The following is a 43,336-nucleotide window of genomic DNA, read 5'->3' on the forward strand; positions in this document are numbered from 1 at the left end:
CCAACTGAGCTATCGCGGAACTATCGATTTCAGATTCAACATCACTACCTGTAGCCTTGAAACCAGCTCGCTGTTAACTCATTGATTTCAATCTCATCGACCTTTGCGCTTCGTTTGTATCGTTGCGTTCACGTCTCTGAGGCGCGCTATTCTACAATTTTAAAAACACCTGTCAACCCTATAAATTGCTTTTTAAGACAATGATTTGCGATTTTTTTTCAGATGGCCTTTCGAGGCCGATTTTACTGCTGGCAGCCCCCTCATGAAAAGGGCCCTCATCCCGAGAGCCCTTCTATAGAGGAGAGAAGTCGACGCGCCGATCAGCCAAACACGATCTCGTCGTCGACCACCTTGCCGGTGATGCTGCTGCCCGGCTCAAAGCCACCCGAGAGGATCAGTTGCGCCAGCGGGTTCTCGATCCAGCGCTGTATGGCGCGCTTGAGTGGCCGTGCGCCATAGACCGGGTCGTAACCGACGGCAATCAGCTTGTCGAGCGCCTCGGGGCTCAGCACCATTGTCAGCTCGCGCTCGGCCAGACGTTTGCGCAGACGGCCCAGCTGGATATCGGTGATACCGGCAATCTGATCACGCGCCAATGGCTCAAAGATCACCACTTCGTCGATCCGGTTGACGAACTCCGGACGGAAGTGAGTGCTGACTGCGTCCATTACCGCCGCACGCTGCGCCTCGCGATCACCCACCAGTTCCTGAATCTGCGCCGAGCCCAGGTTGGAGGTCATGACGATCACGGTATTACGGAAATCCACTGTCCGCCCGTGGCTGTCGGTCAGGCGTCCGTCCTCAAGCACCTGCAGCAGGATGTTGAAGACATCGGAGTGCGCCTTCTCCACCTCATCGAGCAGGATCACCGAGTACGGCTTGCGACGCACGGCTTCGGTCAGGTAGCCGCCCTCTTCGTAACCGACATAGCCCGGTGGTGCACCGATCAGGCGAGCCACGGAATGTTTCTCCATGAACTCGGACATGTCGATTCGCACCATCGCCTCTTCGGTGTCGAACAGAAACTCGGCCAGCGCCTTGCACAGTTCGGTTTTACCCACGCCGGTGGGGCCGAGGAACATGAACGAGCCGCTTGGGCGATTAGGGTCAGACAACCCGGCACGCGAGCGCCGCACGGCGTTGGAAACCGCCACCACGGCCTCCTCCTGACCGATCACCCGGTTATGCAGCAGGGTTTCCATGCGCAACAGCTTCTCGCGCTCGCCCTCCAGCATCTTCGACACAGGAATACCGGTCCATTTGGAGACAACTTCGGCAATTTCTTCTTCGGTCACTTTGCTACGCAGCAGCTGGTTCTCGGGCTTGCCGTGCTGATCGACCATTTGCAGGCTGCGTTCCAGGTCCGGGATGATGCCGTACTGCAACTCGGCCATGCGGTTCAGGTCACCACGGCGACGCGCCGCTTCCAGTTCCTGACGGGATTGCTCTATTTTCTGCTGGATCTGCGCAGAACCGGTGACTTCGGCTTTTTCCGACGTCCAGATTTCTTCGAGATCGGCGTATTCCTTCTCAAGCCGCACGATTTCTTCCTGGAGTTTTTCCAGGCGCTTTATGGCCGCCTCGTCCTTTTCCTTCTTGAGCGCCTGAGCTTCGACTTTCAACTGAATCAGGCGTCGTTCAAGACGGTCGAGCACTTCAGGCTTGGAGTCGATCTCCATGCGAATGCGGCTGGCCGCTTCGTCGATCAGGTCGATGGCCTTGTCCGGCAACTGGCGATCGGTGATGTAGCGATGGCTCAGCTTGGCCGCGGCGATGATCGCGCCGTCGGTGATCGCAACCTTGTGATGCACTTCATAGCGTTCTTTCAGGCCACGCAGAATGGCGATGGTGTCCTCTTCGCTCGGCTCGTCCACCAGCACTTTCTGGAAACGACGCTCAAGGGCGGCGTCCTTCTCTATATATTGGCGGTACTCGTTGAGCGTGGTGGCGCCGACGCAATGCAACTCGCCCCGAGCCAGTGCCGGCTTGAGCATGTTGCCAGCGTCCATCGAGCCTTCGCCCTTACCGGCGCCGACCATGGTGTGCAATTCGTCGATAAACAGGATGATCTGGCCTTCCTGCTTGGACAGCTCGTTGAGCAGCGACTTCAAGCGCTCTTCGAATTCGCCACGGTACTTGGCACCGGCAATCAATGCGCCCATGTCCAGCGACAGCAGACGCTTGCCGCGCAGGCCATCCGGCACTTCGCCGTTGATGATGCGCTGCGCCAGACCTTCGGCGATGGCGGTTTTACCCACGCCCGGCTCACCGATCAGCACCGGGTTGTTCTTGGTACGGCGCTGCAGAACCTGAATGGTGCGACGGATCTCGTCATCACGGCCAATCACCGGGTCAAGCTTGCCCTCTTCGGCGCGCTTGGTCAGGTCAACGGTGTACTTGTCGAGCGCCTGACGCGACTCTTCGATGTTCGGGTCATTGACGGCACCTTCGCCGCGCAGGTTATTGATGGCATTTTCCAGGGCCTTCTTGCTGACGCCCTGCCCCAGCAACAACTTGCCTAGCTTGCTGTTCTCATCCATTGCCGCGAGCAGCACCAGCTCGCTCGAAATGAACTGATCGCCCTTCTGCTGCGCCAGTCGGTCGGCCTGATTGAGCAGGCGCGCCAGGTCCTGCGACATGTTCACGTCGCCGGTCGGGTTCTGAATTTTAGGCAGTCGGTCCAGCTCAGCGCTCAGTTCCTTGCGCAGGCTGTTGATATCGAATCCGACTTGCAGCAGCAATGGCTTGATGGAACCGCCCTGCTGCTCGAGCAGTGCCTGCATCAAATGCGCAGGCTCAATGGCGGGATGGTCGAGGCCAACGGCCAACGACTGGGAATCCGATAACGCTAACTGTAATTTACTGGTCAATCTGTCGATACGCATTAGTCACCTTCCTTTTAATGCAGGCCGGAGCAATGAACACACCTATAACGAAAACCTGCTGAATAGTCAGTTAGATGCGGACGATTCTGCGTGTTTCAAGCGGGCGTAGGCTGATACAGATCAGGCAAGCCTAGCTGGCTGGCGCAAAAGAGCCCGTGTTCAGGCGTGATCGATCCAGATCAGTGAGGCGAAGCGCCCGGTGCGCGCGGCACGGCGGTAGGAATAGAAGCGCGAATCCGTAAAGGTATCCAGCCCGCAGCCATAGACAGCAGTAATACCGTGGGCCGCCAGCCGCAAGCGGGCCAGCTTATAAATGTCAGCCATGAAACGATCAGGATTCGAACTGGCGACAAACGCCTGCGCCGTTTGAGGATGACTGCCAATAAAGGCTTCGCGCACCTCTGGGCCGACTTCAAACGAAGGCTGGCCGATGGCAGGGCCGAGCCAGGCCATGATGTCTTCTGGCTTGCTGTGCAGGCTGTCGGCGGTCGCCTCCAGCACACCGGCCGCCAGCCCGCGCCAACCTGCATGCGCTGCGGCGACACGTGTGCCGTCGCGACGACAGAACAATGCAGGCAGACAATCGGCCGTCATGATGGTGCAGGCCACGCCGGGGCTGCTTGTCCAGCTGGCATCGGCTTCGACAACCCGGGACGGATCGGCATGAGCAACGTCCACGCCATGCACCTGGCGTAACCAGGCGGGCTGAACATTCAGATGAGTGGTCAGGCGCAGGCGATTGCTCGCCACCGCCGATGGGCTGTCATCGACATGATCGCCCAGATTGAAGCTGTCGAACGGAGCCAGACTGGCCCCGCCCGAGCGGGTAGTAACGCACGACTTGATCTGTGCTGGCGCAGGCCAGTCAGGTATCAGCCAGTCATTCACCCGATGAACGCCTCGCGATCCTGCTTGAGCAACGACAGCAACCAGACGAAGTCGTCGGGCAGTGGCGATTCCCAGCTCATGCGCTTACCAGTGATTGGATGATCAAGCTCCAGGAAACGCGCATGCAACGCCTGACGCGGGAAGGTTTTGAGCGAATCGACCATGGTCAGGCTGGCCGCTGGCGGAATGCGGAAACGACCGCCGTAGGCCGGGTCTCCGACCAACGGGTAGTTGACGTGCGCCATGTGCACACGAATCTGGTGCGTGCGGCCGGTTTCGAGCTTGACCCGAACGTGGGTGTGCGAACGGAAACGCTCCAGCACGCGGTAATGGCTGACCGCCTGCTTGCCGCCTTCCATCACCGCCATACGCTGGCGCTGCTGGCCGTGCCGGCCGATCGGCGCGTCGATCTTGCCGCCTGCGGTCACCACGCCGATCACGATGCACTCGTAGATACGGCTGACACTGCGGCTCTGCAACTGGGTCACCAGTTGGGTCTGCGCCTGAATGGTCTTGGCGACCACCATCAGACCGGTGGTGTCCTTGTCCAGACGGTGCACGATGCCGGCACGCGGGACATTGACGATGTCCGGCACGTGGTGCAGCAAGGCATTGAGCAGCGTGCCGTCGGCGTGACCGGCAGCCGGATGCACCACCAGACCTGCCGGCTTGTTGATGACGAGGATCTGATCGTCTTCATAGATGATGTCGAGCTCGATGTCCTGAGCGACCCATTCACCCTGGGCCTCCTGCTCGGCAATCAGCTCGAGAACAGCGCCACCATGCACGATGTCACGAGGGCGCAACACGCCTCCGTCCACAGTCAGGCGGCCGTCCTTGATCCAGGCGGAAAGGCGCGAGCGCGAGTGCTCAGCGAATAATTGTGCGGCGACTTGATCGAGGCGTTGACCGCCCAATTCGGACGGCACCTCTGCGCGGAGTTCTATATTTTCGGACATGACCAGACTAGGTGGCGGCTAGCCTTTGGTTTCGGCAGCGCGCTTGTGGTTAAATACGGCGTCTTTTGTCCCGCCGGTATCGCGGGGCGCTCATCATAACAGGACGGCCCCGCCCAAGACAGCAGGCCGTTATAGGGACGCAAGCCGCCATGCAAGTGAAACACCTGCTGCTGATCGCCATCCTCGCATTGACTGCGGCCTGTTCGTCGAAGGAAGTCATCGACGAAAACCTCAGCGAAGTCGAGCTGTACCAGCAGGCGCAGGCCGACCTGGGAAATAACAGCTATAACAGCGCCACGGAGAAGCTCAAGGCGCTGGAATCACGCTATCCGTTCGGTCGCTATGCCGATCAGGCCCAGCTCGAGTTGATCTACTCGAACTACAAGAATGGTGAACCCGAAGCAGCCAAATCCGCTGCCGAGCGTTTCATTCGCCTGCATCCGCAGCACCCGAACGTCGATTACGCGTACTACATGAAGGGCCTGACTTCCTTCGACCAGGACGTTGGCCTGCTGGCCCGCTTCCTGCCGCTGGACCAGACCAAGCGCGACCCCGGTGCTGCCCGCGACTCGTTCAACGAGTTCGCCCAGCTGACCAGCCGCTACCCAAACAGCCGTTATTCGCCTGACGCCAAGCAGCGCATGATTTACCTGCGCAACCTGCTGGCCTCCTACGAAATCCACGTGGCCGACTATTACCTGACTCGTCAGGCCTATGTCGCCGCGGCCAACCGTGGCCGTTACGTGGTGGAAAACTTCCAGGAGACGCCATCGGTCGGCGACGGCCTGGCTGTCATGGTCGAGTCCTATCAGCGTCTGCACCTTGACGACCTCGCGGCCACCAGCCTCGAAGTGCTGAAGACCAACTACCCGAACCACCCGCAACTGGCGGACGGCAAGTTCACCCCGCGTCAGGCCGAAGCCGATAACCGCTCGTGGCTGTCGAAAGCGACCCTGGGCCTGATCGACGGCAGCGCGCCGCTGCCACCGGGCCAGACCCGTGCCGATCAGGACATCAAGAAGCAGTATCAAGACGCCAAGGACTCCATCCCGAAAGAGCTGTTGCCGGAAAATCAGGCAGAACTGGACAAGCAGGCGGAAAAAGACGCCGAAGCGAAAGGCACCAAGAGCCGTTCGTGGTTCAGCTACATGACCCTGGGTCTGTTCGACTGATCTTCTCTGCATCAGTAAAGAGGCCTGCGGGCCTCTTTTTTTATGCATCACATTTATAAGACACAGCCACTGTGCGCCCGCCTGCCGCTTGGCTACACTGCGCCATCGTCAATCACTAAGCTGGTAGTCATGGTTCGCTTACTCATGTGGGTCGCGTTGATCGCGGCGGTGATCTGGTTCGTCAAGCGCCTGATCAATCCCCCCAAGCCCAAGCCACGCGCAGAGCCGCCTGAAATCGCTGCTACCCCGATGGTGCGTTGCGCACACTGCGGCGTTCACCTGCCTCAGGATCGCGCACTGAGCCAGGAAAAACAGTGGTATTGCAGCGAGGCACACCGACTGGAAGGCCCTGCGGCACGTGACCGCTGATACGCCTTCGCTTACCAGCCCGCAGGCACAACGGATTCTGCGGCTGTATCACCTTTATCGACTGACCATTGGCGTCGTGCTGGTTCTGTTGATCTCCAGCAGTCTGGAAACCGAGTTGCTGCAACTGGCCAATCCGAATCTGTTCCGTTCGGGTTGCTGGCTGTACCTGGTGTTCAACATTCTGGTGGTGGTGCTGCTGGAACGCCCCAGCCGCCAGGCGCAGCTGTTTGGCTTGGCGATGACTGACGCAATCATGCTTTCCGCGCTGTTTTATGCGGCCGGCGGGCCGTCGAGCGGCATCGGCAACCTGTTGATCGCGTCCGTGGCGATCAGCAACGTGCTGCTGCGAGGCCGTATCGGCCTGTTGATCGCCGCCGTTTCTGCCATTGGCATCATCTACCTGACGTTCTATATCAGCTTCGGCACACCTTCGGTGTCCAACGACTACGTGCAGGCCGGCTCTCTGGGTGCGCTGTGCTTCGCCGCCGCGCTGCTGGTGCAGGCACTGACTGCGCGCCTGCAAGTCAGCGAGGGGCTGGCCGAGCAACGGGCAGCGGATGTCGACAGCCTTGAAGAGCTCAACGCTCTGATCCTGCAACGCATGCGCACCGGCATTCTGGTGCTGGATGCGCGCCGTCAGGTGTTGCTGGCCAATCAGGGGGCCTTGACCCTGCTGGGCCACGAACGGCTGGTCGGCCAGGTCATCGACGCTTACTCGCCACAGTTGGTCGAACGCCTGCGCCAGTGGCTGATCAACCCGATCATGGTGCCGCGCAGCATCACCACTTCATCGATCGGGCCTGTGCTGCAACCCAGCTTTGCCGCGCTCAATCGGGGCGACCAGCGCCAGACGCTGATCTTCCTTGAAGACCTGTCGCAGATTGCCCATCAGGCGCAGCAGCTCAAGCTTGCCGCGCTGGGCCGCCTGACCGCAGGCATCGCCCACGAAATACGTAATCCGCTGGGCGCGGTCAGCCACGCTGCGCAGTTACTCAACGAGTCGGAAGACCTCAGCGCGCCGGACCGCCGTCTGGGGCAGATTATTCATGATCAGTCGCAGCGCATTGATCGGGTGATTGAAAACGTCCTGCAACTGTCTCGCCGACGCGAAGCACAGCCGGAACTGCTCGACCTGAAAGTCTGGCTGGAAAATTTTGTCAGCGACTTTCGCAGCTCGGCGGCTACGGATCAGTCGATTCATGTGCAAATCAGCCCCGGCATGCTGACCACTCGCATGGACGCCGGTCAACTGACCCAGATCATCACCAACCTGGTGCAGAACGGCTTACGTTACAGCAGCCGCAGTCACCCGTCGGCGCAAGTCTGGCTGAAGCTGCAGCCAGACCGGGAAAGCGATTTACCGATTCTGGAAGTCCTGGACGACGGGCCGGGTGTCAGCGAACAACACCTGAGCAAGATTTTCGAACCGTTTTTCACCACGGAAAGCAAAGGCACCGGCCTGGGTCTATACCTTTCCCGTGAATTGTGCGAAAGCAATCAGGCGCATCTGGAATACATTCCCCGACCACACGACGGTGGCAGCTGTTTGCGCATCACCTTCGCCCACCCGTTCAAAACGAGCTGAGCATGAGCCCACGGCAAAAGATCCTGATAGTCGATGATGAGCCGGATATTCGCGAACTTCTGGAGATCACCCTCGGGCGCATGAAGCTCGACACCCGCAGCGCTCGCAACGTCGCCGAGGCCCATGACTGGCTGGCCCGCGAGCCGTTCGATATGTGCCTGACCGACATGCGCCTGCCCGATGGCAACGGCCTGGAACTGGTGCAGCACATCCAGCACGGCTACCCCCATGTGCCGGTGGCGATGATCACCGCCCACGGTAACCTGGACACGGCGATTCATGCGTTGAAAGCCGGAGCCTTCGATTTTGTGACCAAACCGGTGGACCTCAACCGGCTCCGCGAACTGGTCAATAGTGCGCTGAGCCTGCCCTGCGCCACTCAACCGGTGCGCAGCATCGACAGCCGTCTGCTGGGTGATTCGCCGCCGATGCGCACCCTGCGTAACCAGATCGGCAAGCTGGCGCGCAGCCAGGCGCCCATTTACATCAGCGGCGAGTCGGGCAGCGGCAAGGAGCTGGTGGCCAGGCTGATCCACGAGCAAGGGCCGCGCATCAACAAACCCTTCGTGCCGGTCAACTGCGGGGCGATCCCCTCCGAATTGATGGAGAGCGAATTCTTCGGCCATCGCAAAGGCAGCTTCAGCGGTGCCCACGAAGACAAGCCGGGCCTATTCCAAGCGGCGCACAACGGGACGCTGTTCCTTGATGAGGTCGCCGATCTGCCGCTGGCCATGCAGGTAAAACTGCTGCGCGCGATCCAGGAAAAGTCCATCCGCAGCGTCGGCGGTCAGCAGGAGCAGGTCGTGGACGTGCGTATTCTGTGCGCCACCCACAAGGACCTGAATGTCGAAGTCGCTGCGGGCCGTTTCCGTCAAGACCTGTATTACCGACTTAACGTGATCGAACTGCGCGTGCCTTCATTGCGCGAGCGGCGTGAAGACATCGATCAGATTGCAGCCAGCGTTTTGCGACGGCTTGCCGGCAACGGCGCTCAGCCCGTCGCGCGCTTGCATGCGCAGGCTCTGGAAACACTGAAAAGTTATCGATTCCCTGGGAACGTGCGCGAACTGGAAAACATGCTGGAGCGCGCTTACACCCTCTGTGAAAACGATGAAATCCACGCCAGCGACCTGCGCCTCGCCGAGTCCGCCAGCCCCCAGACACAACAGGGTGCGAACCTGGCTGATATCGATAACCTGGAAGACTACCTGGAAAGCATCGAACGCAAACTCATCCTCCAGGCCCTGGAAGAAACCCGCTGGAACCGCACCGCCGCGGCCGAGCGGCTCAGTTTGTCATTCAGATCGTTGCGCTACCGGTTGAAGAAGCTGGGGCTGGATTGACTGCACAGGTTGACTATCGTGCCAGGCGCTCTGCGCTCAGAGTAATACGCAAATCCTGAAGATTCCGGAACACGGCACTTTCAAGCTTCTGCCCGCAGGGCGTGGGAGCGGACCGGGCGACGCTTCGCTTGTTCGCGAAGACCGTATTTCAGGCGATGCACTTTCGGAGAATGTACCGCCCCTTTCGCGAACAAGTTCGCTCCCACGCCCTGCGGGCAGAATCAAAAGCGGACCGGGTGCTGCTTCGCTTGTGCGCGAGCGGTCGGATGACTCATTCACGGTCCATCGGAATGAATGTAAGAGCGGACTTGTCCGCGAATGCTGTACTGCAGGCGATAAATATTCTGCGGATGTAAAGCCCTCTTCGCGGACAAGTCCCCACGCCCTGCGGGCAGAATCAAAAGCGGACTTGCTTAGTACGATGAGCGCTGGAGCGTGAGGAACGATAATCTCGACTATCGTGCCGGCGCTCTGCGTCCGGTGCTGTTGGGTGCCGCGAGCGTTGAGGCCAGAATAATCGTGACCCTATTCAGGAAAAGTCACTTATTGTCCACTCACCTCAATGTCAGTAAGCTGCGCCTATGAACAAAACCATCAGCAATCCCGCAGCAGGCCGTGGTCCGGTGGACCATGAGATTCGTGATCAGATCGTGATTGCGGCCACAGAACATTTCAGTCAATACGGTTACGGCAAGACCACTGTGTCCGATCTGGCCAGGGCTATCGGGTTTTCCAAAGCGTACATCTACAAGTTTTTCGAGTCCAAGCAGGCCATCGGCGAGATGATCTGCGCCAACTGCCTGAGTGAAATCGAAGCAGAGGTCAGAGCCGCAGTCAACGAAACGGACCGCCCACCCGAAAAGCTGCGGCGCATGTTCAAATCGGTCGTCGAAGCCAGCATTCGCCTGTTCTCGCAGGACCGCAAGCTGTACGAGATCGCCACGTCGGCAGCGACCGAACGCTGGCAGGCGACGTTGATTTACGAGGACAACCTCAAGGCCATTCTTCAGGGCATTCTGCAGGAAGGCCGGCAAACCGGCGACTTCGAGCGTAAGACGCCCCTTGATGAAACCGTCATGGCGATCTACCTGGTAATGCGTCCCTACATCAACCCGCTGCTTCTGCAGCACGGCTTCGATCACACCGACGAAGGGCCGAGTCAGTTATCCAGCCTGGTACTGCGCAGCCTGTCGCCGTGACAAAACAATGGTTGTGACCATTGACTAATTTGGTCACTAGAATCAAAGTGCAGGTATCGATCACTGCACGTTGAGATTCCCATGCTCCGGCACCGCTTCGCTTTGCTTGTTCTTGCCAGTGTTCTGCCGGTGGCCCTAACCGCCTGCAGCGAAAAAACGCAACCGGACCCACGCACAGAAGCGCCGTTGGTGCGCGTGGCGATCCTCCAGGAGGCCAGCGCAGCGCCCCGCTCGTTCACCGGCACCGTGGCGGCACGGGTGCAAAGCGACCTCGGTTTCCGGGTGTCCGGCAAGGTGCTGGAGCGCTTTGTCGATACCGGGCAGGCCGTCAAGCGCGGCCAACCGCTGATGCGTATCGACCCTGCCGACCTGAAGCTTGCTGCGCACGCACAACGCGAAGCTGTGACGGCGGCCAAAGCGCAGGCAAAGCAGGCGGCGGACGAAGAGGCGCGTTACCGAAGCCTGCGCAGCAGCGGCGCAATTTCAGCCTCCAGCTACGACCAGATCAAAGCGACGGCGGACTCGGCCAAGGCTCAACTCAGCTCGGCCCAAGCGCAGGCCGAAGTGGCCCTCAACGCGACCCGATACGCAGACCTTGTAGCGGATGCCGACGGCATCGTCATGGAAACCCTCGTTGAACCTGGCCAAGTCGTCAGCGCAGGGCAAGCAGTGGTGCGCGTGGCGCACGCCGGGCCGCGTGAAGCCGTCATCCAGCTGCCGGAAAACCTTCGCCCTCTTATAGGTTCTGCCGCCCAGGCCATGCTGTTCGGCAACAAAGACCTCAACGCCACGACACGGCTGCGACAGCTATCGGACGTCGCGGACCGCCAGACCCGCACCTTCGAGGCACGTTATGTGCTGGAAGGCGAGATGGCAAATGCGCCGCTGGGCACCACCATTACCGTGAAGATCCCCAGTGCGGATACTGCCGGGCAGAGCACGCTGCAGGTGCCCATCAGTGCGTTGTACGACGCTGGCAAAGGGGCCGGGTGTCTGGGTCATTCAAGGGGAGCCGGCACAGGTTAACTGGGCACCGGTAGTGGTTCAGCACCTTGATGACGAGCACGCCCGCATCAGTACGCAACTCAAACCTGGCGCGCGGATCGTCGCACTCGGCGCACACCTTCTGCATGAAGCTCAGCAGGTGAGGGTGATCGCTCAAGCGAGCGTCGCTGTGGCGGAGGGTGCGCGCCCATGAGCGAAGGTCGTTTCAACCTGTCAGCGCTGGCCGTGCGCGAGCGTTCGATCACCCTGTTCCTGATCTGCCTGATTTCGCTGGCCGGGGTCATTGCCTTTTTCAAACTGGGCCGCGCCGAAGACCCGGCCTTCACGGTCAAGGTAATGACCGTGGTATCGGTCTGGCCGGGCGCAACCGCCCAGGAGATGCAGGATCAGGTGGCGGAGAAGATCGAAAAACGCCTTCAGGAACTGCGCTGGTACGACCGCACCGAAACCTACACGCGGCCTGGCATGGCATTCACAACCCTGACCCTGCTCGACAGCACGCCGCCGTCGCAAGTACCGGATGAGTTTTATCAGGCGCGCAAGAAAATCGGTGACGAGGCCATGACGCTTCCGGCCGGGGTTATCGGGCCGATGGTCAACGACGAGTATTCGGACGTTACCTTCGCGCTGTTCGCGCTCAAGGCCAAAGGCGAGCCGCAGCGCGTGCTGGCACGTGACGCCGAATCGTTACGTCAGCGCTTGCTGCATGTGCCGGGCGTGAAGAAGGTCAATATCGTGGGCGAGCAGCCCGAGCGCATCTACGTCGAGTTCTCCCACGAGCGACTGGCAACGCTGGGTATCAGCCCGCAAGAGGTATTTGCTGCGCTGAATAATCAGAATGCGCTTACCCCGGCAGGCTCGGTCGAAACCCGCGGGCCGCAGGTGTTCATTCGGCTCGACGGCGCTTTCGATGAGCTGCAGAAGATCCGCGACACGCCGGTTGTGGCTCAGGGCCGCACGCTGAAGCTGGCGGACATTGCCACGGTCAAACGCGGTTACGAAGACCCGGCAACGTTCATGATTCGCAACGGCGGCGAACCGGCGCTGCTGCTGGGGGTCGTCATGCGCGATGGCTGGAACGGGCTGGACCTTGGAAAGGCGCTGGATCATGAGGTGGGCGCGATCAACGCCGAGCTGCCCTTGGGCATGAACCTGAACAAGGTCACGGACCAGGCCGTCAACATCAGTTCGGCGGTCGATGAGTTCATGATCAAGTTTTTCGTCGCATTGCTGGTGGTCATGCTGGTCTGCTTTATCAGCATGGGCTGGCGTGTGGGCGTTGTGGTGGCTGCCGCCGTACCGCTGACCCTGGCGGTGGTCTTCGTAATCATGGCCATGAGCGGCAAGAATTTCGACCGCATTACATTGGGTTCGCTGATTCTGGCGCTCGGGCTGCTGGTCGACGACGCGATCATCGCCATCGAAATGATGGTGGTGAAGATGGAAGAAGGTTACGACCGCATCGCGGCCTCTGCGTACTCCTGGAGCCACACCGCCGCGCCCATGTTATCCGGCCACCCTGGTCACCGCTGTCGGCTTCATGCCGAACGGTTTTGCGCGCTCCACGGCAGGCGAATACACCAGCAACATGTTCTGGATCGTCGGTATCGCGCTGATTGCCTCGTGGGTGGTCGCGGTGTTTTTCACACCCTATCTGGGCGTGAAGCTGTTGCCTGAGGTGAAGCAGGTCGAAGGCGGCCATGCAGCACTTTACGACACGCCGCGCTACAACCGTTTCCGCCGGGTGCTGGCGCACGTCATTGCAGGCAAGTGGCTGGTTGCAGGCTCGGTCATCGGGTTGTTCGTTCTGGCCGTGCTTGGCATGGGGCTGGTCAAGAAACAGTTCTTTCCGGTGTCAGACCGCCCCGAAGTGCTGGTCGAACTGCAGATGCCTTACGGCACCTCGATTGCTCAAACCAGCGCAGCCGCGGCCAAAGTGGAACGCTGGCTGGCCGAGCAGGCAGAAGCCGGGATCGTCACCGCCTACATTGGCCAGGGCGCGCCACGTTTTTACATGGCGATGGGGCCGGAATTGCCTGATCCGTCATTTGCCAAGATAGTGGTGCGCACCGACAGCCAGGAACAGCGCGAGACACTGAAACACCGCTTGCGTCAGGCTATTTCCGAAGAGCTGGCTGGCGAGGCGCAAGTGCGCGCCACACAACTGGTCTTCGGCCCGTATTCACCCTACCCGGTCGCCTACCGCGTTACCGGCCATGACCCGGACACACTGCGCAGCATTGCGGCGCAGGTGCAACAGGTGCTGAGCGCCAGCCCGATGATGCGCACCGTCAATACTGACTGGGGCACGCGCACCCCAACGCTGCATTTCACCTTGCAACAGGACCGGATGCAGGCCATCGGGCTGAGTTCCAGCCAGGTCGCGCAACAATTGCAGTTCCTGCTGACCGGCCTGCCGGTTACGGCGGTGCGCGAGGACATTCGCACCGTGCAGGTAGTTGCCCGCTCGGCTGGCGACACCCGACTGGATCCGGCAAAAATCATGGACTTCACCCTGACAGGCGTCGATGGGCAGCGTGTTCCGCTGTCGCAGATCGGCACAGTCGATGTGCGCATGGAAGAGCCGGTCATGCGCCGGCGCGATCGCACGCCAACCATCACCGTACGGGGCGACATCGCCGACGGCCTGCAACCGCCAGATGTATCGACGGCCATTACCCGGCAGTTGCAGCCGATCATCGACACGCTGCCCAGTGGCTACCGGATCGATCAGGCAGGTTCAATCGAGGAATCCGGCAAGGCAATGGCGGCGATGTTGCCACTGTTTCCGATCATGCTGGCGGTCACGCTGATCATCCTGATTCTTCAGGTGCGTTCGATATCGGCCATGGTCATGGTGTTTCTGACCAGCCCGCTGGGGCTGATCGGCGTGGTGCCTACGCTGATCCTCTTTCAGCAGCCATTTGGTATCAATGCGCTGGTCGGGCTGATCGCACTGTCCGGCATTCTGATGCGCAATACGCTGATCCTGATCGGCCAGATCCACCACAATGAACAGACGGGGCTCGACCCGTTTCAAGCCGTGGTCGAGGCCACCGTACAACGTGCACGCCCGGTGATACTGACAGCGCTGGCCGCCATTCTGGCGTTTATCCCGCTCACCCATTCGGTGTTCTGGGGCACGCTGGCCTACACGCTGATCGGCGGCACATTCGCAGGGACAGTGCTGACCCTGGTGTTTCTGCCAGCCATGTACTCCATCTGGTTCAGGATCAGGCCAGGGGGCAGCGAGCGACTGGAAACACAGCCCGCCTGAACTCAGTCAGTCAAAAATGCAGACGGCCTACCGGCGAGTAAGGCGCAGGATCGATGATCGGCGGGCGGCCCAGCAGCAAGTCGGTGAGTAGCTGGCATGAGGCAGGTGCCAGCACCAGACCGTTGCGGTAATGGCCGCAGTTGAGCCACAGCCCGTCGAAGCCAGCCAGTGGTCCGATGAAGGGAATGCCTTCGGGCGAGCCGGGACGCAGCCCAGCCCATTGGGCAATGGGTTCGGCGTTGACCAGCTCGGGAAGCAATTCGATGGCCGACGCCTTGAGGCTTTCCAGCGCAGCATGCGTGGTGGTCTTGTCGAACCCCTCATGCTCCAGCGTGCTGCCGATCAGAGTATGGCCATCGCGGCGCGGGATTGCGTAGCGCCCTTTGGCCAGGACCATGCTCGACAGGAAGTCCGACGCACATTTGTAGAGGATCATCTGCCCTTTCACCGGCTCGACCGGCAGCGCCAGGCCGAGGGTTTTGAGCAAGTCACCGCTCCAGGCTCCCGCAGCCAGAATCACCCGGTCACCGGTCACATCGCCTGACGGCGTGCTCACGCCTGAAATCCTGCTGCCCTCGCGCACAAAGCCGCTGACTTCGCACTGCTCGCGAATGTCTACGTTGGGCATCGCCAGCAGCGCGGCCTTGAGCGACTTGACCAGCCGGGGGTTGCGCACATTGGCCACGTCGGCCATGTAAATCGCCCGAGAGAAGCCTTGCCCCAGCACCGGCACGGCATCGTTCACTGCCGAGATATCGACACTGCTCAATGGCCGGTTTTCACGCGCAGCCCAGTCGAGAGCGGCCTGTTCGTCGTCAAGGTCGAGCCAGTACAGGCCGGTTTTGTGAACTTCGGGGTCGATACCGGTTTGCGCAAGCAGACGCTCGGCGAGGTGCGGGTAGAAGTCCTGCGACCAGTGCGCCAGCGCGGTGACTGCCGGGCTGTAGCGCCATGGATAAAGCGGCGAAACAATCCCGCCGCCTGCCCAGGAGGACTCTTGCCCGACACCCGAACGATCCAGCAATACGACGTTGACCTGCTCGGAGGCGAGATTGAAGGCGGTCAGCAGACCTATGACACCGCCGCCGACAATGACTACTTTTTGCTTGGGCATCTTGGTCTCGGGACAAGGGAAAACGGTTTTAGCGACCCCAGCAGTCTTTGGTGGTGACGCCAGTGGTCGCGCCTGAGTTACTGCGAGCACCGGTATTGGTGATGACGAAACTGCCGCATTTGTCGCCGGCCATCAATGTGTTGGGGATAGGTGTTGCGGTCAGGGTGAAGTCGGTGACGGTGGGGACCGACGCTATTGTGTAATAAGAGTTGCCCCCGCTTACGGCTATTCCGACATAGGTTGCTGTTCGCGAAAACCCACGCTCGAGTGCCTGGGTTTGCTCGGAAAGCAGACTGGCGATAGCCGAACGCTGAGTGCGCTTCACGTATTCGGTATAACTGGGGTACGCGATGGCGGCCAGAATACCGACAATCGCCACGACGATCATGAGTTCGATCAACGTAAAGCCCCTGGATGTCGCTCGCATGATTCGTTTCCCTATTGGATTTGTCGCCACATGATGCGTTGGAAGACGTTGGCGCTGCCGCCTTTTTCAAGCAGTTTGGTGGGCGTACCGCCACTGGAGTCAATCATGTACTTGTTATCGTTGGCACCGTTGGTGCCTGCGACGATAGAGGCAACAACCGGAATACCGGTACCAATGCCAAGACCGCCAACAATCAGATCGGACGAGTTGATATCGCCGTCATTGTTGGTGTCCAGCACCTGATAGTTCAGCATGCTGCCCGTCGCGGCATTGAGTTCGAACAGGCGCCCGGTGCCGGTGCTTTCACACGGGTCGGTAGAGTTGACGGCCGCCGTGGTGAAGATGATACGACCACGAGAGGTTTGCGCGGGGTAGATAATCCGCTCGCCCACGTAAGGAGCAGCCGTTGACAGTGGCATGTACCAGCCTTTCTTTGTCCCCCAGTCCACATCGTTGGTCGTGGTGGTGAAGTAGGTATTACCGTTACCGACCACGGTGCCATTCACAGCCTGAGCTTGCAGGTTCGCCTCCACGATGTTGCCTGATGCACTGTCGGCGTCCCAGATGGCGTAGAAATCCTGCAACGCGCTGGTTTGCTTGTCAGCTGTCTCACTGAATTTACCGGTGCCAAAGTACACAAGCTTGCCGTTGAGTGGGTGGTCCAGCAACAAGGGCTGGACAGTGATCGACTGGTTGGCGCCACGAGGCGTGGTGAACAACGGCACCCCGCCGAAAGCGACCTTCCAGCTGGACGCCGCAGCGCCACTCATGTCGAACTTCCACAGACGCCCCTTGAGATCACCCGCATAAGCGGCCTGAACGATGTTCTGTGAATCGACACGCAGCTTGACCGATGACAAGCCGTTATCCGTCTCGCTGCCACTGACCGGGGTGGGTATTTCGGCAATCAGCTTCCCGGTGTTGGCGTTCAAGACAAACAGCGATGCCCGTCCGGTGAAACTGCCATAACCGTTACCAACAACGACGATGCCTGTGCCGTCAGCCATACGTGCCACATCGGGCTTGGAATAGGTGTACCCCAGGTTGTTGAAGGCATTGGTGGTGTCGGACGCGTCCGGTGCCTTTACCTCCCACAGTGCGCCGACGTTATCAGCGGTGCCTTCAAACAGCCTGATCGCAAACAGGGCCTTGCCGCCAGCACCCAACCCGGAGTAGGCCACCGTGCGCCATGCAGACCCGGCGGCTGACTGAGTATCAAACACCGATATCTGGCCATCCACCGTAAATTTGTGAGCACCGGAGCCATACGAGGTAGCAGAAATAGTTGCTAGCGAAGTCAGGGAGGTAGACGGCATATAAGCGTATTTACGAGCGCCGGTGCCCGCGTCAATCACGTTGAAAAAACCGTCGTTGGCGTTGGTCAGCAGGCTATAACTCATGTTGTTGGCTTTGGTGGACAGATAAGTGGTGTAACTGGTGTCACCCAGCAGGTCAGCGGCGGTCTTCTCCGTGGGCAGCGCAGCCCCCAGCGATGAGTTGACGATATCGCCGAGCAACAGGGTGCGGGTACGCAGATTTGCGTTCGCGGTGCCTTTGGCCCAGGCAATCATGTCCGCGCCGGACACACCGTTAGGCAATGTTGCCGTGAACGCGTCACGCTGCGCTTGCGTGAATCTCGTAAAATCCAGGGGGATTTTTGCAGGGCTCGCAGCGGTATTCCAGGATTCGAAGACTGGCGCCTGAGCGCTGGTGGTAATGGTGGTGTCGGTCGTCCAGAACGGGGTGCTCAACGCCCCTGTCGTCGCATCAAGATTGTAGGCCCTGATGGTGCCGTGCCAGTCACTCGGGTCATAAAGGGTCTGATAGAACCGGCTGCCCGCCTGGAGCGTTGACGAGTTGGCCGCGCCGCCCCCGCCAGAGCCCGCCTTGGCATAGATATCGCTCAACGCAAGGCTCAACGCACTGTTCAAACCGGCGCTGTCGTTGGTCTGGAAATACTTGCCATGCCCATGATTGTTGTCGGCAGCATCAATCAGCATCTGGTTGTCTGCGGTAAAACCGATGGTGTAGGTCGTCATGTTTTGCTGCGCAAAGCCGTCGTTATCCCAGCTTCTACCAGTCAGGTCGGTGGCAGGTGTGCTGGTGCTGCGGCGCATGTCGATGTCATAGGCAAACTTGGCCAGGTCATCCAGGTAAAGCGTATCGCCCTCGCCGTCGCCGCTGAGATTGGCGCCGTCATTGGCAGCGTTCAGGTCCCAGTTAGGCAACGAGCGGGATGTATTGAGCACATCTTCGGGGTCGTTGGTGGGGAACGTCCGGTCATAGGTAGGCAAGCCGTCCGTAATGAATACGCCGAAGTTCTTCTGGCAACGGTACTGAATGGGGCTGGTATAAGTGGTCGGAGCTCCGCTGTAGCTGTAGTAAGGCGTCATGCCACGAAAATAGCGTGTTATCTCGTAGTAGGTTTCAGCGAGAGGCGTATTGGAGTCGCCCCTGAGAGCGTTGATTGCAGTGTTGAGCGCGGCAATATTTTTGTTCGCCTGATCCTGAGTGACCCCGCCGTTGTTATACGTAGTGCTGGCAACCGGAGACAGGTCTACGACTTCCTTGGCAATCTTTCCGCCCGGGCCTGAATCCGAGTTGGTGGGCTGATTGTAGCTGGCCAGCCCGAATCTCAGCGTCTTGTTGTTGGCGACAAGATTCAGTGAAACCGTGCGCGCTACGTTGATACGGTAATCGTTGGGAATGATGTTATTGACGGTAAAGTCTTTGACATTCGAGTTGGTCGCCGCACGCGTCAGGTCGATCAGGTAAGACAGATAATCTGCGGTATACCGCGTGGTGCTCTCGTTGGCTGCTGGATCGGGCAGTTTCAGGCAGTACGCTATATTGGAGCGCGCCAGATACGTATAACCGGAACCACATCCATTCGCCGAGGTAGCACTCAGCAACAGCGTGTCATCGCCTTGAATGGAAACGCCGTTGCAGCCAGAACGAACACATCCCGCTGGCTGAGCATAAATAATTGCTGGACGGTTGGTTATCGTCGGATCAAACCCGGCTGCCCAGATAATGTTGTACATGCTCCCCGAGTTATCGACCATCAGCATCACATTGGGCGGCACAGCAGATGCACTTAACAGCGGGACCTGGGCTGGCGTGAACGCATACACGGGCGTAAGCGCATAAAAAGCCAAAAGCGCACCGCCGAGGTACTTCAGGCTGCGACGGAGTTTCTCAGCAATTGGCATAAATACTCTCCAGCACAGTGCGCGACGTGCCTTGAATAGCGACTGATGTCACACGGTACAACGTTACCGTGCCGGTACAGGTGGGCGGACGACTTATAGGTGTCGCTGTGGTTCCCAGATTCTGTACACCGTAGAACCCGCCTGGCGCAGCCAGCCAGCTTACGCCGGACGCTCCCACTCCCGCAGCCGTCAGGGTAGTTGATTCAGCGGGTGGTAGGCAGTTGGTACACTTGGCCAGCGTGTACCCTACCACCTTGATCGATGACTCTCCCCGCCTCAACACCGCTTCGGCGGCCTGGAAAGACAGGTTGCGAATCTGCACACTGCCTGCCATCTTTTCCTGCAATGTAGCGTTCTGCATGGAAGAAATACCCAACAGTGTCAGCAGCAGCAGAAACACCAGGCTGACCAGCAGCACCATGCCGCGCTGCCTGGCAGGGAACGTGTTTTGCAACTTGAAACGCGTGGTTCTGTTCATGCCGGGCCCGTTCAAAAGCGATTACGCAGGTAAGCAACGACGTTGTATTGCTGGCTCTTGACGATGCCGTTCTGGCCATCCTGCATTGTCAGGCTGATACGCACGCTGCGTATGTCAGGCGCATTGGCGGCGGTGATAACCGAGGTGTAGGACATCGGATTACCCGCCATGCCAAAAGAGACAGAAAAGTCAGCGACGTTTTGCAACAGCGGCTGCGGCTTAGTCGAGTCTCCGGGCCTGATCGTCAGGTCGGTGCCGCTGAAGGCGTAAATCCACTGGCGAATGGGAAACGCGGTCTCCCCGGTACCCGGTGTTCTTGCGCCGGAATAAAGCTGGGTCGTTGTCTGGCAGTTAGAAACGATCGTCCAGGTCGGCGTACTGCCAGCCGTCCCCACGTCCGAGGTCACCAGCGTCAGCGTTTTGCTCGCGTTATCCCACAGAATCGGGGTGGTGAATGCGGTAGGCCATACGATCGCTGGAGAAACAGGCGTGACGTTTTTATAATTCAGGCAGCCGTACATCCCGGACATCCTGATTTCCTGGATCAGCTTGCTCAGAATGAAGCGCGCATCTTCCTGCATGCGTGCGGCGGCGTTCTGGCTCTGATAGGTGCCTCTTGAAGCCGTAAATATCTGGATGATCCCCAAGCTGACCACCAGCCCCAGCACCAGCGCCACCATGATCTCGATCAGCCCGAAGCCTCTGGAAAACTTCTTCATGGGTCGACTCCCACACGCGAGGTCAGAACGAACACTTGCCCGGATGCGGTTGCGGCTGTGTTGCTAATAGCGTTATCACTAGCCCCCGTGGCACGCGCGTCGCTCCAGCCAATGGTGATGGTGACAGCGGGGGCGCTACTGACGTCTATGCTGCCCGTGCCACTTGCACCTGCAAACGTGGTTATATTCTTGCTGAAGTCGGACAGGTCCTGATCTCGGGCTTTGTTCAAATTGGCAGCCGGGGCCGCGGCCAGATTTGCCAGGGAATAGGTCGCCAGCACATTGGTCGAACCATTGGCGCTGGCGTTGCCGTCCACATTGGCGCGAATGCGGTCCATCATGTCGTAGGCGATGAAGCTTGCCTGGCTTCTCAGGGTCGAACTGTCGGTGTACTTGAGGGCGTTCAACTGGATCGCGGCAGCGCCCAGCAGGCCGATTGCCAGGATCAGTACCGAAACCAGCACCTCGATCAGGGTCATGCCGGTCTGGCGATGTCGGGTTTCATTGGGCATTGCAGCTTCCGCCGAGGACGATCCGGCCTGTCAGGCAGATATTCATGATTTTGGTAATGCTGCCGCGGGTGTAGGTCATTGCCAGTGCCGTTGCCGGGGCAATCAGCCCCCCCAGGTTGTTGAACTCAAGCGCCGAGACATTATTGTCAGCGACCAGCGTGCCACCGCTGCTCATGGCTGCCACCTTGCGAAGTGCGGTAGGCGGCGTGCCGGTGTCTGATTTCAGATAAACCTGCAGTTCGCCCGTCCACGCCGTGCCGCTGGTCGGCGCAATGCGCACCGTTACTCCCCTGTTTATCGCCTCAAGTCGCGCATAGTTGAGCGCGCGCTGCAAATCACTGAGTTCGGTGTCGGCCTTGTTGCTTTGAATGGAGCTGGTAAAACTCGGGACAGCGATAGCCGCAAGGATGCCCACCAGGGACACAGTGACTAACAATTCGATGAGGCTGAATCCCTTGGCTATATGACGCATTGAGTGTCTCCTAGACGTTACGACTATAAGGCAGCAATGCCGCTGGAAAATCCATAGCGGGACGTACGGTTGTTTTGCGACGACGAACGCCCGCAAGGTTCTGTAACGGCGGTTTCCAGGGAGGAACGCACATGAAGCATGCAGGGTTCACACTGATCGAATTATTGATCGTCGTTGCACTGGTGGCCATTCTGGCCAATGTCGCAACACCTTCTTTCAAGCAACTGATCGACTCCAATCGCGGGCTCGTCGCCGCTCAGGAGCTGGCCAGCGGTATCCGTTCGGCAAGAGTCGCCGCTATTACACGCAATCAGATTGTGACGATTCACGCCATTGAAGAGGACTGGAGCAACGGCTGGCGGATCATACTCGACCTGGACGGCAAAGGCCCCGACGAAAAAGATACGCTGCTGGTAGAGCGCGCCAGTGGCGGCAAGCCTCGGGTGGTCGGCAACCGTAAAGTCACGGAGCGACTGAGCTTCAATGGCCTGGGCAACCTGCGACATGTAACCAACGGCACGCTGCATGTGTGCCTCGACGATCAGCCGGCCAGCCACTATCGCGTGATAGTGGCACCGACTGGACGGGTCAGGATCGAGGACACAAAGCGTGACGTTGCGTTGTGCAGGTAAGCAGCCTCAGAGCAGCGACTTGACCCGCAGCTCTTTAGGCAGGGAGAAGGTGATGTTCTCTTCGCGACCAGCCAGCTCATCCGCGCCGGTTGCGCCCCAGGCCTGCAATTGCTGGATCACGCCGCGCACCAGCACTTCCGGGGCCGATGCGCCAGCGGTGATGCCGATACGCTCGACGCCGTCGAACCAGCCCTGCTGCATATCCTCGGCACCATCAATCAGGTAAGCCGGGGTGGCCATGCGCTCGGCCAGCTCGCGCAGGCGGTTGGAGTTGGAGCTGTTCGGGCTGCCCACCACCAGCACCACGTCACACTCGTCGGCCAGTTGCTTGACCGCGTCCTGGCGGTTTTGCGTGGCGTAGCAGATGTCGTCCTTGCGTGGCCCGCCGATGGCCGGGAAGCGCTTGCGCAGCGCGTCGATCACCCGGCTGGTGTCGTCCATCGACAAGGTGGTCTGGGTCACGAACGCCAGCGACTCGGGGTTGCGCACCTCAAGGCTGGCAACGTCCGCTTCGTCTTCGACCAAGTAGATCGCGCCGCCATTGACGGCATCGTACTGGCCCATGGTGCCTTCGACTTCCGGGTGACCGGCGTGGCCGATCAGGATGCACTCGCGGCCATCGCGGCTGTAGCGGGCGACTTCAATGTGCACCTTGGTCACCAGCGGACAGGTGGCATCGAATACTTTCAGGCCACGACCGGCAGCTTCGGTGCGCACGGCCTGGGAAACACCGTGGGCACTGAAGATGACGATGACGTCGTCCGGCACCTGATCAAGCTCTTCAACGAAGATCGCGCCACGAGAGCGCAGGTCTTCGACGACAAATTTGTTGTGAACAACTTCATGGCGCACATAAATCGGCGGACCAAACACTTCCAGAGCGCGATTGACGATTTCGATCGCGCGGTCCACTCCGGCACAAAAGCCGCGGGGGTTGGCGAGTTTGATTTGCATGCTGTGCCTCATGGTTGGTACGGGGCAGCCCGGCCTGGGCCGGGCTTGATGGCGAAGGTCAGGAGGCCAGAATCGCCTTCACTTCGAAGATTTCCACTTCAAAGCTCAGTGTCTTGCCTGCCAGCGGGTGATTGAAGTCGATGGTGACCTGCTCGTCATCAAATGCTTTCACCACGCCGGGCAACTCGGTGTTGGCCGCGTCATTGAAGATCACCAGCAACCCTTCGGACAGTTCCATGCCCACGAACTGCGAGCGTGGCATGATTTGTACGTTTTGTGGGTTGGGCTGACCAAAGGCGTTTTCCGGCAGAATCTCTACGGTCTTTCGATCGCCGGCTTTGAAGCCGAAAATTGCCATTTCAAAACCGGGCAACAGGTTACCGTCGCCGACCTTGAACGTGGCCGGGGCCTTTTCAAAGGTGCTGTCGACGGTGTCACCGTTTTCCAGGCGCAGGGCGAAGTGCAAGGTGACCTGCGTGTTCTGACCGATACGCAGCTCGTCAGACGAGCCCTGAGTCGACGACTGTTCAGTCATTGACGGTTTCTCCGGTTTTCTTGCTCTTGAACATGTCCAGCGCCAGCATGATTGCGCCGACGGTGATTGCACTGTCCGCGACGTTGAACGCCGGGAAATACCAGCGGTTTTGCCAATGCACCAGAATGAAGTCGATCACATGCCCCAACACCACGCGGTCATACAGGTTGCCCAGCGCGCCGCCCAGCACCAGCGCCAGCGCGATGGCCAGCCAGGTGTCGTCGCGGCCCAGACGCTTGAGCCAGACCACCAGCACTGCACTGACCACGACCGCGATCAGGGCAAACAACCAGCGCTGCCAACCGGCACCGTCCGCCAGAAAACTGAAGGCGGCGCCCGTGTTGTAGGCCAGTGTCCAGCTGAAGTAGTCCGGGATCACGATGATCTGCTGATAGAGGCTCAGCGCGTTCTCGAAGTAATACTTGCTGGCCTGATCTACAACCACAATCAGCACGGTCAACCACAGCCAGGCCAGGCGGCCGAGCGAGGTATTAGACAAAGTGGCGTCAGGCATAATGACGCACCTCGCCTGCACCGCTGATGTTGTCTACGCAACGACCACAGATTTCCGGATGCTCAGGGTTCACACCCACATCCTCGCGGTGATGCCAGCAACGGGCACACTTGGCGTGGCCGGACTTGACCACTTTCAGCTTCAGCCCAGCGACTTCTGTAACCACCGCATCCGCCGGAGCCGACACAAACGGCGTAACGCTGGCGGTCGAGGTGATCAGCACGAAACGCAGCTCGTTGCTCAGTTTCGACAGGTCAGCGACCAGCGAGTCTTCAGCGTACAAGGTCACTTCAGCCTGCAGGTTGCCGCCGATGGCCTTGGCAGCGCGCAGGTTTTCCATTTCCTTGTTGACCGAGGTCTTCACCGCCATGATCCGCTCCCAGTAGGCACGGTCCATTTCAAAGTCGGCAGGCAGTTCGGTCAGGCCTTCGTACCAGGTGTTGAGCATCACCGATTCGTTGCGCTCGCCCGGCAGGAACTGCCACAACTCGTCGGCGGTGAACGCCAGGATCGGCGCGATCCAGCGCACCAGCGCTTCGGAGATGTGGAACAGTGCCGTCTGGCAGGAGCGACGCGCGGTGCTGTCGGCAGCCGTGGTGTATTGACGATCCTTGATGATGTCCAGATAGAAACCACCCAGCTCCTGCACGCAGAAGTTGTGGATCTTCGAGTACACGTTCCAGAAACGGTATTCGCCGTAATGCTCTTGCAGCTCGCGTTGCAGCAGCAGCGTGCGGTCCACGGCCCAACGGTCCAGTGCGAGCATTTCTTCGGCGGGCAGGATGTCGGTCGCCGGGTTGAAGCCCGTCAGGTTGGAGAGCAGGAAGCGTGCAGTGTTGCGGATACGACGATAGGCATCGGCGCTGCGCTGCAGGATCTGATCGGACACCGCCATCTCGCCCGAATAGTCAGTCGCCGAGACCCACAGGCGCATGATGTCTGCACCCAGCGAGTCGTTGACCTTTTGTGGCGCGACCACGTTGTTCAGCGACTTGGACATCTTGCGGCCGTTCTCGTCGACCACAAACCCGTGGGTCAGCAGTTCGCGATACGGCGCGTGGTCGTCCAGCATGCAACCGGTCAGCAGCGACGAGTGGAACCAGCCACGGTGCTGGTCGGAACCTTCCAGGTACAGATCGGCACGCGGGCCGGTTTCGTGGCCCATCGGGTGTGAACCGCGCAGTACGTGCCAGTGCGTGGTGCCCGAGTCGAACCAGACGTCCAGTGTGTCGGATATCTTGTCGTACTTGGCGGCCTCGTCACCCAGCAACTCGCTGGCGTCCAGCTTGAACCAGGCTTCGATGCCTTCTTTCTCGACGCGCAGGGCCACTTCTTCCATCAGTTCGACGGTACGCGGGTGCAGGTCGCCGCTTTCCTTGTGCAGGAAGAACGGAATCGGCACGCCCCAGTTGCGTTGACGCGAGATGCACCAGTCAGGACGGTTGGCGATCATCGAGTGCAGGCGCGCCTGGCCCCAGGCCGGTACGAACTCGGTATCTTCGATAGCCTTGACCGCACGCTTGCGCAGGGTTTCGCCGCTTTCAGGCTGCTTGTCCATGCCGACGAACCACTGCGCGGTGGCGCGGTAGATCAGTGGCGACTTGTGGCGCCAGCAGTGCATGTAGCTGTGGCTGATGGTTTCGGTCTCCATCAGGCTGCCGACTTCAACCAGCTTGTCGATGATGTTCTGGTTGGCCTTGAAGATGAACTGGCCACCGAAGAACTCCAGCGACTCGACATACACGCCGTTGCTCTGCACCGGGCTGATGATGTCGTCGTTGCTCAAGCCGTATTGCTTGCAGATGTTGAAGTCGTCCACGCCATAGGCAGGCGAGCAGTGAACAACACCGGTACCGGCACCCAGTTCGACGTATTCGGCCAGATAGATTGGCGACAAACGGTCGTAGAACGGGTGGCGGAAGTTGATCAGTTCCAGCGCCTGACCGGTGGTGGTCGCGATGACTGTGCCTTCCAGCTTGTAACGGGCCAGACAGCTTTCAACCAGCTCGGACGCCAGCACCAACAACCTGTCGCCGACATCGACCAGCGAGTATTCGAACTCGGGATGAACGTTCAGCGCCTGGTTGGCGGGGATGGTCCACGGCGTGGTGGTCCAGATGACGATGGAGGCAGGCTTGCCCAGCGCGGCTACGCCAAAGGCTGCAGCCAGTTTGGCCTCATCGGCAATCGGGAACGCGACGTCGATGGTCGAGGACTTCTTGTCCTGGTATTCGACTTCGGCTTCAGCCAGTGCCGAACCGCAATCGAAGCACCAGTTGACCGGTTTCAAGCCCTTGAAGACGAAACCGCCCTTGACCATCTCGGCCAGCGCGCGGATTTCTCCGGCTTCGTTGGCGAAGTTCATGGTCAGGTACGGGTTGCTCCAGTCGCCCAGCACACCCAGACGGATGAACTCGGACTTCTGGCCTTCGATCTGTTCGGCCGCATAGGCACGGCACAGCTCACGCGTGCGGTCTGCGGAGAGGTTCTTGCCGTGGGTCACTTCGACCTTGTGTTCGATCGGCAGACCATGACAGTCCCAACCCGGCACATAGGGGGCATCGAAGCCCGCCAGGGTTTTGGAACGCAGGATCATGTCCTTGAGAATCTTGTTGACCGCATGACCGATGTGAATATTGCCGTTGGCGTACGGAGGACCGTCGTGCAGGACGAACTTTGGACGATCCTTGCCAATCTCGCGCAGCTTCTGGTACAGGCCAATGCTGTCCCAGCGCTGCAGAGTTTGCGGCTCGCGCTGGGGCAGGCCGGCCTTCATAGGGAAGGCGGTGTCCGGAAGGTTTAGCGTGGCTTTATAATCAGTCATTTCAGGCTCTTGTTTAGCGGTTAGCCATGCCAATGGGCACGGGCGGCGGCGACGTCCGCATTGATCGCCGTCTTGAGCGCCTCCAGTGAGGCGAAACGCTGCTCATCACGCAGCTTGTGGTGGAAAGCCACCGTTAAACGCCGGCCGTAAAGATCGCCGGCAAAATCCAGAAGATGCACTTCGAGGTGCGCGCTGCCATCACCCGCCACCGTCGGACGTACGCCGATGTTGGCGACGCCTGGCCAAGGCTTGCCGTCGATGTCCATGCTGACCAGGTAAACCCCGCTCAACGGTACACGACGACGCTTGAGTTGCACGTTGGCGGTGGGCGTACCCAACTGACGCGCCAGCTTCTGGCCATGCAATACCCGTCCGGTTATCTGGAACGGGCGACCGAGCATGCGCTCGGCAAGGGCAAAGTCCGCCGCAGCCAGGGCTTTACGCACCTTGGTGCTGCTGACGCGCAGGCCATCGATTTCAACGGTCTGCGCCGCTTCTACGGTAAAACCATACGTCGTGCCGGCCTGCTGCAGAAAATCGAAATCACCGACCCGGTCGTAGCCAAAACGAAAATCGTCGCCCACTTCAAGGTGCTGCACGCCCAGACCGTCGATCAGCACGGTCTCGACGAAGCTTGCCGCGCTGAGTTTGCTCAGGCGCTGGTTGAAGGACAGACACAATACCCGGTCCACGCCCTCGGCGCTCAGCAGTTCAAGCTTGTCGCGCAAACGCGCCAGACGTGCCGGAGCCGTTTGCGGCGCGAAGAACTCACGCGGCTGCGGCTCGAAGATCACCACGCAGCTGGGCACACCCAATTCGACGGCACGCTCACGCAGACGCGCCAGGATAGCCTGGTGGCCGCAGTGAACACCGTCGAAATTGCCAATCGTGGCGACGCAGCCCCGATGCTCGGGGCGCAGGTTGTGAAGGCCTCTAACCAGCTGCATAACGCACTTCTTGCTCATAAAGTGGCCGATTATAACCACACACGGCCGTGGACGACAGGCAACACACCAAGAGCGGATGAAGGTTCTTGATGTGCCCCCAGAAAACAACGATCAAACCGGGCCTACATAATCGCCTTGCGGGCGAAATCCCTCAGGCGAAAGCCCAGCACCAGAAGCATGGCGAAATACGTCACCACCCCTGCCGCGACCAACGCACCCAGACGCAGAAAACGCTCCAGCATGTGACCTTCGTCCCAAGCCGGCATGAAATGCATGAGCCCCAACAGCACAGCAGACATGACGGCAACGGCAATCACCAGCTTGAACAGGAACTTCGTCCAGCCCGGTTGTGGCTGAAACAGATCCTGTTTGCGTAATTGCCAGAACAACAGCACCGCATTGATGCACGCCCCCACGCTGATGGCCAGCGCCAGACCGGCATGCTGCAAAGGCACGATAAACGCCAGGTTGAGCAACTGGGTCACTATGAGGGTGAAGATCGCGATTTTCACCGGGGTGCGGATATTTTGTTGAGCGTAAAAGCCTGGGGCCAGCACCTTGATCAGGATGATACCCAGCAAACCGACCGAGTAGGCGACCAATGCGCGCTGAGTCATGGCTGCGTCCAGCGCATTGAACTGGCCGTATTGAAACAGCGAAACGGTCAACGGTTCGGCAAGCAGGCCCAGCGCCAGCGTACAGGGCAGCACCAGCACAAAACACAGACGCAGGCCCCAGTCGAGAATCCGCGAGTATTCCTGACGGTCGCGCTGCGCGTAGGTCTTTGAAAGGATCGGCAGCAGAATCGTCCCCAGCGCGACACCCAGCACACCGGACGGCAGCTCCATCAGGCGGTCAGCGTAGTACATCCACGACACGGAACCGGCAACGAGAAACGAGGCAAATATCGTGTTGATGATCAGAGAAATCTGACTGACGGAGACGCCCAGAATGGCGGGCAGCATCTGCTTCATGACCCGCCAGACGCCGGTATCACGCAGATTCAGGCGCGGCAGCACCAGCATGCCGATTTTTTTCAGGTGCGGCAGTTGATAAAGCAATTGCAGCAAACCACCAACCAGCACCGCCCAGCCCAGCGCCATGACCGGCGGATCGAAGTACGGGGTGAGGAACAGCGCGAAGAAAATCATGCTGACGTTGAGCAGGGTCGGCACGAACGCTGGCACCGAGAAACGGTTCCAGGTATTGAGGATCGCCCCGGCCATCGAGGACAGGGAAATCAGCAATATATAAGGAAAGGTCACCCGCAGCAGGTCCGAGGTCAAGGCGAATTTTTCCGGCGTATCGGCAAAGCCTGGCGCCGTGGCCCAGATCACCCAGGGCGCAAAGATCACCCCCAGCAGCGTCACCACTGCCAGCGCCAGAGTCAGCAGCCCGGTGACATAGGCGACAAACGTGCGGGTCGCCTCCTCACCCTGCTGGCTCTTGTATTCCGCCAGAATCGGTACGAAGGCTTGGGAAAAAGCCCCTTCTGCGAAGATACGACGCAGCAGATTGGGCAGTTTGAACGCGATAAAGAACGCATCCGTTGCCATTCCGGCGCCGAAAGTGCGGGCAATAATGGTGTCGCGCACGAAGCCCAAAACCCGGGAAACCATGGTGATAGAGCTTACGGCGGCGAGTGACTTGAGTAGATTCATTGAAAGAGTTGTGCGCCTTGGCAAAGGATGGGCGATAAAGCCAGCCATTTATGCGATACTTCGCGCCGCAAAAACGCCCGAAGCAAAGGCCGCGAGTTTACAGGTCACAGGCCGGAAATAAATCATCCGGCCAAATGTAGCAACCACTCAGCGGAACACCTTAACTGCCCTTGACAAGACTTCAACTCATCGGCATGATTCGCGGCCTATTTTGTTTGCTATTTCACAAAGTCTTTCGAGGAGCTCGACGGTGGCCAACACACCTTCCGCCAAAAAACGTGCAAAACAGGCTGAGAAGCGTCGCAGCCACAACGCCAGCCTGCGTTCCATGGTTCGTACCTACATCAAGAATGTAGTTAAAGCCATTGACGCAAAAGACGCAGAAAAAGCGCAAGCCGCTTATGTTCTGGCAGTGCCTGTTATCGACCGTATGGCCGATAAAGGCATCATCCACAAGAACAAGGCTGCTCGCCATAAAGGTCGTCTGAACGGTCACATCAAGGCTCTGAGCCTTGCTGCTGCAGCCTAAGCGATCCACTTGTTAAAAAACCGACCTCAGGGTCGGTTTTTTATTGCCTGCTGGAAAGCAGGATGGGCGCACCTGGACACCTCTCGCTTAGCACAAAGCACGCCTCTGCCCCGAGCGCGCGGGGCTTCAAGAGGTTACGACGACTGCGAAGCGGCCCTGCGGCTGCGCTTGATGTACCGTGTGCACAGGCTTTACTGCCGGTTCCCGGCAGTTCGCGGACAAGCCCGCTCCTACACAACAATAGATCGCGGACAAGCGAAGCGTCGGCCGGTCCGCGACTAAAAAAACCAGTCAATCAAGGCGCGGGCGCGGTTACCCATGGCAGGATCGGGATCGCGGTGACGGCGTTTTGCGGGCTGCCTTCGATGACACGGTCGCTGTAGACCAGGTAAACCAGCGAATTGCGCTTCTTGTCGAAGAAACGCACCACCTGCATGGTTTTGAAGACCAGTGAAGTGCGCTCCTTGAACACCTCATCGCCATCCTTGAGGGTTTCCTTGAAGCGGATAGGCCCGACCTGACGGCAGGCGATGGACGCCTCGGCGCGGTCTTCAGCCAGCCCAAGGCCACCCCTCACGCCGCCAGTCTTGGCACGCGACAGGTAGCAGGTCACGCCGTCCACCTTGGGGTCATCAAACGCCTCGACCACAATGCGGTCGTTAGGCCCCACCATTTTGAACACGGTCGACACCTGACCGATCTCTTCTGCCGAGACCAGCACCGGCAAAAAAAGCAAAGCAGCCAGAAATCCGTTGATAACGCGCATTGAATCTTCCTTCTAACGACCGTGATCAGACAAGTATCAGATTATCCCGATGAATCAGCTCCGGCTCGGCCATATAGCCCAGCTCGCGCACGATGGCCTCGGATGAGTGACCAATGATCTTCTGCGCCTCGATGGCACTGTAGTTACTCAACCCGCGAGCGATCTCCCGACCGTCCGGTGCGACACACACCACCATCTCGCCACGACGGAAGCTGCCCTGCACCAGCTTGACGCCAACCGGCAGCAGGCTTTTGTGATCGCTGGCCAGCGCCGAAACCGCGCCGTCGTCGAGTACCAGCGTACCGCGGGTCTGCAAATGGCCCGCCAGCCACTGCTTGCGCGCCGCGAGCATTTCGCGCTCGGGCGACAGCAATGTTCCCAGCCGTTCGCCACCCTTGAGCCGCGCCAGCACGCGCTCGACGCGCCCGCCGACGATCACGGTATGCGCACCGGAACGTGCAGCCAGGCGCGCAGCACGCAATTTGGTCTGCATGCCGCCACGACCCAGCGCACCGCCCGTACCGCCCGCTACCGCGTCCAGCGCCGGATCATCGGCACGCGCTTCGTAAATCAGCTGAGCATCGGGGTTGTTGCGCGGATCAGCGTCGAACATGCCATCACGATCAGTCAGGATGACCAGCAGATCGGCCTCGACCAGATTGGCAACCAGCGCCGCGAGCGTGTCGTTGTCGCCAAAACGGATCTCGTCGGTGACCACCGTGTCGTTTTCGTTGATGACCGGCACCACCCCAAGCTCGACCAGCGTACGCAGGGTGCTACGGGCATTCAGGTAGCGCTTGCGGTCCGACAGGTCGTCGTGGGTCAGCAGGATCTGCGCGGTATGCCGACCATGCTCGGCAAAACTCGACTCCCACGCCTGCACCAGCCCCATCTGACCGATTGCAGCGGCAGCCTGAAGCTCGTGCATTGCACTGGGTCGCGCCGTCCAGCCAAGGCGACTCATACCGGCAGCAACAGCCCCGGAAGAAACCAGCACCAGCTCGACGCCTGCTTCATGCAGCGCCACCATCTGCTCTACCCACACCCCCATGGCGTTGCGATCCAGGCCCTTGCCATCCGCGGTCAGCAAGGCACTGCCAATCTTCACAACCCAGCGCTGGGCGCCCGTCACTTTGCTGCGCATCTTCTTCCAACCTTAGCCAGAGAGTTTTCAAATTCAAGATACAAAAACGCCGCTAACAATCGTAGCGGCGCTCAAGTTTACTTCAAGCGATCAGTCGCGGACGTAAATGATTTCCGGACCGTCTTCATCGTCCACATCTTCTTCGTCCCAATCATCTTCACCGATGTCATGGACGCTCTTCACGCCGCTGCGACGCAGGGCACGCTGATCGTCCAGGGCCTGCAACTGCGCGCGCGCTTCGTCTTCGATGCGCTGATCGAGTTCGGCCAGCTCTTCGGCGTAACCAGGCTCTTCGGCGATGCGCAGGCTGCGCTCTTCGAGGTAACGCATGATGTCGCGAGTCAGCTGCTCGGTGCCTTCTTTGGCGATGGCAGAGATCACGTAGACAGGGCCCGCCCACTCCAGGCGATCAACGATCTCCTGCTTGCGGGCTTCCTGCTCTTCTTCAAGGATCTGGTCGCACTTGTTCAGCACCAGCCAGCGGTCACGCTCTGCCAGCGACGGGCTGAATTTTTCCAGCTCGCTGACGATCACTTCAGCGGCATCCGGAGCACTGGTTTCATCCAGCGGCGCCATATCGACGAGGTGCAGCAGCAGACGGGTACGCGCCAGGTGCTTGAGGAAACGAATCCCCAGACCGGCACCGTCGGATGCACCTTCGATCAAGCCCGGAATGTCGGCGACGACAAAGCTCTTCCAGCGATCGACACTGACCACACCCAGGTTTGGCACCAGCGTGGTGAACGGATAGTCGGCAACTTTCGGCTTGGCGGCCGATACCGAACGAATGAACGTGCTCTTGCCGGCATTCGGCAAGCCCAGCAGGCCGACGTCGGCCAGCACTTTCAGCTCAAGCTTGAGATCACGCTGATCACCGAGCTTGCCCGGGCTGGTCTGACGTGGCGCACGGTTGGTACTGGATTTGAATCGGGTGTTACCCAGACCGTGCCAGCCGCCCTGGGCAACCATCAGGCGCTGACCGTCTTTGGTCAGGTCACCGATGATTTCCTGGGTGGTGGCGTCGATGATGGTGGTGCCCACCGGCACACGCAGCACCAGCTCTTCACCTTTACGACCGGTGCAATCGGCGCTGCCGCCATTGGCGCCGCGCTCGGCATCGAAGTGTCGGGTATAGCGGTAGTCGACCAGCGTGTTCAGGTTGACGTCGGCGATCATAAAGACCGAACCGCCATCACCGCCGTCGCCGCCGTTTGGACCACCATTTTCAATGAATTTTTCGCGACGGAAGCTCATGCAACCGTTGCCGCCGTCACCGGCTTTTACTCGAATGGAAACTTCATCTACAAATTTCATAACGCACGCCTCCCGCCACAGGGACGAGCAGAACCACATAAATTACATAAGACTCTTGCAAAAATGAGCGTTGCGATACCGATCAGAAACCAGCGACCCCAAGGGTCAACATCACAACAGCCCGCACAAACAGTTTTGCAAGAGACTCACCTGCCTCTCTACCTCTACAAACAAAAAAGCCCCGTCGCAAGACAGGGCTTTTAAGCAACTGCGTGATTACGCTGCGGAGACTTCAGTCTTCGGAACGATGCTCACGTAGCGACGACCGAAGGCGCCCTTGACTTGAAACTTGATCACGCCTTCCACTTTCGCGAACAGGGTGTGATCTTTACCCATGCCAACGCCGTAGCCAGCGTGGAATTGGGTACCGCGCTGACGCACGATGATGTTGCCAGGGATGATAGCCTGGCCGCCATACATCTTCACGCCAAGGCGTTTGGCTTCTGAGTCGCGCCCGTTACGGGTACTACCACCAGCTTTTTTGTGAGCCATGAGTCAATTCTCCAGTTGAGGATTAGGCTGAATTAAGCCTGAATACCTGTAATTTTGATCTCGGTGTACCACTGGCGGTGGCCCATGCGCTTCATGTGGTGCTTACGACGACGGAACTTGATGATACGAACCTTGTCGTGGCGACCTTGCGAGATCACTTCAGCTACAACGGTAGCGCCAGCAACAACTGGAGCACCGATGTTGACGTCGTCGCCATTGCCAACCAGCAGAACGCGGTCGAACGTGACGGATTCGCCAGTAGCGATTTCCAGTTTTTCGATTTTCAGGTATTCACCTGGGGCGACTTTGTACTGCTTGCCACCGGTAACAATTACTGCGTACATGGTATTTCTCCGAAAATCCTGCTCACCCAGCTCTTTATAAGAAGAGTATTGGCTGGCATGGCTGCATGGGGCTGGAACGGCCCGTTTGCATTGCGTAAGGCAGGTGCTGCCCAGGAAAGTTAGGGTGCGCGATTGTACGCAAGGGATTGGTGTGTTGCAAGAGGCCGCTCGTCATACCTTGACACGCTCTACCCCGCGACCTAGCATGCGGCGCAACCTATCTGGAGCACGTGTCGCTGATGCAACCCCAAGCCTTCTACCGCGCGGTGGCGGACGACTTTAGTGCCGTTGACCTTATCATCAAAAAGCAACTGACGTCGCGTGTACCGCTGGTCTCCAAGATCGGTGATTACATCACGTCGGCAGGTGGCAAGCGCCTGCGCCCGCTGCTGGTGCTGCTGTGTGGCAAGGCTCTGGGCCGCGAAGGCGACGACATCCGCCTGCTGGCCGCCACCATCGAATTCCTGCACACCGCCACCCTGCTGCATGACGACGTTGTCGACATGTCCGGCATGCGCCGCGGCCGCTCCACGGCCAACGCCCTGTGGGGCAACGCGCCCAGCGTGTTGGTAGGTGACTTCCTTTATTCGCGCTCGTTCGAAATGATGGTTGAACTGGGCTCGATGGAAGTCATGAAGATCCTGTCCAAGGCGACCCGCATCATTGCCGAAGGCGAAGTGCTGCAGTTGTCCAAGATCCGCGACGCCAGCACCACCGAAGAAACCTACATGGAAGTGATTCGCGGCAAGACAGCCATGCTGTTCGAAGCCTCGACCCACAGCGCCGCAGCCCTGTGCAAGGCCTCCGAAGCGCAGACCGAAGCCCTGCGCACGTTCGGCGACCACCTGGGTGTGGCCTTCCAGCTGGTCGATGACCTGCTCGACTACCGCGGCGATGCCGAGACTCTGGGCAAGAACGTCGGTGACGATCTGGCCGAAGGCAAGCCGACCCTGCCGCTGATCTACACCATGCGTGAAGGCAGCCCGGAACAGGCCGCACTGGTTCGTCAGGCGATCCAGAAAGGTGGCCTGGAATATCTGGAAAGCATCCGCAATGCCGTGGAAAGTGCCGGTGCGCTTGATTACACCGCACAACTGGCCCGCGACTATGCTGCGCGCGCCATTGCCTGCCTGGACGCCTTGCCGCCCAGCGAATACCGCGATGCCCTGATCGAACTCAGCGAGTTCGCCGTCGCCCGCACGCACTGACAGCCAGCGCAGTCAACAGCCCGTCCAGCGACGGGCTGGCGTGTTGTTGATCTGTCTGTGTCGCGCCCGTGATCAGCCTTTTATCAGCAGATGCAGCCCCAGCAGCCCCATCCCGATAAAAAATACCCGCTTGAACAATACGGCGCTGATGCGTTGCCGCAACCATTGGCCCAGCAGCATGCCCAACAGCGCCGGAGCCAGTGCCAGCAACGACGCGCCCAGTTCGGTACCGCCCAGCGCGCCATTCCATGACAAGCCAACCGCCAGCGCCGCAGTCGAGACGGTGAAAGACAGTCCCAGCGCCTGCACCAACTCGTTACGCTCAAGCCCCAGCGCTTGCAGATAAGGCACCACGGGAATCACAAATACCCCGGTGGCCGACGCGATAACGCCGGTCACAAAACCACCCAAAGGCCCTAGCCAGCGCTCGGCAGCCTCCGCTACCTGCAACGTCGGCAGGAACAGGCCGCTCAACGCATAAAGCAAAAGCGCCGCGCCCAATGCCCGCGTCATCGAATGGCTGCCACTCATGCCCAGCCAGAACGCACCGGCGCAAGTGCCGATGAAAATCATGCTCAGCATCGGCCACAAGCGTTTGAGCAAGGGTCGCAAGCTTCCGCCAGTGGCCAGTTGCCAGACATTGGTGAACGCCGAAGGGATAATCAGCAAGGCCGCAGCCTGCGGCGGCAGCATGACCAGCCCCAGCAAGCCCATTGCCACGGTGGGCAGGCCGAGGCCGATAACCCCCTTGACCGTGCCGGCCAGCAAAAAGGTGCCGATTACCAGCGCCGAAAGGCCCCAGCCGAGGGTTTGGTAGAAATCGAAGACTGCGCTCATGGCATCCCTGTCCGCCTGCTAAAAGACCATCAGACTAGCGCCGCGACGAACGCTCGCTTAAATAGCCCGACACTTCAAACTGATTGCCCGCGAACTCGATTCGCGCGGCTTTATGCTCGCGCTGATAAGCGTACATCGGGTCGTAGTATTCGCCGAGCAAGCCTTCGATCCAGCCCCGATGCAGCTCAACCTCGCCGCTGCGCTGTTGTTCTTCCAGCGCTGTCTGCATGAGCGCCAGCAAACGCTGGTGACGCTCGCCGCCCAGGCGTTTGTGAATGTTGTTCAGGCTCTGCAGCAGGCGATCGGCGAACAGCCCGAAGCCGAGTTCTTCGCCCTTGACGCTGATGAACTCTGCGCAGAGGTTGACCACGTAATCGGCCAGAATACGCTCGACGCGGTGCTCGAAGCTGTCTTCCAGCCAGACCATCGGACAGCCTTGCATGGCCTGGTGCAATTCCAGCGGCACGTTGCAACTGCCGACCAGACGGCTTTCGTCTTCCACAACGAACTGTTCGATACCGGCGGCGCGCTTCTTGAGCAGGTCGATGGCCAGGCGGTTCTCGAAATCGATCTGCGCCGGTTGCCCGGTGGCGCGCTTGCCGAAACTGGAGCCGCGATGATTGGCGACGCCTTCCAGGTCCAGGCCGTTGGGCAATTGCGTCAGCACTTCGGTTTTGCCGGTGCCGGTCATGCCGCCGAGCACCACCAGATCGCACTCGGTCACGGCTTCATGCAGGGTATCGAGCAAAAACGTGCGCATCGCCTTGTAACCGCCGAGGATGCGCGGGTAATCAACCCCTGCATCTTTCAGCCAGCGCTGCACGGTCTGTGAGCGCAGGCCGCCGCGAAAGCAGTACAGGTAGCCATTCGGGTTGGCTCGGGCGAACTCGACCCACGCCTCAACCCGCTCATCCTTGACCTGCCCGCAGACCAGTTGATGCCCGAGCTGAATGGCAGCGTCCTGGCCATGTTGCTTGTAGCAGGTGCCGACCTTCTGCCGCTCGATGTCGTTCATCAGCGGCAGGTTGATCACGCCCGGAAATGCGCCCTTGGAAAACTCCACCGGGGCGCGAGCGTCCATCATCGGCACGTCGTTGAGGAACAGTGCCCGGTAGTCGCTGCTGTTGTCGGCCATCAGAACACCTCGACGGCGTGGGTCTGTCGCTCGAGCAAGGTGCCGATCGGGTTGAGTTGCAGGCCCAGTTCGGCCGCCACCGCCAGAAACTCCGCTTCACCTTCAGGGCTGACCGCGACCAGCAAGCCGCCGCTGGTCTGCGGATCGCACAACAGGTCGCGCTGAGCGTCGCTCAGCGCGGCGATCTTGTCACCATAGCTTTCAAAGTTGCGCAACGTACCACCCGGCACGCAACCCTCGGCGATGTAATGCTCGACACCCGGCAGACGCGGCACAGCGGCGTAATCCAGACGAGCGGTCAGACCCGCGCCGTCAGCCATCTCCACCAGATGCCCGAGCAGGCCGAAACCGGTGACATCGGTCATCGCCGCCACGCCGGCCAGTTTGCCGAAACGGCTGCCCGGCGTGTTCAGCGTGCACATCCAGTCCCGCGCCAGGCCGATGTCTTCTGCGCGCAGTTTTGCCTTCTTTTCAGCGGTGGTCAGAATGCCGATGCCCAATGGTTTGGTCAGGTACAGCACGCAGCCGGCCTGCGCGGTGTCGTTGCGTTTCATGTGTTTTTTCTGCACCACGCCGGTGACGGCCAGACCGAATATCGGCTCCGGCGCATCGATGGAATGGCCGCCCGCCAATGGGATACCGGCAGCGTCGCACACGGCACGACCGCCACGGATCACTTCGCGAGCGACCTCTGGCGGCAGCACATTGACCGGCCAGCCGAGAATGGCGATGGCCATCAGCGGATCGCCGCCCATCGCATAGATGTCGCTGATCGCATTGGTCGCGGCGATGCGGCCGAAGTCGAACGGATCATCGACGATGGGCATGAAGAAGTCGGTGGTCGAGACCACGCCGCGCTCGTCGTCCAGCGCGTAAACCGCTGCATCGTCACGCGAGGTATTGCCGACCCAGAGTTTCGGGTCCAGGTTCTGCGCACCGCTGCCGGCAAGGATCACGTCCAATACCCTGGGGGAAATCTTGCAGCCACACCCTGCTCCGTGACTGTACTGGGTCAGGCGGATTGGCTCATTCATCGCGACACTCTCGGTAACCGGGAAACAGGCTGCGGAGTCTAGGGGCTGTTCACGTATCAGCGCAAACCGCAGCGCCCGCCGGGCGTGTCAGCCGATAGCAGAGTGCTGAACTGGCCTTTCTCGCCATGCCTCTTATAATCCCCGCTCACTGCTATCCAATTCTTCGAAGCGCTGGCTGTCCATTCATGCACGCGCTGCCTTACCTGTCTTTCTGATCTCGAACCGGAGAAACTTCCATGCTCAAGCGTACCCTGGCGCTCGCCGCCGGCCTTGCCCTGTCCTTCTCCGCACTGACCAGCCATGCGGCCGATACCCTGCGCGTCTCGGCCATCCCCGACGAAGCGCCCACCGAACTGCTGCGCAAGTTCAAGCCGCTGGGGGCTTATCTGGAGCAACGCCTGGGCATGAAAGTCGAGTTCGTGCCGGTAGCGGATTACCCGGCTGTGGTCGAAGCACTGGCCACCGACCGGCTCGACATGGCCTGGCTGGGCGGCTTCACCTTTGTGCAGGTCAACCTCAAGACCGGAAATGCCCTGCCGCTGGTACAGCGCGAGCAGGACGCCAAATTCACCAGCAAATTCATCACCTCCGATCCGGACGTAAAGACCCTTGCCGACCTCAAGGGCAAGACATTTGCCTTCGGCTCGGTGTCGTCCACGTCCGGCAGCCTGATGCCGCGTTATTTCATGCTCAAGGAAAACATCAAGCCGGAGACGTTCTTCAGCCGCGTTGCCTATTCCGGCGCACATGACGCGACCGCTGCCTGGGTTCAGGCCGGCAAGGTCGATGCCGGCGTGCTCAATGCCAGCGTGTGGGACAAACTGGTCGCCAGCGGCAAGGTCGATACCAGCAAGGTGCACGTGTTCGCGACCACGCCGACCTATTTCGACTACAACTGGACTGTGCGCGGCAGCCTCGATCCGGCGCTGGCGGCGAAGATCAAACAGGCCTTCCTTGACCTTGACCCGGCCAACCCTGAGCAGAAGGCGATTCTCGATCTGCAGGCTGCCAGCCGCTTCATCGAAACCAAACCCGAGAACTACAAGGGTATCGAAGAAGCCGCACGCGCTGCCGACCTGCTGAAATGACCCTGCGCCTGTCCGCCATCGACCTGCGCCACAGCAATGGCACGCTGGCGTTGCGCGGGCTGGACCTGAGCATTGAGCGCGGCGAGCGGGTGGCAATCATCGGCCCGTCCGGTGCGGGCAAGACCACCTTGCTCAACCTGCTGGCCAGCGCGCTGCCGCCCAGCGCCGGGCAGCTGAAAGTGCTGGGCGTCAATCCGTGGCGACTGTCCAGCCGGCAACGCCAGCAATTGCGCAGCCGCATCGCACTGATTCATCAAGCGCCGCCGTTACCTGCGCGTCAGCGTGTGGTGACTGCGGTGTCGGCGGGCAAGCTGGGGCAATGGGGGTTGGGCAAAAGCCTGCTGAACCTGTTGCACCCGCTGGACGTGCCCGGCGCACGCGCGGTGCTGACGCGCCTGGACCTGGCCGACAAACTGTTCGAGCGTTGCCAGCAGTTGTCCGGCGGCCAGTTGCAGCGCGTCGGTATCGCCCGTGCGTTGTATCAGGCCCCTGAATTGTTGCTGGCCGACGAACCGGTTTCGGCGATGGACCCACGTCTGGCCGATCACACTCTGGCGTTATTGTGTCAGCACGCCATCGAACACAACGTGACGCTGGTCGCCAGCCTGCACGCAGTGGAACTGGCACTGGCGCACTTTCCGCGCATCATCGGGGTGCGCGACGGTCGTATCCACTTCGACCTCCCGGCCGGCGAGGTCGAACGGCAACACCTCGACACGCTGTACGCCAATGAACAACTGAGCCCGCAGCAGGTTTGCGAGGTTGCAGAAACGGTCTGGACGCCGCGATGCTGAGGCGCGACCGGCGCGACCCGGCGGCAGTGCCACGCCTGTTGCTGGCGCTGCTGGCTATCGCACTGCTCTGGCCAGGCATTCGCCTGGCCGAGCTGAATCCGTTTGTGCTGCTGCAAGCCGGCAACGCCCGGACGATGGGCAACTTCCTCGCCGGGTTCTGGCCTGTGGCGCATTCCGCAGAATTCCTCGGCCTGCTGCTGCAAGCCACCCTGCAAACCCTTGCGATCGCGACTGCCGGTATCGCCCTTGCCCTGCTGCTGGCCGTACCGGCAAGCCTGCTCGCCAGCAAGGCACTGTCTTTGTCGGCGGCCTCGCGAGGCGGCCGGCCGGGTCGGCTCGGTCAGTGCCTGCGCTGGCCGGTGCGCGGGGTGTTGATCTTCCTGCGCAGCGTGCCGGAAATCGTCTGGGCGCTGCTGTTCGTCCGCGCCGTCGGGCTGGGCCCCACCGCTGGCGTGCTGGCCATCGCCATCACTTATGCAGGCATGCTCGGCAAGGTGTATGCAGAAATATACGAATCGGTGGATCAGCGCCCGGCCCACGCCTTACTCCAGTCAGGCAGCGGACGGCTGGCCGCGCTGGCTTATGGCATTCTGCCCAATGCGGCAGCAGAGCTGACGTCTTACACGGTGTATCGCTGGGAGTGCGCAGTGCGTGCCTCGGTGGTGATGGGCTTTGTCGGCGCGGGCGGCCTGGGCCAGCAGATCGACCTGTCGATGCGCATGTTCGCAGGCGATGAGGTGGCGAGCATGCTGCTGACCTTCTTGTTGCTGGTGCTGCTCGCCGATCAGCTCAGTCGCCTGTTGCGCAGGCGGTTCACATGAGGCGCACAGGCAACGTGGTGGTGGTGTTGGCGATTGTGGCGGCGGTGACCGGATCGTTTGTGTACCTCGGCCTGGACCTGTTCACGCTTGGCAGTCACGACAACCTGACGCAGATGGGCCGTTATGCATTGCGCTTCATGAGCCCCGACCTGAGCAGCGATCACCTGCAGGCCATCGGCAAAGGCGCGCTGGAAACGCTGGCCATGTCGGCCTTGGGTACGTTGCTGGCAGCCGTCGCCGGCTTACTGCTCGCCTTGCCCGCTGCCGGGCGTCTCGGCTGGCCGCTGCGCAGCCTGAGTCGCTTGCTGCTCAATGCGCTGCGCGCCATCCCGGAGCTGGTCTGGGCCGTGCTGATGGTGTTGGCAGCAGGGCTTGGCCCCAATGCGGGCACGCTGGCGCTGGCGTTGCACACCACCGGCGTGCTCGGTCGGCTGTTTGCCGAAGCGCTGGAAAACACCTCGCCGGAGCCCGCCGCTGCGATTCGTCTGCAAGGTGGCAGCGCCTGGCAGGCCTTCGGCTACGGCACGCTGCCCAACCTCTGGCCGCAGTTGCTGGCTTACACCCTGTACCGCTGGGAAAACAACATTCGCATGGCCAGCGTGCTGGGTTTTGTCGGCGCGGGCGGGCTGGGCCAGATGCTTTACGTCAACCTCAGCCTGTTTCAGGAAGCGCAGGCCAGCAGCGTGATTCTGGCGATGCTGATACTGGTGTTCGCGGTCGATGCGTTGAGTGGCTGGAGCCGCCAGCGCTGGGTGCGCAACTGACTCACCAGCAGAAACAAAAACGCCACGACCCTGAAGCCGACTCTAAAGCTCAGTGCCGTGACGTGGTCAGCAGAATAACTCAGTAACCCAGCGACAACCCGGTGTTACGGCGTGGGTCATTGGCGCCGTAGAAACGGTTGTTACCAACCGGCTTGCCGCCCAGCGAAGGCGCACCGACCAAAATGGCCGCCACGTGGTTGAGCGGTTGCGGGCCGGCAAACTTGTGGCCCCAGCTCTCGAGAATCTTCAACGTGTCGGGGCTCACGGCGAAGGTGTCGATGTTGGTTGCTTCCGGCTGCCATTGCTGGTGGAAACGCGGCGCGTCCACGGCTTCCTGAATGTTCATGCCGTAGTCGATGACGTTGAGCATGGTCAGCAGGGTTGCGGTGATGATGCGACTGCCACCCGGCGTACCGACGACCATGACGGTCTTGCCGTCCTTGGTGACGATGGTCGGGCTCATCGACGACAGCGGCGTCTTGCCTGGCGCGATGGCGTTGGCTTCGCCCTGCACCAGCCCGTACATGTTGGGCACGCCGACCTTGACGGTGAAGTCATCCATTTCGTCGTTGAGAATCACGCCGGTCTTGCTGGCCATGACGCCCGCGCCGAACCAGTTGTTCAGGGTGTAGGTCACCGAGACCGCGTTGCCCCATTTGTCGACAATCGAATAATGGGTGGTGTTGCTGCCCTCGTGTGGCGCGACGCCCGGCTTGATCTTGTTCGAGTCCCCGGCCTTCTGTGGCTCGATGGCTTCGCGCAGTTTGGCCGCGTACTTGACGTCCAGCAGATGTTCGACCGGGTTCTTGACGAAATCGGGGTCGCCCAGGTAGCTGTTGCGGTCCACATAGGCATGGCGCATGGCTTCGATCTGATAATGCATACCCTGCGCCGAGCGGAAGCCCAGCTCTTTCATCGGGTAACCTTCAAGAATGTTCAGAATCTGGCAGATGACCACACCGCCGGAACTCGGCGGCGGTGCCGACACTACGTGGTAGCCAAGGTAGTCACATTCGACCGGAGCCAGCTCGCGGGTCTTGTAGTGGTCGAGGTCAGCCTGGGTGATGATGCCCTTGCCGGCCTGGCTCGAATCGACCAGCGCCTTGGCGACCCAGCCTTTGTAGAAACCGTCGCTGCCCTTCTCGGACACTTCCTTGAGGGTCCTGGCGAGGTCTTTCTGAACCAGCTTCTGACCGACCTGCATCGGCTCGCCCTTGTCGAGGAAGATCGAGCCGGAATCGGCCATGTCGGCCTTGAACACATCGGTGGCGCTGGACAGCATATCAACGTCGCCCTGCCCTAGGGTCTGTTCCCGTTTCACATTGGTAGCCACAGAAAAGCGCAGGCCATTGCTATGACGCTTTCATAGTTTCTCTTGAGTTT

At 60.0% G+C, this 43,336-nt stretch carries 36 protein-coding genes and 3 pseudogenes; 14 read left to right on the forward strand and 25 right to left on the reverse strand.

What is annotated here, in order from left to right; translation table 11 throughout:
• Positions 1-320: 320 nt before the first annotated feature.
• The 3 genes from clpB to rluD form a co-directional block, all read right to left on the reverse strand.
• Positions 321-2,885, reverse strand: coding sequence for an ATP-dependent chaperone ClpB (clpB, locus tag DW49_RS0108565; protein WP_005614629.1), 2,565 nt, complete (start codon positions 2,883-2,885; stop codon positions 321-323).
• A 159-nt stretch (positions 2,886-3,044) separates the two neighbouring features.
• Positions 3,045-3,773 carry a peptidoglycan editing factor PgeF gene (gene pgeF / locus DW49_RS0108570; RefSeq protein ID WP_024420884.1) on the reverse strand — a complete coding sequence of 243 codons (729 nt, stop codon included), beginning with the start codon at positions 3,771-3,773 and terminating at the stop codon, positions 3,045-3,047.
• Positions 3,770-4,732 carry a 23S rRNA pseudouridine(1911/1915/1917) synthase RluD gene (gene rluD / locus DW49_RS0108575; protein WP_003381266.1) on the reverse strand — a complete coding sequence of 321 codons (963 nt, stop codon included), beginning with the start codon at positions 4,730-4,732 and terminating at the stop codon, positions 3,770-3,772. The genes pgeF and rluD overlap by 4 nt, the downstream gene beginning before the upstream one ends.
• A gap of 149 nt (positions 4,733-4,881) precedes the next feature.
• Here rluD and DW49_RS0108580 point away from each other — a divergent pair, with 149 nt between their 5' ends.
• From DW49_RS0108580 to DW49_RS01000000128225, 7 genes and pseudogenes are all read left to right on the forward strand, one after another.
• Positions 4,882-5,904 (forward strand): outer membrane protein assembly factor BamD, encoded by a 1,023-nt coding sequence (locus DW49_RS0108580; RefSeq protein WP_003381267.1) that lies wholly within the window; start codon positions 4,882-4,884, stop codon positions 5,902-5,904.
• 129 nt (positions 5,905-6,033) lie between these two features.
• The gene (locus DW49_RS0108585) at positions 6,034-6,273 is read left to right on the forward strand and encodes a PP0621 family protein (RefSeq protein WP_057403016.1); all 240 of its coding nucleotides are present in this window, start codon (positions 6,034-6,036) and stop codon (positions 6,271-6,273) included.
• Positions 6,263-7,858 carry a sensor histidine kinase gene (locus DW49_RS0108590; protein WP_005614622.1) on the forward strand — a complete coding sequence of 532 codons (1,596 nt, stop codon included), beginning with the start codon at positions 6,263-6,265 and terminating at the stop codon, positions 7,856-7,858. The genes DW49_RS0108585 and DW49_RS0108590 overlap by 11 nt, the downstream gene beginning before the upstream one ends.
• A gap of 2 nt (positions 7,859-7,860) precedes the next feature.
• Positions 7,861-9,201: a sigma-54-dependent transcriptional regulator gene (locus DW49_RS0108595; RefSeq protein ID WP_005614620.1), complete on the forward strand. Its 1,341-nt coding sequence runs from the start codon at positions 7,861-7,863 to the stop codon at positions 9,199-9,201.
• 581 nt (positions 9,202-9,782) lie between these two features.
• Complete coding sequence (locus DW49_RS0108600) at positions 9,783-10,400, forward strand: TetR/AcrR family transcriptional regulator (RefSeq protein WP_005614619.1); 618 nt, start codon at positions 9,783-9,785, stop codon at positions 10,398-10,400.
• Positions 10,401-10,481: 81 nt separating this feature from the next.
• A pseudogene (locus DW49_RS01000000128220) lies at positions 10,482-11,598 on the forward strand (efflux RND transporter periplasmic adaptor subunit).
• Positions 11,595-14,682 (forward strand): annotated as a pseudogene (locus tag DW49_RS01000000128225) (efflux RND transporter permease subunit). The pseudogenes DW49_RS01000000128220 and DW49_RS01000000128225 overlap by 4 nt, the downstream one beginning before the upstream one ends.
• 10 nt (positions 14,683-14,692) lie before the next feature.
• On the opposite strand, the gene thiO reads toward DW49_RS01000000128225, so the two are convergent.
• The 7 genes from thiO to DW49_RS0108645 are packed head-to-tail and all read right to left on the reverse strand — an operon-like array spanning position 14,693 to position 21,616.
• Entirely contained in the window at positions 14,693-15,796 is a 1,104-nt protein-coding gene (gene thiO / locus DW49_RS0108615) for a glycine oxidase ThiO (protein WP_005614615.1), read from the reverse strand.
• A gap of 28 nt (positions 15,797-15,824) precedes the next feature.
• Positions 15,825-16,223 (reverse strand): type IV pilin protein, encoded by a 399-nt coding sequence (locus tag DW49_RS0108620; RefSeq protein WP_005614613.1) that lies wholly within the window; start codon positions 16,221-16,223, stop codon positions 15,825-15,827.
• An 11-nt stretch (positions 16,224-16,234) separates the two neighbouring features.
• On the reverse strand, positions 16,235-19,435 hold the full coding sequence (locus DW49_RS0108625; RefSeq protein WP_005614612.1) for a pilus assembly protein: 3,201 nt from the start codon (positions 19,433-19,435) through the stop codon (positions 16,235-16,237).
• Entirely contained in the window at positions 19,422-19,913 is a 492-nt protein-coding gene (locus DW49_RS0108630) for a pilus assembly PilX family protein (protein ID WP_005614611.1), read from the reverse strand. The genes DW49_RS0108625 and DW49_RS0108630 overlap by 14 nt, the downstream gene beginning before the upstream one ends.
• Before the next feature lie 11 nt (positions 19,914-19,924).
• Positions 19,925-20,632, reverse strand: coding sequence for a PilW family protein (locus DW49_RS0108635; RefSeq protein ID WP_005614609.1), 708 nt, complete (start codon positions 20,630-20,632; stop codon positions 19,925-19,927).
• Complete coding sequence (pilV, locus tag DW49_RS0108640) at positions 20,629-21,144, reverse strand: type IV pilus modification protein PilV (protein WP_005614607.1); 516 nt, start codon at positions 21,142-21,144, stop codon at positions 20,629-20,631. Before pilV ends, DW49_RS0108635 begins: the two co-directional genes overlap by 4 nt.
• On the reverse strand, positions 21,134-21,616 hold the full coding sequence (locus tag DW49_RS0108645) for a GspH/FimT family pseudopilin (RefSeq protein WP_003381286.1): 483 nt from the start codon (positions 21,614-21,616) through the stop codon (positions 21,134-21,136). Before DW49_RS0108645 ends, pilV begins: the two co-directional genes overlap by 11 nt.
• A 131-nt stretch (positions 21,617-21,747) precedes the next feature.
• Between DW49_RS0108645 and DW49_RS0108650 the strand changes: the two genes are divergently transcribed.
• Positions 21,748-22,248 (forward strand): GspH/FimT family pseudopilin, encoded by a 501-nt coding sequence (locus DW49_RS0108650; protein WP_005614605.1) that lies wholly within the window; start codon positions 21,748-21,750, stop codon positions 22,246-22,248.
• A 6-nt stretch (positions 22,249-22,254) separates the two neighbouring features.
• Here DW49_RS0108650 and ispH read toward each other — a convergent pair whose 3' ends face one another.
• The 6 genes from ispH to murJ all read right to left on the reverse strand — a co-directional run bounded on the left by ispH (position 22,255) and on the right by murJ (position 29,683).
• The gene (gene ispH / locus DW49_RS0108655) at positions 22,255-23,202 is read right to left on the reverse strand and encodes a 4-hydroxy-3-methylbut-2-enyl diphosphate reductase (RefSeq protein WP_005614604.1); all 948 of its coding nucleotides are present in this window, start codon (positions 23,200-23,202) and stop codon (positions 22,255-22,257) included.
• Between the two features lie 58 nt (positions 23,203-23,260).
• Positions 23,261-23,737, reverse strand: coding sequence for an FKBP-type peptidyl-prolyl cis-trans isomerase (locus DW49_RS0108660; RefSeq protein WP_003381292.1), 477 nt, complete (start codon positions 23,735-23,737; stop codon positions 23,261-23,263).
• Complete coding sequence (gene lspA, locus DW49_RS0108665) at positions 23,730-24,251, reverse strand: signal peptidase II (RefSeq protein WP_003381294.1); 522 nt, start codon at positions 24,249-24,251, stop codon at positions 23,730-23,732. Before lspA ends, DW49_RS0108660 begins: the two co-directional genes overlap by 8 nt.
• Positions 24,244-27,075, reverse strand: coding sequence for an isoleucine--tRNA ligase (gene ileS, locus DW49_RS0108670; protein WP_024419837.1), 2,832 nt, complete (start codon positions 27,073-27,075; stop codon positions 24,244-24,246). Before ileS ends, lspA begins: the two co-directional genes overlap by 8 nt.
• A 20-nt stretch (positions 27,076-27,095) precedes the next feature.
• Positions 27,096-28,022 carry a bifunctional riboflavin kinase/FAD synthetase gene (ribF, locus tag DW49_RS0108675; RefSeq protein ID WP_005614600.1) on the reverse strand — a complete coding sequence of 309 codons (927 nt, stop codon included), beginning with the start codon at positions 28,020-28,022 and terminating at the stop codon, positions 27,096-27,098.
• A gap of 122 nt (positions 28,023-28,144) precedes the next feature.
• Entirely contained in the window at positions 28,145-29,683 is a 1,539-nt protein-coding gene (murJ, locus tag DW49_RS0108680) for a murein biosynthesis integral membrane protein MurJ (RefSeq protein WP_024419836.1), read from the reverse strand.
• Positions 29,684-29,933: 250 nt separating this feature from the next.
• On the opposite strand from murJ, the gene rpsT reads away from it, so the two are divergent.
• Positions 29,934-30,212 carry a 30S ribosomal protein S20 gene (rpsT, locus tag DW49_RS0108685; protein ID WP_003344603.1) on the forward strand — a complete coding sequence of 93 codons (279 nt, stop codon included), beginning with the start codon at positions 29,934-29,936 and terminating at the stop codon, positions 30,210-30,212.
• A 295-nt stretch (positions 30,213-30,507) separates the two neighbouring features.
• Here rpsT and DW49_RS0108690 read toward each other — a convergent pair whose 3' ends face one another.
• The 5 genes from DW49_RS0108690 to rplU all read right to left on the reverse strand — a co-directional run bounded on the left by DW49_RS0108690 (position 30,508) and on the right by rplU (position 34,272).
• Positions 30,508-30,978: a CreA family protein gene (locus DW49_RS0108690; protein WP_005614595.1), complete on the reverse strand. Its 471-nt coding sequence runs from the start codon at positions 30,976-30,978 to the stop codon at positions 30,508-30,510.
• A gap of 25 nt (positions 30,979-31,003) precedes the next feature.
• Positions 31,004-32,122, reverse strand: a complete 1,119-nt coding sequence (gene proB, locus DW49_RS0108695; RefSeq protein ID WP_024419835.1) for a glutamate 5-kinase — start codon at positions 32,120-32,122, stop codon at positions 31,004-31,006.
• A gap of 90 nt (positions 32,123-32,212) precedes the next feature.
• The gene (gene cgtA, locus DW49_RS0108700; RefSeq protein ID WP_005614593.1) at positions 32,213-33,436 is read right to left on the reverse strand and encodes an Obg family GTPase CgtA; all 1,224 of its coding nucleotides are present in this window, start codon (positions 33,434-33,436) and stop codon (positions 32,213-32,215) included.
• A 216-nt stretch (positions 33,437-33,652) separates the two neighbouring features.
• Positions 33,653-33,928 carry a 50S ribosomal protein L27 gene (gene rpmA / locus DW49_RS0108705; protein ID WP_002551972.1) on the reverse strand — a complete coding sequence of 92 codons (276 nt, stop codon included), beginning with the start codon at positions 33,926-33,928 and terminating at the stop codon, positions 33,653-33,655.
• A gap of 32 nt (positions 33,929-33,960) precedes the next feature.
• Entirely contained in the window at positions 33,961-34,272 is a 312-nt protein-coding gene (gene rplU / locus DW49_RS0108710; RefSeq protein WP_003381306.1) for a 50S ribosomal protein L21, read from the reverse strand.
• Between the two features lie 239 nt (positions 34,273-34,511).
• Between rplU and DW49_RS0108715 the strand changes: the two genes are divergently transcribed.
• Positions 34,512-35,480 carry a polyprenyl synthetase family protein gene (locus tag DW49_RS0108715; protein WP_024419834.1) on the forward strand — a complete coding sequence of 323 codons (969 nt, stop codon included), beginning with the start codon at positions 34,512-34,514 and terminating at the stop codon, positions 35,478-35,480.
• Positions 35,481-35,552: 72 nt separating this feature from the next.
• Here DW49_RS0108715 and DW49_RS0108720 read toward each other — a convergent pair whose 3' ends face one another.
• Genes DW49_RS0108720 through selD form a run of 3 tightly spaced genes read right to left on the reverse strand, consistent with a single transcriptional unit; the run spans position 35,553 to position 38,486 of the window.
• Entirely contained in the window at positions 35,553-36,317 is a 765-nt protein-coding gene (locus tag DW49_RS0108720; RefSeq protein WP_005614565.1) for a sulfite exporter TauE/SafE family protein, read from the reverse strand.
• Positions 36,318-36,351: 34 nt separating this feature from the next.
• A complete protein-coding gene (mnmH, locus tag DW49_RS0108725; RefSeq protein WP_005614563.1) occupies positions 36,352-37,452 on the reverse strand; it encodes a tRNA 2-selenouridine(34) synthase MnmH in 1,101 nt (366 codons plus the stop codon).
• Entirely contained in the window at positions 37,452-38,486 is a 1,035-nt protein-coding gene (gene selD / locus DW49_RS0108730) for a selenide, water dikinase SelD (RefSeq protein WP_024419833.1), read from the reverse strand. Before selD ends, mnmH begins: the two co-directional genes overlap by 1 nt.
• A 236-nt stretch (positions 38,487-38,722) precedes the next feature.
• Here selD and DW49_RS0108735 point away from each other — a divergent pair, with 236 nt between their 5' ends.
• From DW49_RS0108735 to phnE, 4 genes are read left to right on the forward strand one after another with little or no spacing between them, the layout of a single operon-like run.
• Positions 38,723-39,574, forward strand: a complete 852-nt coding sequence (locus DW49_RS0108735; RefSeq protein WP_005614558.1) for a putative selenate ABC transporter substrate-binding protein — start codon at positions 38,723-38,725, stop codon at positions 39,572-39,574.
• Positions 39,571-40,368, forward strand: a complete 798-nt coding sequence (locus tag DW49_RS0108740) for a phosphonate ABC transporter ATP-binding protein (protein ID WP_005614556.1) — start codon at positions 39,571-39,573, stop codon at positions 40,366-40,368. Before DW49_RS0108735 ends, DW49_RS0108740 begins: the two co-directional genes overlap by 4 nt.
• Positions 40,362-41,189 (forward strand): PhnE/PtxC family ABC transporter permease, encoded by an 828-nt coding sequence (locus tag DW49_RS0108745; RefSeq protein ID WP_024419832.1) that lies wholly within the window; start codon positions 40,362-40,364, stop codon positions 41,187-41,189. Before DW49_RS0108740 ends, DW49_RS0108745 begins: the two co-directional genes overlap by 7 nt.
• The gene (gene phnE / locus DW49_RS0108750; RefSeq protein ID WP_005614554.1) at positions 41,186-41,953 is read left to right on the forward strand and encodes a phosphonate ABC transporter, permease protein PhnE; all 768 of its coding nucleotides are present in this window, start codon (positions 41,186-41,188) and stop codon (positions 41,951-41,953) included. Before DW49_RS0108745 ends, phnE begins: the two co-directional genes overlap by 4 nt.
• A 79-nt stretch (positions 41,954-42,032) precedes the next feature.
• Here the strand turns inward: phnE and ggt are convergent.
• Positions 42,033-43,256 (reverse strand): annotated as a pseudogene (gene ggt, locus DW49_RS0108755) (gamma-glutamyltransferase); the annotation flags it as partial.
• Between the last annotated feature and the right edge of the window lie 80 nt (positions 43,257-43,336).

The sequence above is a fragment of the Pseudomonas avellanae BPIC 631 genome (assembly GCF_000444135.1).
Taxonomy (GTDB): domain Bacteria; phylum Pseudomonadota; class Gammaproteobacteria; order Pseudomonadales; family Pseudomonadaceae; genus Aquipseudomonas; species Aquipseudomonas avellanae.

Excerpts from the sequence above, each read along its gene's own strand:
- thiO (WP_005614615.1), bottom strand. The coding sequence starts at position 15,796 with ATGCCCAAGCAAAAAGTAGTCATTGTCGGCGGCGGTGTCATAGGTCTG.
- murJ (WP_024419836.1), bottom strand. The coding sequence starts at position 29,683 with ATGAATCTACTCAAGTCACTCGCCGCCGTAAGCTCTATCACCATGGTT.
- ispH (WP_005614604.1), bottom strand. The coding sequence starts at position 23,202 with ATGCAAATCAAACTCGCCAACCCCCGCGGCTTTTGTGCCGGAGTGGAC.
- DW49_RS0108735 (WP_005614558.1), top strand. The coding sequence starts at position 38,723 with ATGCTCAAGCGTACCCTGGCGCTCGCCGCCGGCCTTGCCCTGTCCTTC.
- DW49_RS0108645 (WP_003381286.1), bottom strand. The coding sequence starts at position 21,616 with ATGCGTCATATAGCCAAGGGATTCAGCCTCATCGAATTGTTAGTCACT.
- selD (WP_024419833.1), bottom strand. The coding sequence starts at position 38,486 with ATGAATGAGCCAATCCGCCTGACCCAGTACAGTCACGGAGCAGGGTGT.
- lspA (WP_003381294.1), bottom strand. The coding sequence starts at position 24,251 with ATGCCTGACGCCACTTTGTCTAATACCTCGCTCGGCCGCCTGGCCTGG.
- mnmH (WP_005614563.1), bottom strand. The coding sequence starts at position 37,452 with ATGGCCGACAACAGCAGCGACTACCGGGCACTGTTCCTCAACGACGTG.
- DW49_RS0108630 (WP_005614611.1), bottom strand. The coding sequence starts at position 19,913 with ATGAACAGAACCACGCGTTTCAAGTTGCAAAACACGTTCCCTGCCAGG.
- DW49_RS0108595 (WP_005614620.1), top strand. The coding sequence starts at position 7,861 with ATGAGCCCACGGCAAAAGATCCTGATAGTCGATGATGAGCCGGATATT.
- DW49_RS0108625 (WP_005614612.1), bottom strand. The coding sequence starts at position 19,435 with ATGCCAATTGCTGAGAAACTCCGTCGCAGCCTGAAGTACCTCGGCGGT.
- cgtA (WP_005614593.1), bottom strand. The coding sequence starts at position 33,436 with ATGAAATTTGTAGATGAAGTTTCCATTCGAGTAAAAGCCGGTGACGGC.
- DW49_RS0108635 (WP_005614609.1), bottom strand. The coding sequence starts at position 20,632 with ATGAAGAAGTTTTCCAGAGGCTTCGGGCTGATCGAGATCATGGTGGCG.
- DW49_RS0108745 (WP_024419832.1), top strand. The coding sequence starts at position 40,362 with ATGCTGAGGCGCGACCGGCGCGACCCGGCGGCAGTGCCACGCCTGTTG.
- DW49_RS0108715 (WP_024419834.1), top strand. The coding sequence starts at position 34,512 with ATGCAACCCCAAGCCTTCTACCGCGCGGTGGCGGACGACTTTAGTGCC.
- ileS (WP_024419837.1), bottom strand. The coding sequence starts at position 27,075 with ATGACTGATTATAAAGCCACGCTAAACCTTCCGGACACCGCCTTCCCT.
- DW49_RS0108740 (WP_005614556.1), top strand. The coding sequence starts at position 39,571 with ATGACCCTGCGCCTGTCCGCCATCGACCTGCGCCACAGCAATGGCACG.
- ribF (WP_005614600.1), bottom strand. The coding sequence starts at position 28,022 with ATGCAGCTGGTTAGAGGCCTTCACAACCTGCGCCCCGAGCATCGGGGC.
- DW49_RS0108580 (WP_003381267.1), top strand. The coding sequence starts at position 4,882 with ATGCAAGTGAAACACCTGCTGCTGATCGCCATCCTCGCATTGACTGCG.
- clpB (WP_005614629.1), bottom strand. The coding sequence starts at position 2,885 with ATGCGTATCGACAGATTGACCAGTAAATTACAGTTAGCGTTATCGGAT.
- DW49_RS0108690 (WP_005614595.1), bottom strand. The coding sequence starts at position 30,978 with ATGCGCGTTATCAACGGATTTCTGGCTGCTTTGCTTTTTTTGCCGGTG.
- DW49_RS0108650 (WP_005614605.1), top strand. The coding sequence starts at position 21,748 with ATGAAGCATGCAGGGTTCACACTGATCGAATTATTGATCGTCGTTGCA.
- phnE (WP_005614554.1), top strand. The coding sequence starts at position 41,186 with ATGAGGCGCACAGGCAACGTGGTGGTGGTGTTGGCGATTGTGGCGGCG.
- pilV (WP_005614607.1), bottom strand. The coding sequence starts at position 21,144 with ATGCCCAATGAAACCCGACATCGCCAGACCGGCATGACCCTGATCGAG.
- DW49_RS0108720 (WP_005614565.1), bottom strand. The coding sequence starts at position 36,317 with ATGAGCGCAGTCTTCGATTTCTACCAAACCCTCGGCTGGGGCCTTTCG.
- rplU (WP_003381306.1), bottom strand. The coding sequence starts at position 34,272 with ATGTACGCAGTAATTGTTACCGGTGGCAAGCAGTACAAAGTCGCCCCA.
- proB (WP_024419835.1), bottom strand. The coding sequence starts at position 32,122 with ATGCGCAGCAAAGTGACGGGCGCCCAGCGCTGGGTTGTGAAGATTGGC.
- DW49_RS0108600 (WP_005614619.1), top strand. The coding sequence starts at position 9,783 with ATGAACAAAACCATCAGCAATCCCGCAGCAGGCCGTGGTCCGGTGGAC.
- DW49_RS0108660 (WP_003381292.1), bottom strand. The coding sequence starts at position 23,737 with ATGACTGAACAGTCGTCGACTCAGGGCTCGTCTGACGAGCTGCGTATC.
- DW49_RS0108585 (WP_057403016.1), top strand. The coding sequence starts at position 6,034 with ATGGTTCGCTTACTCATGTGGGTCGCGTTGATCGCGGCGGTGATCTGG.
- DW49_RS0108620 (WP_005614613.1), bottom strand. The coding sequence starts at position 16,223 with ATGCGAGCGACATCCAGGGGCTTTACGTTGATCGAACTCATGATCGTC.
- rluD (WP_003381266.1), bottom strand. The coding sequence starts at position 4,732 with ATGTCCGAAAATATAGAACTCCGCGCAGAGGTGCCGTCCGAATTGGGC.
- rpmA (WP_002551972.1), bottom strand. The coding sequence starts at position 33,928 with ATGGCTCACAAAAAAGCTGGTGGTAGTACCCGTAACGGGCGCGACTCA.